61 protein-coding genes (2 of these 61 only partly in view) are annotated in these 57,671 nt (G+C 38.6%); 27 read left to right on the forward strand and 34 right to left on the reverse strand.

Annotation, left to right across the window (positions count from 1 at the left end):
• Both thiD and R3D71_06285 read left to right on the forward strand, forming a co-directional pair.
• Positions 1-53 carry the final stretch of a bifunctional hydroxymethylpyrimidine kinase/phosphomethylpyrimidine kinase gene (thiD, locus tag R3D71_06280; GenBank protein MEZ5691252.1) on the forward strand. It extends 751 nt beyond the left edge of the window, so the window shows 53 of its 804 coding nt (coding positions 752-804); its start codon lies off the left edge, out of view; it ends in the stop codon at positions 51-53.
• Positions 54-166: 113 nt separating this feature from the next.
• Entirely contained in the window at positions 167-595 is a 429-nt protein-coding gene (locus tag R3D71_06285) for a phasin family protein (GenBank protein ID MEZ5691253.1), read from the forward strand.
• Between the two features lie 110 nt (positions 596-705).
• Here the strand turns inward: R3D71_06285 and R3D71_06290 are convergent, their stop codons facing one another.
• Positions 706-1,626 carry a hypothetical protein gene (locus R3D71_06290; GenBank protein MEZ5691254.1) on the reverse strand — a complete coding sequence of 307 codons (921 nt, stop codon included), beginning with the start codon at positions 1,624-1,626 and terminating at the stop codon, positions 706-708.
• Between the two features lie 138 nt (positions 1,627-1,764).
• The gene (mutM, locus tag R3D71_06295) at positions 1,765-2,607 is read right to left on the reverse strand and encodes a bifunctional DNA-formamidopyrimidine glycosylase/DNA-(apurinic or apyrimidinic site) lyase (GenBank protein ID MEZ5691255.1); all 843 of its coding nucleotides are present in this window, start codon (positions 2,605-2,607) and stop codon (positions 1,765-1,767) included.
• A 204-nt stretch (positions 2,608-2,811) separates the two neighbouring features.
• Here mutM and groES point away from each other — a divergent pair, with 204 nt between their 5' ends.
• The 5 genes from groES to R3D71_06320 all read left to right on the forward strand — a co-directional run bounded on the left by groES (position 2,812) and on the right by R3D71_06320 (position 7,236).
• Positions 2,812-3,126, forward strand: a complete 315-nt coding sequence (gene groES / locus R3D71_06300; GenBank protein MEZ5691256.1) for a co-chaperone GroES — start codon at positions 2,812-2,814, stop codon at positions 3,124-3,126.
• 61 nt (positions 3,127-3,187) lie between these two features.
• On the forward strand, positions 3,188-4,852 hold the full coding sequence (gene groL / locus R3D71_06305; GenBank protein ID MEZ5691257.1) for a chaperonin GroEL: 1,665 nt from the start codon (positions 3,188-3,190) through the stop codon (positions 4,850-4,852).
• Positions 4,853-5,010: 158 nt separating this feature from the next.
• Complete coding sequence (locus tag R3D71_06310) at positions 5,011-5,793, forward strand: tetratricopeptide repeat protein (protein MEZ5691258.1); 783 nt, start codon at positions 5,011-5,013, stop codon at positions 5,791-5,793.
• Positions 5,794-5,914: 121 nt separating this feature from the next.
• Positions 5,915-7,051 (forward strand): transglycosylase SLT domain-containing protein, encoded by a 1,137-nt coding sequence (locus R3D71_06315; protein MEZ5691259.1) that lies wholly within the window; start codon positions 5,915-5,917, stop codon positions 7,049-7,051.
• A gap of 8 nt (positions 7,052-7,059) precedes the next feature.
• Positions 7,060-7,236, forward strand: a complete 177-nt coding sequence (locus R3D71_06320; GenBank protein ID MEZ5691260.1) for a zinc-finger domain-containing protein — start codon at positions 7,060-7,062, stop codon at positions 7,234-7,236.
• 4 nt (positions 7,237-7,240) lie between these two features.
• Here the strand turns inward: R3D71_06320 and R3D71_06325 are convergent, their stop codons facing one another.
• The 3 genes from R3D71_06325 to R3D71_06335 are packed head-to-tail and all read right to left on the reverse strand — an operon-like array spanning position 7,241 to position 8,903.
• A complete protein-coding gene (locus tag R3D71_06325) occupies positions 7,241-7,594 on the reverse strand; it encodes a type II toxin-antitoxin system PemK/MazF family toxin (protein MEZ5691261.1) in 354 nt (117 codons plus the stop codon).
• Complete coding sequence (locus R3D71_06330) at positions 7,594-7,815, reverse strand: hypothetical protein (GenBank protein ID MEZ5691262.1); 222 nt, start codon at positions 7,813-7,815, stop codon at positions 7,594-7,596. Before R3D71_06330 ends, R3D71_06325 begins: the two co-directional genes overlap by 1 nt.
• A gap of 26 nt (positions 7,816-7,841) precedes the next feature.
• Entirely contained in the window at positions 7,842-8,903 is a 1,062-nt protein-coding gene (locus R3D71_06335; GenBank protein MEZ5691263.1) for an Mrp/NBP35 family ATP-binding protein, read from the reverse strand.
• Between the two features lie 264 nt (positions 8,904-9,167).
• Here R3D71_06335 and R3D71_06340 point away from each other — a divergent pair, with 264 nt between their 5' ends.
• From R3D71_06340 to hflC, 3 genes are read left to right on the forward strand one after another with little or no spacing between them, the layout of a single operon-like run.
• The gene (locus R3D71_06340; protein ID MEZ5691264.1) at positions 9,168-9,917 is read left to right on the forward strand and encodes a slipin family protein; all 750 of its coding nucleotides are present in this window, start codon (positions 9,168-9,170) and stop codon (positions 9,915-9,917) included.
• A gap of 55 nt (positions 9,918-9,972) precedes the next feature.
• Positions 9,973-11,088 carry an FtsH protease activity modulator HflK gene (hflK, locus tag R3D71_06345; protein ID MEZ5691265.1) on the forward strand — a complete coding sequence of 372 codons (1,116 nt, stop codon included), beginning with the start codon at positions 9,973-9,975 and terminating at the stop codon, positions 11,086-11,088.
• 24 nt (positions 11,089-11,112) lie between these two features.
• Positions 11,113-12,015: a protease modulator HflC gene (gene hflC, locus R3D71_06350; GenBank protein ID MEZ5691266.1), complete on the forward strand. Its 903-nt coding sequence runs from the start codon at positions 11,113-11,115 to the stop codon at positions 12,013-12,015.
• Between the two features lie 315 nt (positions 12,016-12,330).
• On the opposite strand, the gene R3D71_06355 is transcribed toward hflC, so the two are convergent.
• Both R3D71_06355 and R3D71_06360 read right to left on the reverse strand, forming a co-directional pair.
• Positions 12,331-12,858: an acyloxyacyl hydrolase gene (locus R3D71_06355; GenBank protein ID MEZ5691267.1), complete on the reverse strand. Its 528-nt coding sequence runs from the start codon at positions 12,856-12,858 to the stop codon at positions 12,331-12,333.
• 146 nt (positions 12,859-13,004) lie between these two features.
• On the reverse strand, positions 13,005-13,976 hold the full coding sequence (locus R3D71_06360; GenBank protein MEZ5691268.1) for a M23 family metallopeptidase: 972 nt from the start codon (positions 13,974-13,976) through the stop codon (positions 13,005-13,007).
• Positions 13,977-14,094: 118 nt separating this feature from the next.
• Here R3D71_06360 and R3D71_06365 point away from each other — a divergent pair, with 118 nt between their 5' ends.
• Positions 14,095-15,018 carry a hypothetical protein gene (locus R3D71_06365; GenBank protein ID MEZ5691269.1) on the forward strand — a complete coding sequence of 308 codons (924 nt, stop codon included), beginning with the start codon at positions 14,095-14,097 and terminating at the stop codon, positions 15,016-15,018.
• A 16-nt stretch (positions 15,019-15,034) separates the two neighbouring features.
• Here the strand turns inward: R3D71_06365 and R3D71_06370 are convergent, their stop codons facing one another.
• The 3 genes from R3D71_06370 to serB all read right to left on the reverse strand — a co-directional run bounded on the left by R3D71_06370 (position 15,035) and on the right by serB (position 19,043).
• Positions 15,035-15,730 carry a protein-L-isoaspartate(D-aspartate) O-methyltransferase gene (locus R3D71_06370; GenBank protein MEZ5691270.1) on the reverse strand — a complete coding sequence of 232 codons (696 nt, stop codon included), beginning with the start codon at positions 15,728-15,730 and terminating at the stop codon, positions 15,035-15,037.
• A gap of 46 nt (positions 15,731-15,776) precedes the next feature.
• A complete protein-coding gene (locus tag R3D71_06375; GenBank protein ID MEZ5691271.1) occupies positions 15,777-17,912 on the reverse strand; it encodes a methyl-accepting chemotaxis protein in 2,136 nt (711 codons plus the stop codon).
• Positions 17,913-18,164: 252 nt separating this feature from the next.
• Positions 18,165-19,043 (reverse strand): phosphoserine phosphatase SerB, encoded by an 879-nt coding sequence (gene serB, locus R3D71_06380; GenBank protein ID MEZ5691272.1) that lies wholly within the window; start codon positions 19,041-19,043, stop codon positions 18,165-18,167.
• Between serB and miaA the strand changes: the two genes are divergently transcribed.
• Positions 19,042-19,899, forward strand: a complete 858-nt coding sequence (miaA, locus tag R3D71_06385) for a tRNA (adenosine(37)-N6)-dimethylallyltransferase MiaA (GenBank protein ID MEZ5691273.1) — start codon at positions 19,042-19,044, stop codon at positions 19,897-19,899. The genes serB and miaA overlap by 2 nt on opposite strands.
• A 5-nt stretch (positions 19,900-19,904) precedes the next feature.
• Here the strand turns inward: miaA and R3D71_06390 are convergent, their stop codons facing one another.
• The 5 genes from R3D71_06390 to R3D71_06410 all read right to left on the reverse strand — a co-directional run bounded on the left by R3D71_06390 (position 19,905) and on the right by R3D71_06410 (position 23,052).
• Positions 19,905-20,708 carry a hypothetical protein gene (locus tag R3D71_06390; protein MEZ5691274.1) on the reverse strand — a complete coding sequence of 268 codons (804 nt, stop codon included), beginning with the start codon at positions 20,706-20,708 and terminating at the stop codon, positions 19,905-19,907.
• Between the two features lie 124 nt (positions 20,709-20,832).
• Complete coding sequence (locus tag R3D71_06395; GenBank protein MEZ5691275.1) at positions 20,833-21,528, reverse strand: hypothetical protein; 696 nt, start codon at positions 21,526-21,528, stop codon at positions 20,833-20,835.
• 6 nt (positions 21,529-21,534) lie between these two features.
• The gene (locus R3D71_06400) at positions 21,535-22,125 is read right to left on the reverse strand and encodes a hypothetical protein (GenBank protein MEZ5691276.1); all 591 of its coding nucleotides are present in this window, start codon (positions 22,123-22,125) and stop codon (positions 21,535-21,537) included.
• Between the two features lie 25 nt (positions 22,126-22,150).
• On the reverse strand, positions 22,151-22,729 hold the full coding sequence (locus R3D71_06405) for a hypothetical protein (GenBank protein MEZ5691277.1): 579 nt from the start codon (positions 22,727-22,729) through the stop codon (positions 22,151-22,153).
• A gap of 137 nt (positions 22,730-22,866) precedes the next feature.
• A complete protein-coding gene (locus R3D71_06410) occupies positions 22,867-23,052 on the reverse strand; it encodes a DUF1674 domain-containing protein (GenBank protein MEZ5691278.1) in 186 nt (61 codons plus the stop codon).
• A gap of 60 nt (positions 23,053-23,112) precedes the next feature.
• Here R3D71_06410 and rsmB point away from each other — a divergent pair, with 60 nt between their 5' ends.
• Complete coding sequence (gene rsmB / locus R3D71_06415) at positions 23,113-24,444, forward strand: 16S rRNA (cytosine(967)-C(5))-methyltransferase RsmB (GenBank protein ID MEZ5691279.1); 1,332 nt, start codon at positions 23,113-23,115, stop codon at positions 24,442-24,444.
• A 55-nt stretch (positions 24,445-24,499) separates the two neighbouring features.
• Here the strand turns inward: rsmB and pstB are convergent, their stop codons facing one another.
• The gene (gene pstB / locus R3D71_06420) at positions 24,500-25,252 is read right to left on the reverse strand and encodes a phosphate ABC transporter ATP-binding protein PstB (protein ID MEZ5691280.1); all 753 of its coding nucleotides are present in this window, start codon (positions 25,250-25,252) and stop codon (positions 24,500-24,502) included.
• A 163-nt stretch (positions 25,253-25,415) separates the two neighbouring features.
• Between pstB and R3D71_06425 the strand changes: the two genes are divergently transcribed.
• Positions 25,416-25,757 (forward strand): hypothetical protein, encoded by a 342-nt coding sequence (locus R3D71_06425; GenBank protein ID MEZ5691281.1) that lies wholly within the window; start codon positions 25,416-25,418, stop codon positions 25,755-25,757.
• Between the two features lie 31 nt (positions 25,758-25,788).
• Here R3D71_06425 and R3D71_06430 read toward each other — a convergent pair whose 3' ends face one another.
• Positions 25,789-27,852 (reverse strand): ComEC/Rec2 family competence protein, encoded by a 2,064-nt coding sequence (locus tag R3D71_06430; protein ID MEZ5691282.1) that lies wholly within the window; start codon positions 27,850-27,852, stop codon positions 25,789-25,791.
• Between the two features lie 16 nt (positions 27,853-27,868).
• On the opposite strand from R3D71_06430, the gene gltX reads away from it, so the two are divergent.
• A complete protein-coding gene (gene gltX, locus R3D71_06435; GenBank protein ID MEZ5691283.1) occupies positions 27,869-29,248 on the forward strand; it encodes a glutamate--tRNA ligase in 1,380 nt (459 codons plus the stop codon).
• 123 nt (positions 29,249-29,371) lie between these two features.
• On the opposite strand, the gene truA is transcribed toward gltX, so the two are convergent.
• Complete coding sequence (gene truA / locus R3D71_06440; protein ID MEZ5691284.1) at positions 29,372-30,175, reverse strand: tRNA pseudouridine(38-40) synthase TruA; 804 nt, start codon at positions 30,173-30,175, stop codon at positions 29,372-29,374.
• A gap of 76 nt (positions 30,176-30,251) precedes the next feature.
• Here truA and R3D71_06445 point away from each other — a divergent pair, with 76 nt between their 5' ends.
• Positions 30,252-30,674, forward strand: coding sequence for a hypothetical protein (locus R3D71_06445; GenBank protein MEZ5691285.1), 423 nt, complete (start codon positions 30,252-30,254; stop codon positions 30,672-30,674).
• A gap of 3 nt (positions 30,675-30,677) precedes the next feature.
• On the opposite strand, the gene fmt is transcribed toward R3D71_06445, so the two are convergent.
• The 3 genes from fmt to R3D71_06460 form a co-directional block, all read right to left on the reverse strand.
• Positions 30,678-31,598 (reverse strand): methionyl-tRNA formyltransferase, encoded by a 921-nt coding sequence (gene fmt, locus R3D71_06450; GenBank protein ID MEZ5691286.1) that lies wholly within the window; start codon positions 31,596-31,598, stop codon positions 30,678-30,680.
• 22 nt (positions 31,599-31,620) lie between these two features.
• Complete coding sequence (def, locus tag R3D71_06455) at positions 31,621-32,193, reverse strand: peptide deformylase (protein ID MEZ5691287.1); 573 nt, start codon at positions 32,191-32,193, stop codon at positions 31,621-31,623.
• A gap of 132 nt (positions 32,194-32,325) precedes the next feature.
• The gene (locus tag R3D71_06460) at positions 32,326-32,946 is read right to left on the reverse strand and encodes a hypothetical protein (protein MEZ5691288.1); all 621 of its coding nucleotides are present in this window, start codon (positions 32,944-32,946) and stop codon (positions 32,326-32,328) included.
• Between the two features lie 80 nt (positions 32,947-33,026).
• Between R3D71_06460 and R3D71_06465 the strand changes: the two genes are divergently transcribed.
• Together R3D71_06465 and R3D71_06470 are read left to right on the forward strand one after the other, a co-directional pair.
• On the forward strand, positions 33,027-34,274 hold the full coding sequence (locus R3D71_06465) for an iron-containing alcohol dehydrogenase (protein ID MEZ5691289.1): 1,248 nt from the start codon (positions 33,027-33,029) through the stop codon (positions 34,272-34,274).
• Positions 34,275-34,399: 125 nt separating this feature from the next.
• Positions 34,400-34,747, forward strand: a complete 348-nt coding sequence (locus R3D71_06470; protein ID MEZ5691290.1) for a hypothetical protein — start codon at positions 34,400-34,402, stop codon at positions 34,745-34,747.
• A gap of 102 nt (positions 34,748-34,849) precedes the next feature.
• Here R3D71_06470 and R3D71_06475 read toward each other — a convergent pair whose 3' ends face one another.
• Both R3D71_06475 and ccmA read right to left on the reverse strand, forming a co-directional pair.
• Positions 34,850-35,485 (reverse strand): heme exporter protein CcmB, encoded by a 636-nt coding sequence (locus R3D71_06475; protein MEZ5691291.1) that lies wholly within the window; start codon positions 35,483-35,485, stop codon positions 34,850-34,852.
• Positions 35,482-36,129, reverse strand: coding sequence for a cytochrome c biogenesis heme-transporting ATPase CcmA (gene ccmA, locus R3D71_06480; GenBank protein ID MEZ5691292.1), 648 nt, complete (start codon positions 36,127-36,129; stop codon positions 35,482-35,484). Before ccmA ends, R3D71_06475 begins: the two co-directional genes overlap by 4 nt.
• A 167-nt stretch (positions 36,130-36,296) precedes the next feature.
• Here ccmA and acnA point away from each other — a divergent pair, with 167 nt between their 5' ends.
• The 3 genes from acnA to meaB are packed head-to-tail and all read left to right on the forward strand — an operon-like array spanning position 36,297 to position 40,233.
• The gene (gene acnA, locus R3D71_06485; protein MEZ5691293.1) at positions 36,297-38,963 is read left to right on the forward strand and encodes an aconitate hydratase AcnA; all 2,667 of its coding nucleotides are present in this window, start codon (positions 36,297-36,299) and stop codon (positions 38,961-38,963) included.
• Between the two features lie 17 nt (positions 38,964-38,980).
• On the forward strand, positions 38,981-39,277 hold the full coding sequence (locus R3D71_06490; GenBank protein ID MEZ5691294.1) for a hypothetical protein: 297 nt from the start codon (positions 38,981-38,983) through the stop codon (positions 39,275-39,277).
• Complete coding sequence (gene meaB, locus R3D71_06495) at positions 39,277-40,233, forward strand: methylmalonyl Co-A mutase-associated GTPase MeaB (GenBank protein ID MEZ5691295.1); 957 nt, start codon at positions 39,277-39,279, stop codon at positions 40,231-40,233. Before R3D71_06490 ends, meaB begins: the two co-directional genes overlap by 1 nt.
• Positions 40,234-40,266: 33 nt before the next feature.
• On the opposite strand, the gene R3D71_06500 is transcribed toward meaB, so the two are convergent.
• The 10 genes from R3D71_06500 to rpsT form a co-directional block, all read right to left on the reverse strand.
• Positions 40,267-40,824 carry a hypothetical protein gene (locus R3D71_06500; protein ID MEZ5691296.1) on the reverse strand — a complete coding sequence of 186 codons (558 nt, stop codon included), beginning with the start codon at positions 40,822-40,824 and terminating at the stop codon, positions 40,267-40,269.
• Between the two features lie 68 nt (positions 40,825-40,892).
• Positions 40,893-41,708 (reverse strand): 2,3-diphosphoglycerate-dependent phosphoglycerate mutase, encoded by an 816-nt coding sequence (locus R3D71_06505; protein ID MEZ5691297.1) that lies wholly within the window; start codon positions 41,706-41,708, stop codon positions 40,893-40,895.
• Between the two features lie 124 nt (positions 41,709-41,832).
• On the reverse strand, positions 41,833-44,217 hold the full coding sequence (gene gyrB, locus R3D71_06510; protein ID MEZ5691298.1) for a DNA topoisomerase (ATP-hydrolyzing) subunit B: 2,385 nt from the start codon (positions 44,215-44,217) through the stop codon (positions 41,833-41,835).
• Positions 44,218-44,586: 369 nt separating this feature from the next.
• Positions 44,587-45,018: a hypothetical protein gene (locus R3D71_06515; GenBank protein ID MEZ5691299.1), complete on the reverse strand. Its 432-nt coding sequence runs from the start codon at positions 45,016-45,018 to the stop codon at positions 44,587-44,589.
• Between the two features lie 147 nt (positions 45,019-45,165).
• Complete coding sequence (gene recF, locus R3D71_06520; GenBank protein ID MEZ5691300.1) at positions 45,166-46,428, reverse strand: DNA replication/repair protein RecF; 1,263 nt, start codon at positions 46,426-46,428, stop codon at positions 45,166-45,168.
• Positions 46,425-47,543: a DNA polymerase III subunit beta gene (gene dnaN / locus R3D71_06525; GenBank protein ID MEZ5691301.1), complete on the reverse strand. Its 1,119-nt coding sequence runs from the start codon at positions 47,541-47,543 to the stop codon at positions 46,425-46,427. Before dnaN ends, recF begins: the two co-directional genes overlap by 4 nt.
• Positions 47,544-47,708: 165 nt before the next feature.
• Positions 47,709-48,902: a hypothetical protein gene (locus R3D71_06530; protein MEZ5691302.1), complete on the reverse strand. Its 1,194-nt coding sequence runs from the start codon at positions 48,900-48,902 to the stop codon at positions 47,709-47,711.
• A gap of 184 nt (positions 48,903-49,086) precedes the next feature.
• On the reverse strand, positions 49,087-50,532 hold the full coding sequence (gene dnaA, locus R3D71_06535) for a chromosomal replication initiator protein DnaA (protein ID MEZ5691303.1): 1,446 nt from the start codon (positions 50,530-50,532) through the stop codon (positions 49,087-49,089).
• A gap of 28 nt (positions 50,533-50,560) precedes the next feature.
• A complete protein-coding gene (locus R3D71_06540) occupies positions 50,561-51,055 on the reverse strand; it encodes a rhodanese-like domain-containing protein (protein ID MEZ5691304.1) in 495 nt (164 codons plus the stop codon).
• Between the two features lie 96 nt (positions 51,056-51,151).
• Positions 51,152-51,418, reverse strand: a complete 267-nt coding sequence (gene rpsT, locus R3D71_06545) for a 30S ribosomal protein S20 (GenBank protein MEZ5691305.1) — start codon at positions 51,416-51,418, stop codon at positions 51,152-51,154.
• 433 nt (positions 51,419-51,851) lie between these two features.
• Between rpsT and R3D71_06550 the strand changes: the two genes are divergently transcribed.
• Both R3D71_06550 and R3D71_06555 read left to right on the forward strand, forming a co-directional pair.
• Positions 51,852-52,520, forward strand: coding sequence for a glutathione S-transferase family protein (locus R3D71_06550; protein MEZ5691306.1), 669 nt, complete (start codon positions 51,852-51,854; stop codon positions 52,518-52,520).
• A gap of 115 nt (positions 52,521-52,635) precedes the next feature.
• A complete protein-coding gene (locus R3D71_06555) occupies positions 52,636-53,070 on the forward strand; it encodes a hypothetical protein (protein ID MEZ5691307.1) in 435 nt (144 codons plus the stop codon).
• Here R3D71_06555 and R3D71_06560 read toward each other — a convergent pair.
• On the reverse strand, positions 53,067-54,869 hold the full coding sequence (locus R3D71_06560; protein MEZ5691308.1) for a hypothetical protein: 1,803 nt from the start codon (positions 54,867-54,869) through the stop codon (positions 53,067-53,069). The two genes, R3D71_06555 and R3D71_06560, sit on opposite strands and share 4 nt — an antisense overlap.
• A gap of 175 nt (positions 54,870-55,044) precedes the next feature.
• On the opposite strand from R3D71_06560, the gene R3D71_06565 reads away from it, so the two are divergent.
• The 4 genes in view from R3D71_06565 to lptC are tightly spaced (at most 43 nt apart) and all read left to right on the forward strand, a layout consistent with a single transcriptional unit that may run on beyond the window.
• Complete coding sequence (locus R3D71_06565) at positions 55,045-55,659, forward strand: ribonuclease D (GenBank protein MEZ5691309.1); 615 nt, start codon at positions 55,045-55,047, stop codon at positions 55,657-55,659.
• Positions 55,660-55,688: 29 nt separating this feature from the next.
• Positions 55,689-56,507, forward strand: a complete 819-nt coding sequence (locus R3D71_06570) for a 3'(2'),5'-bisphosphate nucleotidase CysQ (protein ID MEZ5691310.1) — start codon at positions 55,689-55,691, stop codon at positions 56,505-56,507.
• A gap of 25 nt (positions 56,508-56,532) precedes the next feature.
• Complete coding sequence (locus R3D71_06575; GenBank protein MEZ5691311.1) at positions 56,533-57,492, forward strand: KpsF/GutQ family sugar-phosphate isomerase; 960 nt, start codon at positions 56,533-56,535, stop codon at positions 57,490-57,492.
• Between the two features lie 43 nt (positions 57,493-57,535).
• Positions 57,536-57,671, forward strand: the 5' end (the start) of a protein-coding gene (gene lptC, locus R3D71_06580; GenBank protein MEZ5691312.1) for an LPS export ABC transporter periplasmic protein LptC. 449 nt of this gene lie beyond the right edge of the window; the window shows 136 of its 585 coding nt (coding positions 1-136); the start codon lies at positions 57,536-57,538; its stop codon lies off the right edge, out of view.

A 57,671-nucleotide genomic window follows, 5' to 3' on the forward strand; every position in this document is an offset into this window, starting at 1 on the left:
GTCATGGACACGGACCACTTAATCATAACTACATGATTAATCATATATTATAGAGCTTTTACAAGACATTTTGTGCATCGCAACATTTTACTTGACTGGCATATAAGATACATATATTATCCAAATCGCCTTTTAGGTATTAACTATCAAAATTTAGGAGAATATTATGTCATATAACCAACAAGCATTCGCTGATTTATTCAAAAATAATATTGATTTCGGTCAACTTTTATCAACCGGTCGTCGCAATATAGAAGCCATTTCCGCCGCTAATCAAGTAGTGGTTGAAAGCGCGCAAACAATTGGTCGCCGTCAAGCGGAAGTCGCTCGCGCTAACATTGATAACACCATAAAAGTATCAAAAGATCTTATGACTTCTGGTACTCCTGAAACCAGCATAAGCAAACATTCTGACTTGATGAAAGCTTTCTTTGAAAACAGCCTTAGCAATCTTCGTGAGGTAAGCGAGCTAGTTACAAAGTCTGGCTTTGAGGTATTTGACGTACTTAACCGCCGCGCGGCTGAAAGCATGGAAGAAGTAAGTGCTTCATGCGCTGGCTCATGCTCTTCTTCAACTAAGAAAAAAGCTGCTTAATATTTCTCTATTATAGAGCAAACTTAAGTAAAAAGCCCTGACTATCATAATCATAGTCAGGGCTTTTTTATGGAGAATAATTAAGTCAATTAATATGGTTTACTAAATTTCTATGCTACATTTACAGAAGATTGCTTACCACCAGCGACCTTAGTCTTTTCTGGTAAATTTTGTTTACCATCCGCTACCTTAGCGGCATCACTTGATTCTAGTCTTACAACATTTTTTGGAAGCTCTATTTCAGCTAAGTCCCTAGTTGGCACTTCCAGAGAGCTACGCTCTCTCCGCTGCATCTTTCTTTCATGAAATTCTATAAAACCTTTGAATTCACCACTCCCCCCTCTTATTCGCCGTGCTCTTTGCTCATTAAACCATTTATTATAGTTAGCATGATTAGGATCGTAGGCATTGACTAGTTCTTGAGCTAATTGCGCGGCTCTATTCTGTTTATCATAATCTCCATACCTATACTCACTAAAAAGGCGCCTCTTACCAGCCTCTCTATTAAAGGCATCTCTTGGTATATTATGCGCGTCCAAGAATATGTCATAACGCCAACTCGTACCTCTTTCTCCAAGCGGCGGCACTCTACTTGGATCGTAAAGCTCGGTTTTAATCCAATCATCAAGAACAACTTGGCTTCTAGGAGTCAAACCAGCATACCCTAAATGAGGTTGATCCACACGCTGCTTATCTATCCTCTGCTTCATCCTTTCATGAGGATTTACCGTTTTTTCTTTAGGCACTGGTGAATACCTTCTACCAGCTCCCATAAAATCTTTCTGCATTTTCTCAAATGCCCTTATTTCTTCTGGGGAAATAGTTTTACTACTAGGGGTAGCTCCTTGCAGTTCCCCTCTCTGATATGACTCCACCATCTGTCGTTCAATCGCCTTAGTATCAATTCCACCACCACCAGTAGCTCGTTTCATGATACGCATTAAATCTTGCTGTGTTCTCGGATCAAGACCAGATTCCCCGATAGCTTCTTGCATCTGACGCATCATATCCGCTTGTGTATGATCTGACATAAAAATTCCTTACCTATTTGCTTTATTTTTATTTATTAAATTTTAGTTAATACTCTATGCTAGAGAAACATATAAACAGTCATATGTCAAGAACTCTAATATACTGATAAATAAAAATTTATATCCAGTATCCTACATCTATTTCTGGCAATTAGCGCAATAATAAGTAGCTCTCCCCGCTTGTTTGATGGATATGATAGCCGCGCCACACTCCCCACAATTTTTACCATCCTTACCATAAACATGGAATTTATGTTGAAAATACCCCTCCTCACCAGAGACATGAGCAAAATCCTTAAGTGTTGAGCCACCAGCCTCTATCGCCGCCGTAAGCACCTGTTTTATCGCCTGAACAAGCCGTGATATTTCATCATTTGTTATCGTATTTGCCTTCCTAAGCGGTGATATCCCCGAGATAAACAGTGACTCACTAGCGTATATATTGCCAACTCCCACCACGACTTTTTGATCCATGATCACTGGCTTGATCGCCGCCGAATGTCTTTTGAGTTGTTCTTTAAGATATTCCTCATTAAATCCATTGCCAAGCGGCTCTGGAGCGAGGTGAGAAAGCAGCTTATGCCTGTCAATACTTCCCGTATCACATATAGTCATCAGCCCAAACCGTCTTGGATCATTATATACAAGCGAATATCCATTATCTAAGAGAAAAATTACATGGTCATGTTTCTGAAATTCCACACTTTCATTAGTCTTTATAATAGAAAATCTTCCACTCATACCCAGATGAGCTATAAGATTTATATCCACTAGCAACTCTGATTTTTCAAAAGAAAACAGCAAATATTTAGCACGCCTAGAAATAGATTTAATCTTTTGTCCTTTAAGGGATAAAGCGAAATCACCAGGAAACTCGCTTCTCAAATTATTACGGCGAAGAATCACCTCCTCTATCTTACTTCCGATTAGAGATTTCTCTAACCCACGTCGTACTGTCTCTACTTCTGGCAACTCAGGCATCTTACTGTTTTTCTTATAGTTTTATACCAATCAAATTTGTACTATAACCAATATATAAGAAATATTGTAAAAAAATACCATAATTTATATTTTCCCTCTTGAAACAAACTAACATTTACTTATATCACATGCACAACAGTCGGTGAGCGTCGCTTGCCTTATGTTCAAATTATTTTTTTAACTATATAAATTAGGAGTAATCTTATGAAGATTAAACCGTTAGCTGATCGCATCGTTGTTGAGCGCATTGAGCAGGAATCAAAAACCGCTGGGGGCATCATCATCCCTGATACCGCTAAGGAAAAACCAAAGAAAGGTCGTGTTCTAGCCATTGGTGAGGGCGCTAAGGATGAAAATGGAAAACGTATACCGATTGATATATCTATCGGTGATATTATTCTATTCACCCAATGGGCTGGCAGTGAGATTAAATTAGACGGCAAAGATTATCTGGTTATGAAAGAATCAGACGTTATCGGGATCATAGAAGAAGAAAAGTCTGGTAAAAAAGCCGCTTAGTTAAAAACTAACCACTAAATAACTAAAAATTGAATTTAACAAAAATAATGGAGAACAAAAAATGTCCGCAAAAGAACTAAAATATGGTTCAGAAGCACGTGAGCAAATATTGCTCGGTGCTGGAAAACTGGCTAACGCCGTAAAAGTAACACTCGGACCTCGTGGTCGTAACGTAGTTATAGATAAAGCATATGGTGCTCCTCGTGTTACTAAAGATGGTGTGAGCGTTGCTAAAGAAGTTACACTTTCTAACAAATTCCAAAATATGGGTGCGCAAATGTTGCGTGAGGTGGCTAGCAAATCAGCTGATCTCGCTGGTGACGGAACCACTACCGCTACCGTTCTAGCGCAGGCTATTTTCACTGAGGGTAGCAAAGCGGTTGCCGCTGGCCTTAATCCTATGGATCTAAAGCGTGGTATTGATAAAGCGGTTGAGGCGGTAGTTGACGCTATCAAATCTAATAGCAAAAAAGTAAACTCAAAAGATGAGTGGGCGCAGGTCGCTACTATTTCCGCCAATGGTGACAAAGAAGTTGGTGAAAAAATCGCTGAGGCTATGGATAAAGTTGGTCGTGAAGGCGTTATCACCGTTGAGGAAGCTAAAGGTCTTGAGTTTGAGCTAGATATTGTTGAGGGTATGCAGTTTGATCGTGGCTACCTATCTCCTTATTTCGTTACTAATCCTGAAAAAATGGTGGTAGAGCTAGATAATCCGTACATTCTTATATTTGAGAAAAAACTTTCTGGATTACAGCCAATGTTGCCACTTCTTGAGTCAGTAGTACAACATCAACGCCCTCTTCTGATAATCGCTGAAGACGTGGAAGGTGAAGCTCTTGCCACTTTAGTTGTCAATAAACTACGTGGTGGTCTAAAAGTCGCCGCTGTTAAGGCTCCTGGTTTTGGTGATCGCCGTAAAGCTATGCTGGATGATATAGCGACCCTTACCTCTGGTGAGGTGATCAGCGAAGATCTTGGCACAAAACTTGAAACCGTTACTATAGAAAGTCTTGGTACCGCGAAAAAAGTCGTTATCACAAAAGATGATACCACTGTTGTTGACGGAACTGGTGATAAAAAGGCTATTGAAGCTCGTTGCAACCAAATCCGCACGCAAATTGAGGAAACAACCTCTGACTATGACCGTGAAAAACTTCAAGAACGTCTAGCTAAACTTTCTGGTGGTGTCGCTATTCTTAAAGTTGGCGGCGGCAGTGAAGTTGAAGTTAAAGAACGTAAAGACCGTGTTGATGACGCTCTACACGCTACTCGCGCGGCTGTTGAGGAAGGTATTGTACCAGGTGGTGGTTCTACCTTACTTTACGCTTCACGCGCTCTTGACAAGCTGAAAGTAGAAAATGATGACCAAAAAGCTGGTGTTAACATAGTGCGCCGCGCTCTTCAGGCTCCTCTACGTCAGATTGTTGAGAACGCTGGTCTTGATGGCGCTGTCGTCGCTGGAAAACTACTTGAGAGCACTGAGAACAACTTTGGTTTTGACGCTCAAAAACTTGAGTATGTTGACCTAATTAAAGCCGGTATAATTGACCCAGCTAAAGTTGTACGTGCCGCTATACAAGGCGCCGCTTCCGTAGCTGGTCTGCTTATTACCACTGAGGCTGTTATAGCCGACCTTCCAGATGATAAAAAATCTGATGGTGCTGCAGCTATGGGCGGTATGGGTGGAATGGGCGGTATGGGAGGCATGGGCGGAATGGATTTCTAAATCTAATTCAATCCTAGCTTTTCTAAAGCTTATCATAAAAGGGGCGGTTCTTATGACCGCCCTTTTTAATTGCTTATTAACCAATACATGCCATATATACAATAGTCTGCTAGTCCGTATTTTCTAAGCTTATACAATGAATCACATAGACTACTAATATGCTATACAGAAAAAATATCCTCTTAATATTATCATCCCTATTTGTTTTCTCATGCTCTGGAAGTGCTGATGATAATGGAAGAAAAAAGGATACTAAACTCACTATAGAATATGAAATCATGAAAAAAAATGGCAATAGACTTATAAAGGAAGAGAAATTCAAAGATGCCATAATCGTATTTGACAAAATGATAGAAATGGATCCTTACAACTCTCCTGCTTACAATGGAAAAGCGATAGCTTTTGATCATGCTGGCAACCATCTCGCCGCTCAAGATCTCTACAAAATGGCATTGTCATTAGACCCTCAATCATTATCTATTAAAAATAATCTCGCTATGTCACTTATTCTGGATAATCGCCCTTCTCAAGCTATAGAGTTACTAGAGCCAATTATACAACAGCATCAAACTGATGGTTTAATAAATAATAAAGACCTAAAAATAGCCCGCCATAATCTCGCTTTAGCATATGGAATTTCTGGAAGTTATGATAAAGCGGCGAACATTAACAAGCTAGATATGAGCGCGGAAAAAGTAGAAGAAAACACCAAATTTTATAAGAAATATCATAAAAATCTAAAAAATAATAAAACAAAGAATAATAACATTGGCTTTACCATAGCTGAGGATACTAAGTCACCAGAGCCTAAAGCGGCAAATATAAAAACTCCAAAAAAGGAAAAAATTAGCGAGGAAGTTAGCAAAGTAATAGATAAAGAACTTAAGGAATCAGAAGATACTTTTCTTGGAAAACCAGCAGTTTATGAATATCCCAACTAAGCTATATAAATAGCCACGATATTTAATATCAGACCATAACTTGCTTTTATACCCATAAAATATTACAATGAATTTGGGTATCACCTAATAAATACCTTAGTTTTTCAATAAAAAATGATGTATGAAGATAAAAATAAATAGATATTACCATTTACTTACAATCATCATATTGTGTGGTTCATTCAACCATAATGCTTTCGCCGCGTCAGACCAAAGAATAAGTGGTGCTAAATTATGTACAAAATATCTACAGCGTTATGAAAGGAAATATGGAATACCAGCTCATCTACTTTCCGCTATATCATCAACCGAATCAGGTCGCTATCATAAAGGACTGAAAATAAAACTGCCATGGCCGTGGACTATAAATGTTGAGGGAAAAGGCTATTTCTTTAACAGCAAGGAAGAAGCTATACAAAAAGTCAGAGCTTTAAGACAAAGAGGAATAAAAAGTATAGATGTCGGCTGTATGCAGGTGAATCTTTTACACCATCCAAATGCTTTTCCCAGCTTAGAACATGCTTTTGAACCCAAATATAATATAGAATACGCCGCTAAATTCCTCCGAGAATTGTATAATGAGGAAAAATCATGGAAAAAGGCCGCCACCTATTACCATTCAAAAACTCCCAAATTTGGTAATAAATATATAGGTATTGTCTATAATAGCTGGATAAATATTATAAACAAATTACGTGAGGCAAGACTAGCGATACCCAAAAGCTCCACAGATGGAATCAGAAGAATGTCCAGCGATAACTCAGCGAAAATAATAAAAGTGACAAGCGTAACTTCCGAACCCCAGATAAATGACAGTATAGAGTCTGAAAATATGATGGTAGTACAGCCAATAGAAAATGTAGATAACAAAATAAGTAATACTAATGTAATTACGGTAACAAATAGGCAAAAAGCCACTCCGCAGAAAAACAATATAATAGTAATGCAGGGAAATAACGCTAACAACGCGAGCAGTGACGAATATATCCGAGTTTCTAGCAATTATCAGAACGAGAATAATCAACCACAACCTATGGTAATATCAAGCCCAACATCAATCAATAAAAGTAACGATAAAAATAATAAAACAGCTATTGACGACAACCAATCTGGTAGTAATATTACCGTAAGCTCTTCCGCCCAGACTGCTGACGCGAAAATCATAAGATTAAATAATAACCTGACTGACAGAAGAGTAGTGAACAAAAGAACGGTAAATGATAAACGAAACAAGCCAAATTTCATTTTTGATAATTGAGAAATTATATGAGTAAAATTGAAGAATTTTCTGTAACATCCCTTGAAATAGTGTGTAGCGGTGGCGAAGGCGCTCTTGGTCACCCTAAAGTATACTTGCATATAGAACGTGAGAAAGGTGATGTCACTTGCCCATATTGTAGCCGGACATATGTGTATAAGCCAATAAGCGCTAGTTATGCCTAAACCATCAATGCTTTAGAATATTGATTCCAAAAATAATCTTTAGTGATTCATATATCTGATTAACATATTTTTTCTCAATTATCCCCTGCCTCTTACCTATATGCGAAACATCTACAGCCCGTAATTGTTTAAGATTTATATGCCTGTCTCTATCCAGATTGTTTATTTTATTGGCAGTAATATTTACTACAAACGGCCATTCTTTATGATTAGGAAGAATAGGAGCTACAATTATCGTATGGCTAGATTTATTAACCAAGTCTGATTGAATATCTACAAAAGGACGCTTTTTTCTAGTTTCACTTCCTCTCATCGGATTCAAGTCAACCCATAATATATCTAGCTGTTTGTATAGCATCACAGCCCATCAGATATAGTCTCATCCCACACGGATAATTCTTTTTTATATTCCGCGTCTTCAGCTTCTTGCTTATTGGCTTTCAACAGCATATTTTCTAGGTATATCTGTTTTTCTCTCTCCAATAATTCATTAATATACGCACTTCTATTGTTCCCACCAACAATATTCAGGAAGGTCAAATTATCCGCGTCTAGTGAAAATGTCGCTCTTTCTGTCATAAGTAATACCTTATTTTCATATCATACTATATAGTATTAATTAACAAATCAGCTATTTTGTCATAATTTTCTTTACATACGCCACCATACTCATCTCCATTGTCACTAGCAACTCGCAAATCAGTATCAAGCGGTACACTGCCAAGCAAAGTAGCAGAAAACTTTTCAGCGAGTTTTTGTCCTCCTCCCTCACCGAAAATATTTACCTTACTTCCATTACTATCAAGGAAATAACTCATATTCTCCACCACACCAAGCAGCTTTATACCTGTCTTTACGAACATCTGAGCGCATTTGTCAGCGTCAATCACCGCCACGTCTTGCGGAGTGGTTACGATAATAGCTCCATCAACCGGCACTTGCTGCGCCATACTCAAATGAATATCCCCTGTACCCGGTGGCATATCAACAAGAAGAATATCTAGCGGATCATTTTTTGTTCCCCAGCGTGTAAGCCTAAGCAACTGATAAAGAGTTTTATTTATCATTGGAGCCCTTAAAATAGCTGCCTGAGAACCTGATATATAGCCCATTGAGTTAGTTTTTATTCCGTAACGCTCAAGAGGCACCATCATGTTATCAACAACATCCGGCTGACCTGATAAAGCAAGCATTTGCGGTATTGAAGCGCCATAAATATCAGCGTCAAGCAACCCGACATTCTTTCCTTTACGACGCAAGGCTAGTGCCAAATTAACTGCTGTTGTTGACTTACCTACCCCACCCTTACCAGAAGCTATTACTATAACTTTTTTTACATTATCAAGTGGTGTTAAATTCCACTGTGCCCGTACTCTTGGCTCAGAATATCCCGATTTTGGCGCTGGCGCTATAGGCTCCATATTTTGCGCGGTAAGAACCGCTGTTACCGAGCTTATCCCATCTAGCGATAAAACCGCTTCCTCACACCGCGTTCTAAGGATTGCTTTTTTATCTTTATCCTTCGGGTCTATTGTAATAAGAAAACCAGCCTTTCCATCCTTTACAGTAACCCCTGAGATCATATCCAACGAAACAACATCTTTTCCCGTTTCACTATCCATTACTTGAGAAAGCCTATCTAAAACCACTTGCTTATTAACTGACATAATAAATTATCTACTCATAAATTGTTATCTACACTTGAAATTACCACAAATATCACTAAAACATATCATGGTACACGTAAAATATTAAAGAAGCACAGATCTTGTTTTTATTTAATGTAAAGGTGCACCTCACATTATTTGGTGTTTGCCGGATATACTAGCGTAAAGCAAACATAGAGATAGGTTTGCAAGTTAAGACTTCCCCTAACTTTATGTAGTGTTTTCAGCAAACACCTATTACCTACCGAAAGACGATAATTTACCATGATGCAGATTACAATAATATTACTAACGATAACACTATTTACAACGATAGTTTACTCATATCTACGACTCTTTAAGAAAGTCACGATTTTTGATTATGAGAATGGTCTATTTTATAAAAATGGTGTGTTTGTAAAGTTACTAACTGCTGGAAAATATAAATATCTTCCCTCTAACAGCACTATAAAAACTATAGATATGAGAAGAAAACATTTGGTATTATCCGGACAGGAGATTTTAACCAAAGACAATATCAACTTAAAAATAAGTGTAGTAGGTTTTTATGAGATTTCTGATCCAATAAAAGCTGTAATGGCATCAGAGAACTACATTTATGAAATATATACGATAGGGCAAATAGCTGTCCGCGACATTATAGGTGGAGCGACAATTGACGAATTGCTAGAAAACAAAGACGAGATAAATGATAAGCTGCTATCAAGGGTAAAGTCCGATTATGAAAATATTGGGGTTAAAACGACTTTATTCTCAATAAGAGATATAATGTTACCTCAAAATCTAAAAAAAGCATTTTCTAGTATTTTAGAAACTAAAAAAGAATCACAAAAACAACTAGAGAAAGCAAGAGGTGAACAAGCGTTGCTAAGAAATCTAGCCAATTCTTCCGAACTTTATAAAAACAACCAATCTCTCTTGCAGGCGAGAATAATACAAATTTTATCCGATGGGGGTAACAGTATAGTTTTCAATTCAGATAATAATATACTAAACAGTACACTGAAAGAATAACTATAAAATTATAGCAATTTGAACTGTAAATTCACTAGAGCGTAAGGAAAATAATATGGCATGGGGTGATAAAGACAATAACAACGGTCCTTGGGGAAAACCAACCATAGTTGGCGGAAATGGTGGTGGAAAAGGCTCCGGTGGAGGTGGTCCCAAAGAGCCAGATTTTGAGGAAATCTTAAAAAAACTACGTAATAAATGGAAAAGCCTATTTCCTGACGATGGTAGCAACAATAAAAAAGGCTTCTCACTTATATTTGTAATATTTTTATTACTTTGGTTATCTTCCGGTATTTATTTTGTAAAAACTGATGAGCAAGGTGTGGTGCTACGTTTTGGTGAATACAACCGAACAACTGGCGCTGGACTTAACTATCATATGCCATATCCAATAGAAACCGCCCTTACTCCAAGAGTTACTACCATTAACCGAGTAGGAGTAGGGTTTCACTCTGGTAATAATTATTGGAACGGTAAAATGGATACCAGCAAACCATCTATACCCGAAGAGAGCCTAATGCTTACTGGTGACGAGAATATAGTTGATATTAATTTTGAGGTACAATGGAAGATAGATAAAGCACCAGACTTTCTCTTTAATGTTCGTAACCCTGAAGAAACTGTAAAAGCGGTGTCAGAAAGTGCCATGAGAGAAGTTATAGGTAAAATAAAAATAGCTACTGTGCTTGCTGAAGGTAAGTCAGAAGTTGAGCTTGATACCAAAAAACTTATACAGGAAATGCTTGATTCATATAATGCTGGTATAAACATAGTAAAAGTAAACTTACTAAAAGCCGACCCTCCGGCGCAAGTAATTGACGCTTTTCGTGATGTACAAACCGCGCGCGCTGACCTTGAGACATCAAGAAACCAAGCGCAGGCCTATCGTAATGACATTCTACCAAAAGCTAGAGGTGAAGCCCAAAGAATGATTCTTGAGGCGGAGGGGTATAAACAAGAAGTAATAGCAAAAGCCGAAGGTGAGGCTTCTCGTTTTCTTGCTGTATATAATGAGTTCCGGCAAGCGCGTGATGTTACGAAAAAACGTATCTATCTCGAGACAATGGAAGAAATATTGGATGGCATGAACAAGATCGTTATGGAAAGCAAAAGCTCAAACGGAGTTTTACCATACTTACCACTTTCACAATTAGATCCAGCAAAAAAATAATGATAAATCCACAGGAGTAAACTAATGAAATTTTTAACTTTTGGTTCTGTATTCATCCTACTTGCTGCGTTTCTTGTATTTAATTCAGCTTTCGTAGTCAGCCAAATTAATCAGGCTCTAGTTCTACAGTTCGGCAAACCAATAAGAGTAGTAAAAGATCCAGGTCTTGCCTTCAAAATACCATTTATCCAAAATGTTGAGTATTTTGATAAACGCTTGCTTGATTTTGACGCTGATTCAAATGAGGTAATCGCCGCTGATCAAAAAAGGCTTATTGTGGACGCTTTTGTTCGTTATCGTATTACCGATCCTCTTCGCTTCAAACAAACGGTAGGCAATGAAGCAACAATGCGTAGCCGCCTTGATTCCATCTTAGAATCAAGCTTACGCCAAGTTCTTGGTAGTGTCCCTCTTTCCGATGTATTATCAGAAAAAAGGGCTGAGATAATGTCAGATATAAAAGACCTAGTTAATTTGCAAGCAACCGGAGAAAAAGTAGCTGGAGGAGTAGATAATATAAACGAAGGAGGATTCGGCATAGAGATAGTGGATGTGCGGATAAAACGATCTGACCTGCCGCCAGCGAATAGTAACGGTATATATAAAAGGATGCAAACTGAACGTGAGCGTGAGGCTAAGGAGTTTCGGGCTAAAGGCGCTGAGGACGCGCAAAAAATACGCTCACAAGCGGATAAAGAAAGAACTATTATACTAGCTGAGGCAAAGAAAAAATCCGAGATAGTACGAGGCGAAGGCGATGGAAAAGCGACTAAAATATTCGCTGACTCATTTGGTCGTGATAAGGATTTCTTCCAATTCTACCGCTCTATGCAGGCCTACAAAAAGACATTAAACAGAGACAATACAACTATGATAATGTCACCAGAAAGTGAATTCCTTAGATTCATGGAAAAGGACAGTAATTAATTATCCATAAAATCGGTCATAAACCACCACTTTTAAGTGGTAAACAAGTAATAGTTTACATGCGTAGCATGTACGCTTATTGCTCCAACCACTTTAGTGGTAATCCAACCTACCGACTTCAGTCGGTAGTGGTTGAGTTGTAAAAATTTTTTACCTCCATAGTAACTTGTGGTAATAATTACCCAAGTTCCTATGGGAACTGACTCTTTCGGATTCGGTTTTGTGCCATCTCATAGAATCTTAGAGTTGTGTGGTAATATCCTGTTCTACGTTCTACTCACCACAGTATGACAAATGTTTATGCCCTATATAGCCCTAATATCTTATAATCTGATCCATAGGTACGGAGTAAGTAAGCAGAGCCGCCTCCGACCCAGGATTATGCTTATATATACTAGCGTTAGATATATGATTAAAAGCAAGTCCTAAACGATGTTCATTTGGAAACTTATAGGCAAGCTCTATACCAGAACGAAACTCTATAGCACCACCAAGCTCTTTACCATCACCTTTTGTATAAAGACCAGCGGCAAAATTTGGAATTAGATATAGCTGGTTATCTATCAACTCAACATCCCAACTAAGACCAGCATAACCGTAAACTGATTTATCAGTGGTTACATTAATCCCAACCATAGGGCGAACATTATATTTTATAGGACGAGCGCGATACTCAATACCAAACTGGGTAGAAGTATAATCATTCCTGATAACATCAAAATAACCAATATAACCAGTAATATAATCTTTGTTATTTTCCTCTGCTAAACTTATAGAAGAATTAAATGCCAACACCGATGAAATAACACTGGTTAAGAAGACTACCTTATTTACTGATTTCATGAATAACAGCTCCGTATCTGAAATTTTTACGACTAAGAAAACTTCTTATAGCTTCCTACATATAGTCAGCTTTTGTATATTATTTACAATTTATAGTAAACATAAAACGAATATATTACGATATTTTTTGAGACTAATGTATATAGCTATAATCCAGCCATATCATGGCTTAGATATTTTTTTGGATTAACTGGGTTCTTTCCCTCATAAAGCGAAAAGAATAGCTGCGGAGTATTAACGTCACCGCTATTACCAGCATATCCAATAATATCACCCTGCGCTACCCGCTCATATTTATCAACTATTATATGGCTAAGATGCGCGTAACCAGTGGTCTTATTACCGGAGTGTTTTATAAACACCATTTTCCCATAACCTTTTAGCTTATCACCAACATATACCACCTCACCATCAGCCGCCGCCCACACCGGATCGCCACGCTCAGTCATTATATTAATGCCCTCACTTGCTTTTCCACGACCTTTCGCACCAAATTCTGAAATAACCTTTCCACCAGCTAGCGGCCACCTAAAATCAGAGGTTTTACTAGAACTGCTACTACCATTAGAGGCAAAAACACTATTATCTGGCTTATAAGACGCTTTTGAGTTTTCCGTGCTCCACCCTCTAATCAACTTTTCCGTCTCAGCATAAACTTCTTTTTTTGATGACTCTTTATCAACCATAGGCTTCAACACAACTTCTTTGCCTTTTTGCTCACTTGATAGCAGAGATAGGTTTTGTTCTGGTCTCTCTACGATCTTACTATTATTGCTAACAGTTACCGGTGATGCGAGATCAGAAACGCCAACCGATCCAACAAAAGCGTGATGCCCTGTATTTTCCGCTACTGTAGTCACATATGAATTACTATAGTTACTCTTAAAATTATCAATATTATAACTAGAATCATAACTAGATAGATAGTCGACCCCACCGCCAGATGTTGCCATTGAGCTATAATTACTAGCCGTAATTTGTGATTGCTTTATATGACTGTCATTATTGCCTAAAGCATAATTATTTTGCCCTTTAAGCACTATCTGCGCTGGCTTTGATTGTGTGCAACCGGCAACAAAAGCCAGACATGTGACTAATATAATAATTTTCCTTGACATAAGAACCTCTAACGCCCTGTATACAACAAATACCGCTATTTGTCATTATTAAAGAGAAAATTATTGCGCGCACGAAATAGTTAAGTATATTTAATATAAACAACTTAAAGGTTTAGCTATGGATATCTCAAATAAAACAATGTTAGAGCAGGCACAAATGCTCACTGATTATATACGCTCACAAGCCACCGATAAACCGCAGAATGATGAGGTTGTAAAAATCGTTCTAAAAGAGCAACAAGATAGACTTGAGAACACTGCTCGTTATATTCAACGGAACTTAATGAAGCGACTTCTTAACTTAGTATATAGTGACAATGCCTTAGAAAGAAAAACTAATGAATACATACATGCCAATACCATATCTCCATTAAAAGACCATATAAACGGAGACGATTTTATAAGAATCAAAGAAGACTTTGATAAAAATGTTAGTTCAAACTCAAACCAACAAGGTGTGGCGTTAGAATTACTTGAAGTTATCTTAAAAAGAAGCAGAAAAAAATTATCAGATATTGATAGCGGAAAACCTCATGAAGAAATGCGTGCCAAACTAGAACAGTTTATTGATAAAGAAATACTAGATAAAATCTCTGATCAGCTAAAAGAAAAAAAGCTAGATTTGTCTGATATTGATATTAACAAGAAAACTCCTGACGAGGTATACAAGGAATTATCCAAAATTGTAGACCATAATTTTGTAAAAGAATTTTCCAATAAGGCGATGGCTAGAGTAGATAAACTCGCTGATAATATCAAAGTTCAGTTGAACAATGAACATATAAAAACAATGGAAGATCTTGAAAAATTTGCAGAACAAACAAGAGCTATTTCTCCTAAAGCACGTAGACTAATTCCAATTGATATTCCCAACGTATCTCCACCTAGAACATTTGTTGAATTAGCTGAAAGAGGGAAAAATATTAAAACCTCTCTAGGAAAAGCTATAAACGGCAAAACAGGATTAGAAAAAGAAACTCTTAATCAAGCCGCTTGGACAGAAAAGACCGAAGATAAACCAGTTACTTATAAAACTAGATAATAAAGATATAAGACCTCTACCTATCCTCAACCAACGGCACGAAGCGAACATCCATAAGGTCTTCGGTAATAATGCTGCCGTCTTCTTTCTTAGTGATGCGCAACAATTTTTGAACACCTGCCTCATAACCAACCGGAATTATCATTATCCCTCCTGCGGATAGCTGCTCTATTAAGGATTCAGGCACTTCTTTAGCCGCCGCCGTTACCATTATTCTTTCAAAAGGAGCAGCCTCCTTCCAGCCTTTAGAACCATTAGCGCATCTTAGAGCGATATTATTTATATTAAGCTCCGCGAATCTTTTTTCCGCTACTTCCATTAAATCCCTATGCCGCTCAACAGTATAGATCATCCTCGCCATTTTAGACAAAATCGCTGCTTGATAACCAGAACCAGTTCCTATCTCAAGCACCCTCATTCTTGGTTTTACGGAAAGAGCTATGGTCATTTTAGCCACGACCATCGGTTGACTGATCGTCTGCCCACAAGCTATCGGAAGAGCGGTATCATCATAAGCATGCTCTATAAAAGGATCTTCAACGAACAACTCGCGTGGAATAGTTTCCATAACTCCAAGTACGGAATTATCATAAACCCCACCATTGCGTAAATTCATCAATAAACGTATTTTATTGGAGGACGACTGAAAACTCGCCGGACACACACTTGGCGATTTCTGAAAAAACTCATGAGATTCTTCTATAATATCCACAATATTATTGTGTAACGGGATAAGATTAATTTTTAATTAATTTTGTCTATCCAGCTCTTACATTATCAAGGAATTTATTTACTTCACCACGCAATATCTCAGCCTGTTTAGACAATTCACTTGAAGCTGCTGTCATCTGTACAGCGGCAACCCCAGTTTCATTAGATGACTGCGACACTAATTCAGAGTTTTTATGAACGTCATCACTATTATCAGCTGCCTGCTGTAGATTACGGGTTATTTCTTTAGTAGCTACTCCTTGCTCTTCAACAGCCGCAGCAACCGCACTTGCTATAGTGTTAATATCATATATTTTCTCACCTATATTTTTAATAGCATTTACGGTTTGGCTAGCGGAATCTTGAATCGCTGATATATATTCAGATATCTCTTCTGTTGCCTTTGTAGTTTGTCCCGCTAGGCTTTTAACCTCACTTGCAACAACCGCGAATCCCTTCCCAGCATCTCCAGCTCTTGCCGCTTCAATAGTAGCGTTTAGGGCGAGCAAGTTTATTTGTGAGGCTATAGAATTAATTATAGCAACAACATCCCCTATTTTTATAGATGCCTCACTTAATCCCTGCGCTGTACTATCGGCTTTTTTAGCGTCATCTACGGTATTAGTGGTAACGCTAGTAGCTTTAGCTATTTGGCTGCTTATTTCGTTAATAGCAGATGATAATTCGGAGGTGGCACTGGATACAGTCTGTATATTACTACTAGTACCTTCAATTTTGCTAGATAGAGTTTGCAGCTTTGATTTATTGCTTTCAACGATTCCAGAAACTGATTTTGATGTAGCCTCCATCTCAGTAGCAGCGGATGCCACCATATCAACAACATTTTTAACACTGGATTCAAAATTATCAGCAAGCTCTAATCTTGTTCTCTTTCTATCTTCTGCTGCTTCTAGTTCTACGTTTTTCTGTTCTTCTACCAATTTTATATTTTGTTTATAATTCTCTCTGAACATTTCTAGCGCTCGCGCCAAATCTCCAAGTTCATCGGAACGTTCTTTATACTCTACATCAAAATCAGCATTACCATTCTGTAATAAATCTATTTTTTTAAGCAGCAAGTTAAATGGCACAGTAATGCCACGTGCGACAAATATAGCAGCGGCAATAATTAATATCAAAACTATTGCGCTTAGTAGAATCTGTGTTTTTATAAGAGAATATAAAGGCGACATAACCTCCGCTTCATCCATCTCACCTATAATCGCTAATTTTGTTCCAAGATATTCCATAGGCAAATACGCTGAAAAGACAGGAACTCCTCTATAATCTTTAATATGAGATACTCCATCACCTCCTGCTAGAGCGGCTTTTACAGTCTCTGTTTCTACCTTAGTCTTAAGCATAGTAGATTCTTGTGAAAATCTAGAGTCACTACGCATATAAAAATCAGAGCCAATTATATATGTCTCACCACTTTCCCCCATACCAACAGAATTTTTCATTATAGAATTGATACGTTCAATAGGCATTTGGAAAACAAGACTGCCTAAAAATTTGCCATTCATATCCGTTATTGCCTTACCAATAAAGGCGGCAGGAGCTCCAGCACTCGGAGAATATGGTCTAAAATCTACAAAGCTAACCTTATTAGGATTGTTAAGAGTTTTTTGATAAATGACAAATAAATCCGTATCTCTAAGTTCTTTGCTTTTAACGTTAGCCGCAAAATCACTTTCCTTAAACACGCTGTAAACAACGTTACCTTTATCATCTATCAAAAATATATCGTAATAACCTCGTCTTTGCAAAAATGAACGTAGCCATGGATGATATTTGGAGTGAGTATAAGAATAACTAGAACCATCTTTTGCAAAGTCTAGCTTATCTTTTTGTCCTAATTCATTTGGATTTTCTGCAATATAAAGTCTTTTTAGAGTTTTCTCTTGATCAAAAAACAAGTCATCCCATGCTGACTTAAAATCAGCAAGTGAACTTATTACAGTTGAGTTTGAACTAAGTATGTTAATATCTTCTTCTATCGAGGATAAATATCCAGCAAGTGCTTCTTTGCGAGCCGCTGTAACAGCTTCCAATTTTTTTTCCGATTGTTTAAGCATAGCCTCACTTGTTTCATAAGTAGACATACCAATAATCAAAACCCCAGTTAAAAATGCTGCGCTTACCGCTAACCCTATTATCTTATGTGATATTTTTAAATTCATACTAACGCCCTGTATTTTCTAAAAATGGTTAATTTTGGAACAAGTATCTCAAAATAAAACAATATTTATATGGCAATAGTTAAATAAACATTAACAAAATGATCTGATTTAATCATTATTTTTTAGCAAAAATAGTAATCCTCATCAGTCTACGCAGGATATTTCAGGGCGTGGATAAATTTTTATACCTTCAATTATTGAATACTGTATAGATATTATGCAAAAGGATAATTTCGCAATGTCTATTATCCTTTACCTTTTAATAACAAATCTTAAAACGGATAAATCACAATGATTTAGCTGTGCGTTAGCTTGCGCTCTCACTACCGGTTTCGCATGATAGGCAACGCCAAGCCCAGCGGCAAGCAACATCGGCAAGTCATTCGCGCCATCACCTATCGCTATAACCTCATCAGCGGAAATATTAAGTTTTATACAATATTCCTGTAACTTCGCTAATTTCGCCTCTTTGCCTAAAATTGGTAAAATAACCTTACCAGTAAGCCGTCCATCCTTAATTTCCAGCTTATTAGCAAAATCAGCGTCAAAGCCAAGCTCTTTACGCACCCTGCTAGTAAAAAAAGTAAAGCCACCAGAAACCAACACGCTATAACCACCATTTTCCTTAAAATCAGCGAGCAATTCCTTTGCTCCCGCCATCATTTTCACCCGTTCATTGTAACATTCCTGCAAAATTTCTTCTGGCATTCCGGCAAGCAGAGCTACCCGCTCACTAAGAGCTTCCTCAAAATTAAGCTCTCCATTCATCGCCCGCTCGGTAATGGCGGAAACTTCCGCTTTTTTACCAACAAAATCCGCTAACTCATCAATACATTCCACTGTTATCATGGTGGAATCCATGTCGCTGATGAGTAGTTTTTTCTGACGCTTAGAAACTTCTTGCGCGATAGCGTCATATGGTTGATCAGCGAGTATTGCCTGAATAGTAGAGTTTAGAGCGCCAAGCGCTGAGTACTGAGTAAATAATTCACACGCTTCACCATCCGCTATCCATCCAATTTTTTGTACGGCAACCTCTTGTGAGGCTAACGACAGCACCATAGACTGTACAAAAGCCTCAGATAAGGCTATTTTCTTTTTATCAGCAAGTAATGTAATAACAAAATCCATGAGTAAACTTCCAAATATCAAAATTATAGTCGGGGCGACCGCTAGCGGCAAATCAGCCACCGCCCTTTCCTTAGCGCAAAAAACCGCCAGCGTCATCATAAATGCGGATAGCCAACAGGTCTATAGTGACTTGCGTATCCTCACCGCTCGCCCCACACCAGAGGAAGAGGCTATCATCACCCACAAATTATATGGTATAATGGCAGCGCATGAATCCTGCTCAGCGGGAATCTGGCTACGCTACGCTAAAATGGAAATTGACTGGGCAAGAACACAAGGCATCACCCCCATAATCGTTGGCGGCACCGGACTATATATTAAGGCACTCACCCAAGGCATCGCCGAAATTCCTGATATTGATGAAACCGTAAGAGCACAAGCTATAAATGATTATGAAGAGATGGGTAAAGAAGCGTTTAGCGAAAGACTAAAAGCTGTTGATCCCGAGTTTTTCACCCGCCTAAAAGTCTATGACAAACAAAGATTGATACGAGCGTATGAGGTTTGGCTAGGCAGTGGCAAAAGCCTTTCTTGGTGGCAAAGTCGTGAGGTTGTCGCGCCATATTCCACAGATGAGCTTGAAATTACTAAAATAGAATTACCTCGCGAAGAGCTTTATAAACGCTGCGACTCTCGCTTTGATAAAATGATTGAACAAGGCGCGCTAGAAGAGGTAAAAAACATTAAGCTCCTAAAGCTTCCCGATAATCTGCCGATTATGAAAACCATTGGGGTACGTGAATTATCCAGCCACTTACAAGGTGAATGCGCATTGGAACAAGCGATAGAAAAATGCAAAACCCTCACCCGCAACTACGCCAAACGCCAGATGACTTGGTTTAGACATCAGCTATAACGCAATTAGACGCTTCTTCCTTTCGGGTTTCCTTCTCCTTTTATCGTCGTTTGCCAGTTTTTATTTTCGTATGGTTTCTTGTCAATTTCTAACAAATCAGCAAGAAAGTTTATGGTAATTTTACGCTCTATCTCCGGCGACATTTCAGCAGAATTTATATAGTCTTCGTTCCTTATCCCAGATTTTTGTCTGGAAGAAATTAGCCTTTCAACATGCATGGCAGGTATTTCAAATTCATTTACATATGATTTATATTTCTTATCTTTGCTCAGTGCTTCTTTAACCGCATTATTTTTGGGTATTACCAATTCATCAACATAAGCCTCAAGTTTTCTCATGGCAGATTGATAGGTGGGAGCAGAGGTGATATCATTTATGGCTTGAGTCTGTTGTAACATTTCCTTATCACCAAAAACCTTACTCTGTATGGATGACTGCACTTGAAGATTTTCTATGGCTCCTTCCTGCATTCTTGTCTGACCGGCATGGGTAAGTTCATGAGCGATAATACCTTCCAAAGTGGGCTTATAGTCTTTGTTTTGATAATTCTTACCTTTTGTGTGTTCCAACTGTTCAAAATTAACGATTATCTTGTTTTCATCGTTAAGATCAAGATAACCTACCGGCATTTTATCTGAAATTTCAATCGTCACCGGTTTTTTATGGAGTTTGTATGCATTATTAAGTAAGTTCTTACCAATTCCCCAAGCATCCGGTGAAACAAGCCAGTCCATTGCCTGCTGAACGCGTCGCTGTTCCTGCGGTGTGCCACCTTCTATCGTATATAATATCTTTTCTTTCTTAGACATAACACTCAACGACATAATCAAAATTAATTAATGTAAATATATTAACAGAGCGTTCCTGACACACAAATTACATTTGTATGACAATGAATACTACACAAACAAACCATTAATCACTTGATTTACATTAATAAAGTCCTATCGGCGGCTTGTTTTTATTAGCCCTTACCATATTCGCGTAGCCAATGCTTTGCTCGACTCGGCTTTGTATCGTTTTTTCTCCTACGGAAATTCCGGTATTATCCGCTCTCTTTTTTATCTTTCCAAGAATAGCGCTTACCACTTTTTCCACCAGAATGGCTGGTTTTTCTATGGTGTTTACATAATCAATATAGACTGGGTTTCTGTTCAACCTATATTTTATATGACATGCCTCAGGTTGCAGAAAATTCCTTACATATTCACCGATATTATTACTATCCGTACCTTGTCTTTTATCAGAATGTTTTTTGCTATAACTATCGTGATATTGTTCTATTAACGCTGCGATATTCCAGCTCTTTTCCTTAAAATCAGCCTGTCCAGCATGTTTTAGCTCGCGTGCCAGCCGAATGGTCAGATTATTTCCCTTCAATGATTCAGGAGTGACACTTACAGTATGCTCACCCATAAGATTATTATAAACATTATCTTTGTAATTATTAATCTCTATGGAAACCGGCTTTTTATGAACCCTGTAAGCGTCCCTAAGCAAATTCTTTCCAATGCCCTTAGCAGCCGGTGATAACAGAAATTCCATAGACTCACGCACCCGAGCGCATTCCTGTTCACTTCCACCTTTTATTTTATATAATTCACTATCTTTCAGTGATTGTTTTACCATAATAATTTACTTACCAAGCTCATTAGGTGTTTTTCTTAATGGAACCATACCAACAGAATTAAGCTTACTATTATCTCTTAAGTTCTCCACATTATTACCGGCAAGAGACTTTCCATAAGCCGATGCCATTTTTATATCATCTTCCGCTACCATAAACCCTCCAGAAATCAACATCTTCTTAATATCCTCAAAAGATGGGTGCACCCCCTGTTTATGCATTCTTTCCATAGCGTTTTTAAGCATAGAGTTATCAATTTCACCAATCCTATCTGGATCTAAAAAACGCCTATTTACATACCTCACTATCCCTTTCGCTGAATCACTTATAATTTTCTTAGCTTCATGAGACACGGTAATATTATCTGCAGATAAGCTATTTTTCTTTACATAATCTATTGGTCTCTCAAAAGCCTCTTCAGAAATCGGTAACTGTGGAATATCGTCATAAATCTTCCCTTTTGATTGGTATGATGAAAGATGCGCCAATATCCTCCTCTTATACAACTGCGCCTCAGCGACCCCAACCACACCATCACCATTAACATCAAGAATCTTCTTGAATATCAACTCTGGATTATAGGTCACGTCCGACACCATCCACACCTAAAGCAATGAAAAGAAATTACCTTGCCGTCCCAGTTATCTCTCTAGTAATAGCTGGAGTCATAGGAATAACCGGACGTTCGCTCACACCATCTCTACCAGCCACTGCCGTATTTTTATCCGTAGCCAAGTGTTGAGCATAAGCGGCACCAGCTCTTACAACCCCATCATCAACCTCTATGCCAGTTGACGCTATGGTTTTCTTCAATTGTTCAAATGAAAGAGTCACCCCATTTTTGTGCATTCTTCTAATAGCATCTGCCATCTCATCCGCGCCAATAGTTTCTCTTCCATTTGGATTAAAGAAATTTTGATTAGTAATCCTTATTTCATTACCTATAGAACCGACAAAAATTGATAAGGCATCTGATGAACCGAGTTTTAGACCAGACTTAACAAACGTAGCACTTGCTAATTTATACGGATCAAGTCCATGCTCTGTTGTCGGGTATATAGGAAGCAGTGGATCTTCATTCCTCGCCAGAGAACTAGCCGAAGCGGCAGCTATCTCTCTTGCCCTTTGCTCACTAAAAACACCTGTACCACTTGGATCAAGATGCTGTCTTAATTTTTGTACTTCATCTTCTCTATTTTCCATTTTATCCATCCAAAAATTCAATATTAGCCATATATAACAGGCATAACACATGAAAAATGGTTAATAAACAATAATTATATTACATTTGGGTTACATTAACTTTACTAGCGCTAGAGCTGAAGAAAAATATAAACAACTTAAAAATCAACACATTTCCCAGCTATTTCCCAATCTCCAAATCTAGTAGGGTCAGCTCCCCCTCTACCACCTATCTCCACAGATGGCTTGTTACCTTCCTTATTTACGCCAACTTTTTTCTCATCTTTATGATTATCATCTTTTACTTCTACAGTTTCTTCTGGTACTTTTTCTTTATTTTCCATAAGCAAGTCACTTCGTTATCTATTGCAACACTCCGATAAACTACCTGATTATACAGTAAAATGCCCGCGCAAAAAACAAAAACCTTACAAAATAAACAGCCACATGACGCCCGTCTCAGTGCGCTGATGGCACTTGTCCACACCCTTGATAAAGGAAAGTCACTAGATAGTGCTTGGGAAAGTGACCGTCATTTTTCCTTTATGAATCCACCAGATAGAGCCTTTACCCAGCTACTCGTAAAAACCACGATCCGTCATCTCGGTCAAATTGATGAGATGATAGACAAATTCATAGAGCAGCCTATAAATAAAAAAATTATAAAAATTAAACATATAATACGTCTTGGCATCGCCCAACTAATCTGGCTTGAAACCCCACCTCACGCCGCCGTCCATTCTACAGTTGAACTTACTAAGAAAATAAAAATGGCGGGTCTTAGTGGTTTGGTAAACGCGGTCTTAAAACGTATGGTAAAAGATGGAAAGGAAGTAATTGATAGTCAGGACGCAGAAAAAATCAATACCCCGAAATGGCTCTGGGAAAGTTGGGAAAAATTCTATGGAACTGATAAAACACGCAAAATAGTACAAATGCACACAGCAGAACCACCGCTTGATATAACCGTAAAGAATGATCCTAATTTTTGGGCAGAGCGCCTTGATGGCAAAGTAGTATCCGAAAACTCCGTACGCTTATCATCTTCAAAAAACATCACAAACCTTCAGGGGTTTAGCGAAGGAAAATGGTGGGTTCAAGACATTGCCGCCTCAATACCAGCCAAGCTACTTATTAAAAACATCAAAAACTTAAATCAAATGAATATTATTGATATGTGCGCCGCGCCTGGTGGCAAGACAGCTCAATTAATAAACGCTGGAGCTAAGGTGACAGCCATTGATAAATCAAAAGAACGAGTAAACACCCTTAAAATAAATCTCCGCCGCTTAAAACTCAAAGCAAACTGTATAAACGCTGATGCGCTTAAGTGGCAGCCAGATTTTACTCCTGACGCTATTCTGCTTGACGCTCCGTGCTCATCAACCGGAACTATTCGCCGCCATCCCGACGTAGCGTGGCACAAAAAGCCGGAAGACATCACAAAAATGACTATTATCCAATACAGTCTTATAAACCACGCTCTTAATATGCTAAAAACTGGTGGTTTACTGGTATATTCTGTATGCTCGCTACAAAAAGAGGAAGGAGAGGAACAAATAGAGCAAATATTGAACAAGCGTGATGATATTGAGTTAATTAAGATAAAAGCCGATATGGTAGATGGCAAAAAAGATTGGATTAATGAGATTGGGCAAATACGAACACTACCATGTTATTTACAAGAAGAAGGTGGCATGGACGGATTTTTTATCTCTATTCTAGTTAAAAAATAATATGTTAGATCGAATTCTAACTAGCTTACACATATGCTCTTAGAACATGTATAAGTCACCCATAGCGACCGGTTATATAGTCCTGAGTTTGCTGGTTTTTTGGCGAGGTAAATATCTGGCTGGTATCACCTGATTCTATAACCTTCCCCATGTGGAAAAAGCTGGTTTTTTGTGAAACACGCGCTGCCTGCTGCATAGAATGGGTGACTATCACTATAGTAAAATTATCTTTAAGCTCGTCTATAAGCTCTTCTATTTTGGCGGTGGCTATGGGATCAAGCGCTGAGCATGGCTCGTCCATAAGGATTATCTCAGGATTTACCGCTATGGTACGGGCGATACAAAGACGCTGTTGCTGACCGCCGGAAAGCCCTGTTCCTGAATCATGCAAGCGGTCTTTTACCTCATCAAAAAGACCAGCTTTACGCAAAGAACTTTCTACCAATTCATCAAGCTCAGCCTTGTTTTTAGTTATATTGTGGATACGAGGTCCATAAGCGACATTATCATATATAGATTTTGGAAACGGGTTAGGCTTTTGAAATACCATACCAATCCAAGAGCGAAGCTGTACTACATCCTGTTGTTTTGAGTTTATATCGCAGTCATCAATTATTATCTCACCTTCCACCCGACATATATCAATCGTGTCGTTCATCCGGTTGATACAACGCAAAAAAGTTGATTTCCCACAGCCACTTGGACCTATTAACGCTGTTACCGAGTTAGTTGGAATGGATATATTAATATCAAAAAGAGCCTGTTTCGCTCCATAAAAAACATTTAGGTCTTTGGATATTATCTTCATACCATAATTATAAGTAGGTTGGATTGCAGGGGTTATCTATCATTATTTTTTAGCGCTTGCAACAATTCAGTGGAATCATGGGTAATTAAAGATTTGACTTATTAATATTTATTAAATACTGTAACCGGCGGTTGTCGTAGTAAAAAAATAGGGAGAAATTATCATGGACGGGACAGGAAGATTTGATGAAGTGAATGTAGTAGTCTCTGGAGAAGATAAAGATAAATTTATTAATCATGTTCAAGCACTAACAGCAGCTATTGAGGCTACATCTAAAGAGATCGCCACCAACAAGTCAATAAGTATTAAAACTATAGATCAAGCTATAGATAATGTCGCTCAAAGATTAAAAGGATATGATTTAAAAAAACATAAACAAGAAATAAAAGCTATTTTAGCAAACGCTCTTAAAGCGACAGCAACACAGGAAATACCTAGCGCTAACGCTCAAGGCGCTTCTGGAAGGAACAATACACTTTATGAAGCGATAAAGCGCGGTGTATAGCATCTGTTTATTTAACTTATTAAGATATAGCTCATTCCACCCATATACGTTTTCCGCGTAGGGTAGAGCTGTTTTTTACCTCTACATTATCTTGTATAAAGCGTAGTCCGGTCGCGCCATTTTTGCGCAGGTAGGCTTTGTCTATGAGTAATGGCACATTTTTACAGCCCTCTCTTCTATCCAGATAGTTAGGTGAGATTACTATATCAGGGTCATCGTCACAGCTTTCCTCTATATTTTTACGGCTACGCATTATGGTGATTTTTTTACCATCTATGGTCAGACGGCATTTATACCTGTTACACTCACCCACATCTTTACTCAATTCCTTAACGGATATAACATCCTTACTACCGTGTTTTTTCATCCATAACTCTGCCTCAAAGCTGTTTTTCCTACCACGTAGGAATATAAATTCTCCGGTTTTAAGACGCAGGGCTATTTTTTTACCCTCATCATTTATCAGCATGTCATATGGCTTATATAAAAAAACGGTCATCATACCGGCGACAATAAAGGGTATGCCGAGTAATCGCCATTTTTGCTGCCACAGGCATAACCATAATCCAGCGAATATAATGGTTACTAGTCCATAAAATGTTGGAGAGGCGACATTTATCGCTGAATACGGCAATGAGGAAAAGAACGCCGCGCCACGAATCATTAATGAAATACCCCAATCAAGTACCATTAGCGGATAATACTCTCCGCTAAACGGCATAAATAGAAAGGCGAGAACCGCCGCAGGCATTATCACGAATGAAACTAGCGGCATAAGCAGCATATTGGCGGCAACTGACCAAATGGTAAAACGATTGAAGTTATAAATCACAAATGGCATGGTAGCTAGCGTGGCGACCAATGAGGTAAACATCGCCGCCAAAAAATAGGTTTTTATCCGCTGTGAAAAACTCATCTCAGAGCGATAAAGCAGATAGGAGAATCTTTCATAGAAAGCTAGTATGGCAAGAGTAGCGGCAAAAGAAAGCTGGAAACTAGCGCTAAGTAATGATTCTGGCTGAAGAATGAGAATAATAAGAGCCGCCCACGCTAGAGAGAACAGGCTAATCCCGCTCCTATCACATAAAATAGCTAGCATCACGCTTGCTACCATAATGAAAGAGCGAACAGCCGAAGTTGGATAGCCAGCGAGTGTAAGATAGGCAAACGAACTGATAAGGGCGACGACCGCTGATATTTTTTTGATATTAAAGCGCAGAGCAAACGGCATATACAAACTTAACAAAAACCTAACGGTTACAAAAACTAGCATTGCCGCTAGCGACATATGCAGACCAGAAATTGAAAGCACGTGATATATACCGGAACTACGCATTATTTCTTTTATATTATCCGAAATTCCAGATTGCTCACCAACCATAAGGGCTGCCGCTACATTACCGCTGTCGCTACCCATCTGCCTTATTATATTTTCCGTAATAGATAATCGCAGGGCATTAAGTGATTGCCTAAAATCACTAGAAGCGGATTTTTGTATAATAACCGGCTCTTCTACCGAGTAGCCGACAGCGCCGAGTTGCTTGTAAAAGAACATACGGGCGAAATCATACGAGTCGGGCATAGAAGGAGTTGGCGGTGGGAAGAGTGTCCCCCGCAATGATACAATATCGGATATATCAATATTATCGCTATATTTTCTTAGAGTAACACTTATATATTTTGGAGTATTTTCTAAGCTGACTCCCGCTATTTTTAATTCAGAAAGGATAATTTTTTTACCCTTACGGTGATTTATAATATCAGTAATCTTACCTTCAATTTTACGGAAAAATATTTCTTTACGCAAAACTGGGGCGGCAACCTCATAAGTTCTTATCTCAGCACGCAATATGCCTAGCGATATTATGAACAAAGAAATAGCGAGAAGCTTAAGACTTGGATTGCGACGAAATAGTAAAATTGTCACGATCAGCACAGCGCACCCGTAAAATGTCCGGTAAATGTCAGGCTCACTGTTCAAAGAAAAATAAATGCCAATACCAACAGCGAATAACACGGGAATCCACAATACAAAACGCTGTTTTTCGTTGTAAAGTAAATGTTTAAGCTTTATAAGCTGGTTCTTTATTAACATTAAAAATCACTTATTTATTATGACCGTTATAACCCGTTTCGCTCCCTCTCCTACCGGATTTTTACATATTGGTGGCGCGCGCACCGCTTTGTTTAACTGGTTATACGCCAGACATCATAATGGAAAATTTCTACTACGGATAGAAGATACTGATCGCAGCCGTTCAACAACTCAGGCGACAGAAGCTATTATAGACGGAATGCGTTGGTTGGGTCTTGATTGGGATGGTGATATAGTTCATCAATTCTCCCTTGCCGCCCGTCACAAAGAAGTGGCGGATGAGTTACTAAAAAAAGGCAAAGCTTTTTATTGCTACACCACACAGGAAGAGTTGCTGGAATTCAGGGAAAAACACCCTAATGAGAAATTCCGCAGTCCTTACCGGTCTGGAAATAAAACACCACCAAATGGAGTTCAGCCAACAATCCGCCTTAAAGCACCAGACACGGGAGAAACCATAGTTGAGGATAATGTACAAGGGGTAGTAAAAATCTCTAACTCTGAGCTTGACGATATGATATTACTACGATCGGATGGCACTCCCACCTATATGCTAGCGGTAGTGGTTGATGATAATGATATGGGGATAACCGATATTATTAGAGGTGATGACCACTTCACCAATAGCTTCCGTCAAGCGCAGATTTATAACGCTATGGGTTGGAGCGTGCCATGTTTTTCACATATTCCGCTAATACATGGCGCGGATGGCGCGAAACTTTCTAAACGTCATGGCGCGCTTGGAGTTGGTGAATATAAAAATATGGGATACTTACCAGAGGCGTTACGCAATTATCTGTTGCGTCTTGGTTGGTCACATGGTGATGATGAGATAATATCCACCGCTCAGGCTATAGAATGGTTCAATCTTGAGGCTATCGGCAAGTCGCCATCACGCTTTGACTTCGCTAAACTTGATAATCTAAATGGTCATTATATCAGAAATGAAGATGATAAAAAATTAGTGGAACAAATAATCCCGCTAATAGAAAAATCAAGTAAGAGCGTAGAAGAAAAAAATAATATCTTAATTCCGGCGATGGCTGGGCTTAAGCAGCGGGCAAAGACATTGGTGGAACTAGCGAAAGCGGCGGAATTTTATGTGGTGGATACTCCAGTTGCTCTTGATGAAAAATCTATAGAAATATTGAGTAATGGTGGCAGAGAAATAATAAAATCATTACTCAATGAGCTAGAGGTGGTTAGTAGTTGGAACAGTGAGGAAATAAAAAATATCTGCAAAAATTACGCTGAGAAAACCTCTAATAAACTTGGTAATATTATGTCGCCAATACGTGCCGCTATCGTTGGTAAAACTACTTCTCCGAGTATGTTTGAGGCAATGGCAATACTTGGTAAGGAAGAAAGCATAAAAAGACTAAGGGAGGTATTATAGGATATTTTTATATTTCGTCTCCGGTATTTCCTACTGGAATCCCATAAAGCATTGCTGAAGGCTAACTCGGTCTGGCTTACCGAGTTTCTTGTCCTCTATTGCCTGATGCCTAGTGTCTAGCCCTTAGTAATCAACACCGATAAAATACAGCCCTGAGGCTGGGCAGGTTGGTCCTCCGGCTTTTCGGTCTTTTGCCTCAAGCGCTGTTCTTACATCCTCCACCTGCCATTTACCTTTACCAACCAGACTTAAAGTTCCTACCATATTTCGTACCTGATGGTGTAGGAACGAGCGAGCGGAAGCGGTAATATGTATTTCGTTGCCACGACGTATTATGTCCAGTTTTTCTAATGTTTTTTCTGGGGATTTTGACTGGCACATTGTATCACGAAAACTGGTAAAATCATGATGACCAACTAATATATTCGCGGCTTCTTGCATTTTCTTATCATCTAGTTCCTCAATCACGTGCCAAGCTCTGCCCTCTTCTAAGGCAAGCCTTTGCCTGCGATTGATTATACGATACATATAATGTCGTCTAATCGCGGAAAATCTAGCGTCAAAATCATCACCGACCGCTTTCGCGTCAAGCACCGCTATACGATTTTCTGGCCATAGCTTGTTAAAGTCTGCAGCCATATTTTCTTGGGAAATTGGCGGGTTGAACAAATAATAATTTATTCCCTGCATCACCTTAAAACCATCCATTTTCCTGTCTATATCAATATGAGCGACCTGTGCGGTGGCGTGAACACCAGAGTCTGTTCGTCCTGCTCCGACTACATTTACCCTTTGTCTACAAAAATGATATATGGCGTTCATTAAAGCTTCTTGGACTGTTGGCTGATCATTCTGTCTTTGCCATCCGGCGTAGTTTGTGCCATCATATTCTATTGTTAGTCGGTAGCGTTGTGTTTTTTTGGTCATTTTGTTTGATTCTAGGATTAATTAATGTATAGTAACCTTTATTATCATATTACTTAAATATCTATTATAAAATATTATGCCAGACCATACATATGATAAAATAACAAGTCAGGTTAAATCTGAGTTAAATAGAAAAAATAAGCAATTCTCACAAGTTACTGATGATATAGAAAATAATATAAAAGCCGCTGTTGCCGCTATATGGCATATGGATATAGACAAAAATCACAACTACACAGGGGTTGTAAATACTTATTCTATTGATTGTCCGCCAGAAATGCTAAAGCATGACCGAAATAAGGCAGAAAGTCTTACGTCATCTCTGACCGCTTTAATAGGTAAAGAAATAATAGAACAAAAAGTAATAGACGATATTAGCGATTTTAATACACAATATATAAAACTCGCCTCAGCAGGCAGTATAGAACATCAATGTATCACTAACTATAGCAGAGCGGTAGATAATAAAAAAATCGCTGACTCAAAAAAAGGTAGATAAACATTATAGTAGTCTTACTCCTTTATTAATAGGAAAAGATTTAAGCATTTCGCTTGCGTGCATCCGCTTTTTGTTTGGTCTTTGTACTTCCTCTATTTTTAATAAACCGTCTTCACAAGCTATTGTAAGCTCATCATCAACGGTACTACCAACTGGAAATTGGTTATTATCAGATGTTTCTACTAGATTAGCTGAAAAGATTTTTATATTCTCACCGTTATAAGTAAAATAAGCCGCTGGTTGTGGGCTAAGTCCGCGTATCTGATTATATATTTCCTGAGCTTTGCTAGCCCAATTTATAGCTCGTTCTTCCTTAGTTATTTTCTTGGCATAAATCACACCCTCCTCTGCCTGTTTCATAGGCTTTAGAGTATCTAACTGTCGCAAGGCATTTAATAACAATGCCGCTGATTTTTCCGCTAGTAAATCGTGCAATTCGCCAGCATTGTGGTTTGAAATTTTTATATTATCCTCTTTAAGCAATATATCTCCTGTATCAAGACCAACATCCATTTGCATTATACAAATTCCGGTTATTATATCACCAGCCATAATTGTACGCTGAATCGGAGCCGCTCCTCGCCAACGCGGCAGTAATGATGGGTGAATATTAATACAACCAGATGGGCAGGCTTGTAAAATCTCTTCTGGCAGTAGCAAACCATAAGCGGCGACAACCGCTACGTCAGCTTTATGAGAAGCAAACTCTTTCTGAGCTTCTTCTGTTTTAAGGCTTACTGGAGTATATACAGCTATATTATTGTCATCAGCGAATTGATGAACAGGTGACTTTTGTTCCTTCTGTCCTCTTCCAGCAGGGCGTGGTGGTTGGGTGTAAACAGCGACAACTTCATGCTCACTCTCATACAACGCACGGAGCGCTGGAAGCGCGAACAAAGGTGTCCCCATAAATATTATTTTCATCTAAGAACTACCTACACCTAAACTATCCATGATTACAATGTTCATCGTGGACATGGTCTGGATCAAAAGCGCCGGCTTTTTTAAGCTTTACAAGCCTACGATTTATTATATCACGCTTTAATTTTGATATGTGATCCACAAAGGTTATGCCATTCAAATGATCAATCTCATGCTGAATACAGGTGGCGAGTAGACCAGCAAACTCTTTTTCCTGACTGTTACCATCTAAATCAAGATATTTCACCTTAACGGATGATGGTCGCACGACATCAGCGAACTGTTCAGGAAAAGATAGGCATCCTTCCTTAAAATTATGCTCATCTCCTGAATCAGAAATTATTTCAGGGTTTATTAACACGTGCTGTTCGCCTATATCAGCTTTGTGGTTATTATCCTCTTTCCATTCAACATCAGCGACCAATATACGTTTTAGAACACCAATCTGAACAGCGGCAAGACCAATCCCTCTCTCATAATACATTGTATCAAACATATCACTTACTAAAGCACGAATTTCATCATCTACTTTCTTAACCGGTGATGATTTGGTTTTAAGCACCGGATCTGGTGCTATTATAACTTGGCGTATGGTCATTTCTTATAAATACCTCTATAATATTATATATAATTTATGCTCGGTGGATTATAACACATCATTTCGGATAATTTCTATTATTTTTTAGAAAGATAACTTAGTTTTCCTCATTATTTTTGAGGCTAACTCTCCCTAGTCACCACCCTTATCAATAAGGTCATATTTTGATATCCCCTGATTATAACGGCTTTTACGGTTAACCAGATTACCTTCTTTGTCATTATAAAATTCATCATCATATAGATTAATACGAGATTTTACCTCTGTATCAGAATCATCAAAAATATCATATTCTCCACTAAGCATTTTATCTCTGGATTTATAATATACATCAAAGAAACCACCAGATTTACTATCTTTCTCTAATTTTTGTTCTTTTTCATAAATAACCCGATCTATGGAGTAGTTAGCAAGTGTTTTTCTCTTATGTTTTTCCTGTTCTAAATCTATAGTAATAGCTGGTCTTGTCCTATCTGTTAATGTTGTCGCGCTATTAACTATAGAAACCCTACCAGCTTGTGATACCGCTCTCCTACCATCATCCGCTATATCATCAGAAGCGTAAACTGAAGATGGAATGGCTAAAAAAATAACAATTTTATAGTTAACCAACCTTATTTTTCTCCAGAAAAACAAAGTTGTCTCGCTCGCTACGCGGCGCAAAACCGACTCTCTCGGAGTTGGTTTTGATAGTAACTTATGGTAATTCTTACCACAAATTACTATAAGAAATAATCTAATTATCTTATTCATTATGTTATGCTTATATAAAATTGTTATATATAGCGGGAAAGTATAATAAAATAAGACGAATATCACAATAAATAATATACATGCTTAGCAACGAAACAAAAGATAGAATATCGCCCTTAATCAAGGAAATACCGCTTATTATTAGCGAATCATCGCTGCGTAATGATATTGATGATTTGCTCGCCATGACTCCTTACCTAAGCAATGGCTGTAGCTTCGCGGTAGTGGATGATATAAATACCACTGATATATTTGGAAATAGGGTATTTTCCGCTTTAAGAAAACACTCAAAAAATCGTCATATAAGCTTTGAGGCAAGCCCTACTGCCAGCATGGATAATGTAAATTATATAAGACAAAAAAGCATGTATTGTGACGCTATTATCGCTGTTGGTAGTGGTACAATAAATGATTTATGTAAATACGCCGCCTATCTTGATAAAAAACCATATGTTGTTTTCCCAACCGCCGCTAGCATGAATGGCTATTTATCGGCAAGTGCCTCTATTGAAGTTGATGGACATAAAAGCAGCCAGCAAGCGAACCTACCAAAAGCAGTATTTTGTGACTTGCAAATAATAGCGCAAGCGCCCGTAAGGCTAACGAGAAGTGGGCTTGGTGACTGTTTAGCGCGCCCTACGGCTCAATGTGACTGGTTACTTTCGCGTTTATTGCTCGCGACTAACTATATAGAAGATGTTTTTTTGATACAGCACGATATTGAGGAGGAAGTCTTTGAGAACGCTTCTGCTATAGCGAAAACTGATTTTGACATAACAAAAAAGCTGCTTGAACTGTTGCTAATATCAGGACTCGGTATGACAGCGGCAAAAGGCAGTTATCCGGCTAGTCAGGGCGAGCATATGATAGCACATTGTTATAATATGCTACAAAATAATCGTAATGAACATAACAGAAATGTGATTCCCCTGCATGGAGAGGAAATTGGAATAACCAGCCTGTATATGGCGGAATTGCAAGAAAACCTGCTAAAGAAAGAGCTTAAACTCAAAGATACTATCTTTAATATTGATGAGATTAAGAATTTTTACGGATCTGAGCTAACAATTGAGTTTTCGCTACTGTTTGAGAAAAAACAGAAATTATTGATGGAAAAACGAGAAAAAATTAAAGAAGCAAACTGGGATGATGTAAAAAGTGAAATAGAGAAGATAATGATGGGCGCACCACAAATAGAAAGCATATTAAAAAAAGCTGGATGCCACACTAAGCTAGAAAATATAGGCTGGAATAGAGAAGATTTTAACAAAGCTTTATCTACCGCTCGCTTTAGCCGTGACAGATTTACTTTTCTTGATTTGGAGTAAGAAATTTAGAAATTTGAGATAAAAATAACCTTTCGTAGAGCTTTCTATAGTAATCTCAGTTGACTTTTCTTTAATAAAACTTTACTATTGCTGTAATTTTACTAAATTTAGCTTCGGAGGAAAAAATGGCTAAAACGTTGGAGAGTGAAACACCACTTTATGATGCACTTACTGATAAGGAACGACGTGCGATAGATCATCATATTAAGGAAGATCATCGTATTAGGGAAGGTTATAATGGTATGAATTCAATAAGACCTGCTGACATCACAAGACCAGAAATCTTGAATAGCGCCAGGCAAAGTATTGCGCGCGAATTCAATAATCCCGATAGTAATAGCAGAGAAAATATCATGGGTAGATACGAACGTTATATCCAGGAATTATCCAGAAAAGATGGTCCATCTGGGTCTGTTGGAACAAGTATACCACAGACAGGGCTACGGCATAATGACGGTGGTAAACAACGCTAAAACCATTCAACATCATGTATTATGTAGGTTATGGGCGTTATATTGGCATAATTAAAGAAATTAGTGGCTGATTTTTTTGTATTTTTGTATATAGACACAATTTCAATCACTGCTTATTCTGATAAGGGCGGCGCAAACATAGCAAGAAAGTGGCAATAAAAATAATAATATACCAGATAGGAATAACAGACCGTGCTCTCCACTATTTGTTGAGGAGAAAATAAGTATTGGAATATAAAGCGGCATTATTACAAGCGCCTGAAGCAGCCCTCCTCTTTTACTACCAATAGTAAGAGCCGCGCCAATCGCGCCAAGAGCCACCATAACAAAAGAAGCGACCGTAAGCACCGATAATGACACTAAAATTTGCTGAACAGAAAGACTAGCTGATATAGCTATAAGTGGCGAGACAATTAATATAGGCAGTATATTTGAACACCAACTCCCACATATTTTCGCGAGTACCATTATTTCTAGTAATACAGGCTGTAATATTATTTGTTCAAGACTACCATCCTCATAATCTCGTTCAAACATCAGTGGTAGTGTGGTTATTATGGCAAGAAGCATACTTATAGACATTACTGAAGTGGTATAGGATGAAACCATCTGTGGCCCCATAGCGAAGATGAATAAGGCTATGGTTATTATATAAAAAGCACATGCTCCCATCGCTCCGCCACCTTTGCGGAATGACAACATGACTGACTGGCGAAATATTGAGAGGAAATATCTCATGTGAATTTACTTTCCGTCTCTATTTCTCTAAATTCGTAGTGCCTGAAATCATCTAACCATAAAGTATGGGCTGCTATTGATGAATTCATTATATGAGAAGCGACAACCACTATACCGCCCTGTTTTACCCGTGACTCAATAAGACTAGCGGTGAGTATTACCGCCTCCTCATCAAGAAAATTTGTCGGTTCATCAAGCAACCATAATTTACATGGTGATATAATCAGGCGAGCAAGGGCAATCCTACGTTGCCAACCGGCGGAAAGTTGAGATGCTGGAACATCAGAAAAACGCTCAAGACCATAGAATGCCATAGCGGCTGGAATCAATAATTCCGTATCATATAATTTTGCCCAAAATAGTAAATTCTCATAGACGGTAGCATCCGCCTTCACACCACTTTTATGACCTATAAAAAGCAATTCTCTTCTAAAATCATAATTATCTTTTATTGATACATCATCCCATAATATATCACCACTATCAGCCTCAAGAAGACCTGATAATATTTTAAGTAGGCTAGTCTTGCCAGCGCCATTAGCTCCTTTCAGCAGCAGCAAAGCACCTTCTTGCAACGAAAATCCAAGATGGCTAAAAATTATATTTTCTCCACGAACGCAGCTAATATCCCTACATGATAACATAATATTACATATATACTTATTTCATTATCCTATAATCGTATAAGTTAATAGTTACACGACCTAAATTAATACTTTATTATTTCTAACAAATTGTTTAATCATACGTTACAAAAATATAAAATAGTTTATAAATCTGTCTCTAAGAATTATACATTAAGGAGAATATTGTGAAAAACAAGAGCAAGAACTCATTTAATACCAAATCCACTATAGATGCCGGTGGTAATGAATATGAATATTACAGCCTGCCGAAGTCTTATGAGTCTCTTGGTAGTGATCTTAAGCGTCTACCATATAGTCTTAAAGTTTTGCTTGAAAATTTGCTCCGCCATGAGGATGACATAAGTGTTAGCGCTGATGATATACGCTCATTTGCTGACTGGATTAAAAATAAAAGCTCAGATCGTGAGATAGCTTATCGTCCGGCGCGAGTTTTGATGCAAGATTTCACCGGTGTTCCAGCGGTTGTTGACTTAGCGGCGATGCGTGACGCTATGAAAAAGCTTGGTGGCGATCCTGAGAAAATCAACCCCTTATCGCCGGTTGATCTAGTTATAGATCACTCAGTTATGGTTGATAAGTACGGTACAGCAGCAGCCTTTGCCGATAATGTATCTTTAGAGATGGAGCGCAACCGTGAGCGCTATGAGTTTCTACGCTGGGGACAAAGTGCGTTTAATAATTTCCGTGTGGTTCCTCCCGGAACTGGTATCTGCCATCAAGTTAACCTTGAGTATTTAGCACAGACTGTATGGACACAAGATGGCGTCGCTTATCCCGACACACTTGTAGGAACCGATAGCCACACCACGATGATAAATGGTCTTGGTGTTCTTGGTTGGGGTGTTGGTGGTATTGAAGCGGAAGCGGCAATGCTTGGTCAACCCGTTTCTATGCTTATACCTGAGGTTATCGGATTTAAGCTTACCGGAAAAGCCAAAGAAGGAGTGACCGCTACTGACATCGTTCTTACCATAACCCAAATGTTGCGCAAAAAAGGCGTGGTTGGCAAATTTGTAGAGTTTTTTGGTGAGGGGCTTAATCATATGCCGCTTGCTGATCGGGCGACCATCGCTAATATGGCTCCAGAATATGGCGCTACTTGTGGAATATTCCCGATTGACGCTGAGACTATAAATTATCTTAAGCTTACTAGCAGAGATAGTGGTAGAGTCGAGTTGGTTGAAGCATACGCTAAGGCGCAAGGAATGTGGCGTGATAAGGATTACGTGGATCCTATATTTACTGATACTCTTGAACTTGATATGGGAACTGTTGAGCCATCACTTGCTGGTCCTAAACGACCACAAGATAAAGTTCTTCTATCTAAAGCGAAAGAATCTTTTGAATCTTCTCTTCCTGAGCTTAATAAGGAAAATAAAACAGCCAACTCCGAGCGCGGCACGGATAATCTGTCGCATGGTAGCGTGGTAATAGCGGCCATTACGAGTTGTACTAATACCTCCAACCCTTACGTGATGCTGGCGGCTGGTTTGGTGGCAAGAAATGCCGCCGCTAAAGGGCTTAGACCAAAATCATGGGTAAAAACCTCTTTGGCACCTGGTTCAAAAGTTGTTACTGAATATCTGGCACGGTCGGGTCTTGATAAATCACTTAATGAAATTGGCTTTAACCTTGTTGGTTATGGCTGCACCACTTGTATCGGAAACTCTGGTCCACTTAACGAGGAAATAGAGACAGCGATAAAAGATAAAGGCTTAGTGGTAGCTTCAGTACTTTCTGGAAACCGTAACTTTGAGGGACGAGTTCATCAATTGGTGAAAGCTAATTATCTGGCATCACCTCCATTAGTGGTAGCTTACGCTCTTGCTGGTAGTATGAATATTGATATAGCCAAAGATCCGATTGGTAATGATAGTGACGGTAACCCAGTTTATCTAAAAGACATATGGCCAAGCAATAAAGAAGTAGCCGATGTGGTTATGGGCTGCGTTACTTCTGAAATGTTCGCGAAAAAATACGCTGACGTATTTAGTGGTGAAAAGGAATGGCAAGACATTCCTGTCGGGAAAGGCAAGACCTATAGCTGGGATAATAAAAGCACCTATATACAAAACCCTCCCTACTTCACCTCATTTAACACTGGTGATGGAGTGGCGCTAAAGGATATAGAAAACGCGAAGATACTAGCTTTATTCGGTGACTCAATAACTACTGACCATATATCACCCGCCGGTAACATAGCCAAAAACTCCCCAGCGGCTTCTTACCTAGCGGCAAACGGTGTTCAACCTGCTGATTATAATTCTTATGGGGCAAGGCGTGGTAACCATGAGGTGATGATGCGTGGTACTTTCGCTAATATCCGTATTAAAAACGAGATGATGGATGGTGAGGAAGGTGGATATACCTTATATAATAATGAAAAAGTCAGTATTTACGATGCGGCGATGAAATATCAACAAGATGGCTCTGAGCTGGTTGTTATAGCTGGTAAGGAATACGGAACTGGCTCCTCACGTGATTGGGCGGCAAAAGGCACCAAATTACTAGGAGTTAAGGCGGTTATAGCCGAAAGTTTTGAGCGTATTCATCGTAGTAATCTAGTAGGAATGGGCGTACTTCCCCTTGTTTTTCAAGGAGATAGTAATAGAAACAACCTAAAACTTACTGGTGATGAGACTATCAGCATTAACGGTATAGAAAATGGTCTGAAGCCACGCATGCAACTGGATATGTTAATAGAATATAAAGATAAATCCAGTATAGTGGTTCCATTGCTATGTCGGATTGACACATTGGATGAGCTGGAATATTATAAAAACGGTGGTATCTTACAATATGTTATGAAGAATCTGCTAAATACGGGATAATAACTAATAAAATATACATGACTGATACAGATGATAAAAAACCTGATCCAACTAGAACGATAGTTTTGGTTTACGGTATGCTGGAAAATGGGCATCCATTTTGGGTGTATGTCGCTGTGAAGTCAAAGCTTTACCCAGCTTTTCTTAAGGCACAGCGAGATGGTACGCTAAACTTATATAGGTTTGAGGATTACGGCGAGATTATTGTCTCTGGTGCAGGAAACTCACCACCTGATGAGGTGACTATAAAAGTAGCTGAAATGTATCAGACGGACGCTAATAAATTAAAAGAGCGTATTGAAAGTGATGATTGATGGTTAAAGTGATGGAATTTAACCGTGCTAGTCTTGCTAAATCTATAACACTTATAGAATCCACTAAAAAAGAACATCAGGAACAAGCACAAGGCTTGCTCAGTGAAATACTACCAAAAACTGGAAACTCCCTACGGATAGGAATAACAGGTGTTCCCGGTGTTGGTAAATCGACCTTTATAGAAACTTTCGGTCTACATATTATTGAGCAAGGTCATAAAGTAGCGGTACTTGCTATTGACCCTTCCAGTATCAAGACTGGTGGTTCCATACTTGGCGATAAAACCCGTATGGCGAAACTAGCCCAACATGAATCTGCCTTTATCCGCCCATCGCCAACCTCTGGTTCTCTGGGAGGAGTCGCAAGGCGTACTCGTGAGGCAATGCTGCTTTGTGAGGCGGCTGGTTATGATGTTATTATTATTGAGACTGTTGGTGTTGGACAATCAGAGACTGAAGTAGCCGATATGGTAGATATGTTTATGTTACTACTTCTACCAGGTAGTGGTGATGAATTACAAGGCATCAAAAAAGGCATAGTGGAGCTTGCTGACTTGATAGTTGTAAATAAGGCCGATGGAGACCTGCAAGGACAAGCAAAAAGAGTGCGTGCGGACTATTCAGCGGCTCTTAAAATGTTACATCCAGCAAATAATAGCTGGCAACCGAAAGCTGTTACCTGCTCCGCTCTTGAAAATAAGAATATCAGTGATATATGGCAAACCGCTTGTGATTTCAGAAAAATAATGACTGATTCAAAGGAACTAGCAAACCGACGTTCTGGGCAAGCGGTATCATGGATGTGGAAAGAAATAAAAGAAAATCTAGTTAGTGGCTTTATAAATAATACAACAGTAAAGAATAGCATTAAATCTACTGAGAATGAAGTATCAGATGGCAACAAACCAGCTACTCAAGCCGCTATGGAATTACTTAAGTTATACAAAAACAGTTAGAAATAACGTGGTAGCGTTTATAGTATAGTCGAGTTAGAAATTTATCGCTTTTCCTCTGGAGGACTCTAAATTATTAATAGCTGCTATATTAGCGGAAACTTTTGTATATTTCTTAAGTACACTGTCCAGCGATTTATCTAAGTCTTTATCTTTACTACCAGCCGGCTGACTATGTTTAATAGAAAGAACTACATTTCCCCTTTCATTAATTTTCATACGAACATTATCAGCAACATTTATTGAGTTATCAGGATAGTGTCCCTTCTCATCAAGATCTGGTTGCCTTATCTCTCGCAAGCTATTCCCAACCTCACCTGAGTTTTTTATAACCTCAGCTTTCCGCAACTCATCTAGCAAGATATGAGACTCTATAATGGATTTTTTCTGATGATCCTGTAAATCCATACCTTTATTAATATGTGAATCAAGAGGTCTATTATAAGTAATGGTAATATTAGTGGTTTTATTATTATCATCCACTTGTTGACGAACCACCACATGACCGCCGACCTTGCCACCTTCCTTACTAGAAGCAACAGAAGAGATTATACTTTCCAATTTCTCTTTTATATCTTGTTCTGTTTTTTTCATAAATCACTCCCTAGTAAAATATATTACCAATAGCAATTCACAACGTAAAAACCTATAAATAAATATTACTACCTTGCCTTAGCTGCCGCCGCGAGGTCAACCTCTTTATATTCCCAATCTTTCGCGCCTTTTTTAGAGGATATATCATATATATATGGTTTAGCGTTATCCATGTTGTACTCTATTATCTGATCTTTACTCATATTTTTTATTATCATGGTGAGCGCGCGTAGGCTGTTACCGTGCGCTGAGATCATTATATTCTCGCCATTTTGTAATCTAGGTAATATTTCCTCCTCCCAGAATGGTTTTACCCGCTTTACAACATCTGACAGTGACTCTGTTTTAGCGTCATTATCTGGTACAATAATAAATTTAGGTTCGCCTTCACCTTTTTGAGAATTTTTATTTGGATGATATGGATTTGAGTCCTGCATAGCTGGCGGCGGATTATCGTATGAACGACGTAATGTTTTAATTTTTCCAGCGGCTATTTCCTTAGCTTCTTCCTCAGACTTACCATCTTTTATGGCTTGCTGTACATAATCACTCTCTAATTGTTTTTTATTATATCCGGTAACATCGCCATAGTGACGCTCAATCATCCTATCATCTATCTTAATTTCTTTACTAGGCGTTCCCATAGCATTAAGCATTTCTCTTGCGGTACTACTCGCGCGAGAGAGATTGGTAGAATATACCACATCAGGTTGGAATCCAGAATCTCTTAGCTGCTTACCAGCTTCCTTAGCTTGTTCAATTCCTTTTTCAGTAAGAGAAACATCTACCCAGCCGGTAAATTGGTTTTTTTGATTCCACTCACTTTCTCCATGTCTTACTAAAACTAGGCGACCGGTCTTTGCGGTACTATCAGCATGTCCCATTTTATTTCCTTTTTTTCTGTTTGTAATTTTTATAGAGATTAATTTAGCTTAACTAAAAAAGCAATAGTTAACTAAAGTCATTTAGGTAATTATTACCGTTGGTAGCTATATATCTACTAAATAACTAAATATCCAGATTTTCAACACTTAGGGCATTGGTGATAATAAAATCACGGCGTGGCTCCACCACATCACCCATTAATGTGGAGAATAGAGCTTCCGTCTCAGCGTCATCCTCAATTTTCACCTGTAACAAGCGACGGGTTTCTGGGTTTAATGTAGTCTCCCATAGCTGATCCGGATTCATCTCACCAAGACCTTTGAAACGCTGGATGGTAGAGCCCTTACGTGCCCAATCCATCAATGTGTTATATAGTTCTGACGGAGTGTTAATCTCCGCGCTACTTTGCTTACGGGTGATGGTTAACGAGCTCATAAAATACTCCGCGAAATATCCGGAATGGCTCGCTATTTCGTTAGCGTCTTTACTACGCAGATTTTTATCCTCAAATAGATAAATTTCTTCTACCGCTCTTACCATACGCCGGATTTTGAACACATCATTTTCAAATGAGCATTCCCAGCCAGCCTGCTCGCCTTCCAGCCTTGCCAGCGACTCTGCCCATGCTTTTGCTTTTTCCACACTTCCCGCATTACCGTCAAATATACCGGCTAGCGCCGCGGCTTCCAGCAGATTAATCGGGATACGTTTCGCTAGTGAGCTAAGAGCGCTATTTACTTTATATGCTTTAGTAAGAATATCCGCAAGCTCGTCACCATCAATAATTCTGCCACTGCTTAATACGATAGAAGATCCATCAAGAGCGGAAGTTTGTAAATGCTGTTCCAAAGCCTTATCATCCTTTAAGTAAACATCGCTATTGCCTCTACGCATTTTATAAAGCGGCGGCTGCGCTATGTACAAATAGCCTTTTTCAATAAGCTCGCGCATCTGCCGGAAAAAGAAAGTAAGCAGCAGAGTGCGGATATGAGAACCGTCAACGTCCGCGTCAGTCATAATAATTATCTTATGATAACGAGCTTTTTCTATATTGAATTCCTCACGTCCGATGCTTGTACCAATAGCGGTAATCAGCGTTCCGACTTCCTGACTAGATAACATCCGGTCAAAACGCGCGCGCTCTACATTTAGTATCTTACCTTTAAGCGGCAATATCGCCTGATAATTACGGCTGCGTCCCTGCTTAGCTGAACCACCCGCCGAGTCACCCTCTACTATGAATAATTCTGATTTCGCTGGGTCTCGCTCTTGACAATCCGCTAGTTTTCCTGGAAGCGAGGAAATATCTAGCGCACCCTTACGACGAGTAAGCTCACGAGCTTTACGGGCCGCCTCACGGGCGGATGCCGCTTCTATAATTTTCCCAACTAATGTTTTAGCGTCTTGCGGATGCTCTTCCATCCACTGCGAAAGTTTATCGTACACATAGCTCTCAACCACCGGACGTACTTCTGAGCTAACCAGCTTATCCTTAGTTTGCGAGGAGAATTTAGGGTCAGGAACCTTAACCGAGACAATAGCGGTAAGCCCTTCTCTCGCGTCATCACCGGTTATACCGACCTTAGCTTTTTTAGACATACCGCTTTCATCAAAATATTTATTGATTGAGCGAGTAAGAGCGGCGCGGAATCCGATGATATGAGTTCCACCATCACGCTGACGGATATTATTGGTGAAAGCTAGGACATTTTCATGGTAGCTGTCATTCCACTGCATGGCGACCTCAACCCCCATGCCATCACGCTCACCTTTTATGACGATAGTATCATGCAGAGCGTGTTTGCTTTTATCCAGATATTTAGCGTAGGCTTCTGTTCCACCTTCATAATAAAACTCTATCTCTGTTGCTGGATCTGTACGCTCATCCTTAAGCAAAATACGCACACCTGAATTAAGGAAAGCCAGCTCACGCAGACGATGCTCAACAGTAGCGAAGTTAAAATCTATCATAGAAAAAGTTTCTTTAGATGGCAGAAAGGTAACGCTTGTACCTTTTTTGCCCTCAGTGTCACCAACTATTTTAAGATGTTGCGTGGTTTCACCGTGCGAGAATTTTGCTTCATACTGCTTGTTATTGCGCCATATTGTTAAATTTAGATATACTGAAAGAGCATTTACCACCGACACACCAACACCATGCAAACCACCAGATACCTTATATGAATTCTGGTCAAACTTACCACCGGCGTGGAGTTGGGTCATAATAACCTCAGCGGCTGATACTCCTTCTCCCTCATGTATATCAACTGGAATACCACGTCCGTTGTCAGACACCGTGCATGAACCATCGTTATTAAGGCTTACCGTAACTAAATCACAATGTCCGGCGAGCGCTTCGTCAATAGCGTTATCCACCACCTCATAGATCATGTGGTGCAAGCCGGAACCGTCATCAGTATCCCCGATATACATACCCGGACGCTTGCGAACCGCCTCCAGCCCCTTTAATACCTTAATTGAATCCGCACCGTAATTATTTTGCTGCATGTCATGCTCTACTTCTTCTATTTTTAACGCTTCAGCCATTTTTTATTCTCTGAAAATTATAATATTTTTTATTTTTAATAATTATATTGAAAATAATTTTAACACTCGCTACATAGTGCAAAACCACCACTTTCGGCGATAGTTTTGATAGTAGTTTCTAACCACATAATTATAAACTACTATAATTGTATAATTCACAGCAAGAAGTTGTAGCATAACCCTACAATATTGGAACTGTTTTTTTGCGTATTTTCGCATGTTAAGACAAATAATTTACTGAATAATTGGCTTTAACATTAAGATTTTTGCACTAATTGTCTGTCTGGCAATAAACACCTAACTATATCTATTATTATCTACAGTTATAATTCATTGATTCTGCAATTTTTGTTGGATTTCTAAGCTTTTTTGTCTCATTTCTAACATCTTTTGCTTCATAAACTCTTGTGGAGTGATTTTACCATTCATTCTATAATCTTCTATTGAGTCAAGATACTTATCTTGAATAAGATTATATGGATTATCCATATCGCAAGCAAAAGAATCCTCTACAAATCTGATAGCTATAGCGAAAGCTTCATTCATCCCAACAAGTTTTTCTTTATATTCCAGACTATTATTTTCAGACCATCTTACAAAAGCATCAGGAAATTTTTCCTTATCCACCATATTCATGCCACAAACAATTTCTCTGTTACAGGTGCATAAATTTTTGTTTTTTGATGGACTATGCACTTCTATCATATACGCGACAAAAATTTTGCTTTTACAGCTTTTAATGTTTCTTTGGTCAGTGCTCATACAAGCTTTTTTTTAGATCCTCACCAGTTTTAATAGATATGGCTCTTTCTCTAGCGATCGCTAAATTAACCGAAAATATTATTAGAAATAAAAAAACAAGCGATATTCTTACTATGGACATATTCACACCTTTCAAGAACAGTAATATTATATAATAACACTACCGTTATCCACCTTAAAAAACTGGGCTTTTCCATGTAAACTCATAAATAATGACTGATCAGTCCCTGTCATCCATGTTTGCGCGCCAATATCATATATTTCCTCAAATAATTCCTGTCTTTTCGCCGAGTCTAAATGACTTGCTATCTCATCAAGAAGTATTATTGGAACAACCCTATGCCATATCGCTCCCGAGCGGGCTTGCGCTAGTATTATGGAAAGCATCATCGCTTTTTGCTCACCAGTTGAGCAAGCGGAAGCTGGCATATTCTTCTTAACATGAGTTACCAAAAGCTCGCTGCGGTGTGTACCAACATTAGTCCTACCTGATTCACCATCTTTTCTTCTGCTAATGGCTAAAGTCTCAGCAAACATATTTTCCGCTTCCAGAGCTGTTTTACCATCTTTTAACAACTCCTCAACATATCCGATTATATCTATATAGGCTTTAGGAAAACTAAGGGTAGATGAACCTATGGCGTAATTTATATGCTCACATGTAGAGATTCTAGCTTGCGCTATGGCCACCCCGCTTGCCGCCATTTTTTTCTCCAGAGATGAAAGCCAATTATTATCAGCACCGGAAAATTGTAATAGTTTATTACGCTCACGCATGGCGTACTCATATTCATTTACACAAGTGGCATGCGCTGGATCAAAATTAAATACTAGACGGTCAAGAAATTTACGCCCCGATGACGCGCCTTCCAGAAAAAGCTGTTCCATTTGTGGAGTAAGCCAGATTATAGAAATATGCGATAAAAGTTCGCTATGCTTGCTGGTAAGCTGTCCATCAATCTTTACTATGCGTTTATCAGCATTTTCAGAATTATCAAAAGACCTACCAGTTCCTATCTTTACCTCACCTTGTTTACCATAAATATTCGCGGAAACTGTCCAACCAGTATTATAATCTCTTCCAACAACAGGAAGTATTGCTTCTTCTGGAAGAGTTATATTCAAGCTATCAATATCAGATAATTTCGCTTTTCTTAGTCCCCGACCGGCGATAAGTAAAGATATAGCTTCCAGTATATTGGTTTTTCCGGCTCCGTTCACACCAGTTAAAACTACTGGTTCTTCTGAAACCTCTATACGAGTGTTACGATAATTGCGAAAATTAGAAAGTGACAGAGAGGAAAGCGATATTTTTTTAGGGTTACAAGTTGACTTTGCAGTGTAAAAAACAACTTCACTACTATCATCTCTATTAACAGCAAGAATAGAATTTTCTAGCGTAACACTCATACCCTCATCGGCATTATAACATATAGAGAAGTTACATCCGCTGTATCGCGCACTAATGCCGGAGAGCCACTGTCATTTAATAGGAACTGTACGGTATCACCTTCTATTTCGCCCATCATTTCCAGCATATAACGAGAATTAAAACCTATCTCTAGCGGACCCGATGAGTAAGTTACCTCTATTTCCTCTGAGGCCTCACATTGATCACCACCACCGGCCGATAAAGTCAAATTACCATTTTCCAATTTTAATTTAATCGCCCGTGATTTTTCCGATGATATAACCGAAACCCTGTCTACCGCCTCTCTAAAAATTTTACAATTAACTTCCATAAGCTTATCATTGGCTGATGGAATTACTCTTTCATAGTCAGGGAAATTACCATCAATTAATTTGGATACTAAAACAGCGTCTCCATAAACAAAACGGATTTTTGACTCAGATAATGAAATAGCTACATCACCCTCACCGGTCTCTAGTATTTTCTTAAGTTCATATATAGCTTTTCTTGGCACAATAATACTAGGTATGCCGTCAGCTCCAGCGGGAAGAGCTATCTCAACTCTTGCTAAACGGTGACCATCGGTCGCTACCGAACGTAGAGTTTTATCATCACCATCACCCGCCACATGGAAATATATACCATTTAGATAATAACGAGTTTCTTCTGTAGATATGGCAAAGCTAGGTTTTTCAATAAGCGCGAGACACTCTGTTGATTTAAGGGTGAAATTATGCTTGAGATCACCTTCAGCCATAACCGGAAAATCATCAACAGGAAGGCAAGCAAGAGAAAAACGTGACTGCCCAGCATTAATAGAAATCTTTCCACCATCAGCACTGCTACTCATTTCTATCTGGGTACCTTCAGGAAGTTTGCGGACTATGTCATATAAAGTATGCGCCGGCACGGTAGTAGAGCCTTCCGCGTTAATTTGAGCCGCCACTTTCTCTACAACGGCTATATCCATATCGGTCGCCGTAAGCGAAATATCACTACCTTTAGCGTCAATCTTCACGTTAGACAATACAGCTATAGTTCCACGCTTTTCAACAACTGACTGAACGTGGCTTAGGCTTTTCAACAAATCAGCTCTTTCAATTACAAATTTCATAAATCCTGTGTCGTTCTTTTATATTATTTTTTACTTATTATCGTATTATACGTTCGGTAATATAGCAGCGAAAAAGCATGTGGCAAATGTTTTCTAAAACCACACTATATTCTTTTTTGGGTATATTTAGATATAAAAAATTCTTGGTGTCAGCTCAATCTATTATTAACGCGCGCCTCTTTCTTCTGCCTTTTTCTGTAATATTGTGACCGCATTAGGAGTAAGACGGAACAAATCACTATCATCCATTCTACTGTTACCATTAAGATCAGCAACACTCATACCATCAGCTAATATTTTTTTAGCGTCAGCAAAATTTCCTAACCCTGCTCTTTCCAGTAATTCCTTAAATTCTGTACCACTATAAATTTTATCTTCTGATTGTTTTAACGCCGATTGAGAATTTATTACTGCATATTCTTCCTTAGATAAAGTGGCTTTACCTGCAAAAAGCTGATCAAAGCGCTCTTTATTTCCCCATTTTTTATCTACCCAATCGGTAAATGCTATTGAAGCATTCTCTGGATTTTGAGCCACATCATAAGTCCACGCTTGATACTGAGCATAGGACATAGCAGTGTACTTGCCTTCGGATCCATTATGGAAATATTCTTTATCAGTAAATGAACTAGCTTGCGTCCTTGAAAAATTAGCAATTAATTGTTCGTCCGTTTTTGGGTTGTTTTTATCTGCACCGAAATAAAACTTCACCTCATCAAATTGCCCTCCATCATGTACCTGATCCATGACAATCACACGATCTTGATAAGGAATACCGGATTTTATTTGTGTTAATACCTTTTCTGTAACATATATATCTGGCAATCCGTCGCCATTATTAACCGGTTTTCCATTTGTACCATCAATGACTATCTCACCATAGTTAGCTTCACGTGGCTCTGAAATTATTCCCCTAAAAGTAACTGCGCGGCGCGCGCCTTCTGGGGTTTCAATATTTATCTTTTGATCACCAGCCGCATAAGTTTCTTTCTGAGAAATAATAGATACCCCTCTATCCTCTGCCCATTTATCAACACTTTTATCAGGAGCCTCACGCTGCCAAGCCATAAACTCCGTAGAGTCAAGCTTAATAGGATCACCTCTACTGTCTGCCACTGTAATTTCCAACCAAAGGTTATATGCGCCAGAGCCTAATTCTTTTATTTTATATAGAGGTATATGCTGCGGCTCTCCAGAATCAAGCTTTTCTAAAATTTCTACAGCATTTGGATTTTTCTTTATAAAATCTTCGTTGTATTTTTGGAAGTCACCATTTGGATCATTGATAAGTTTGTTATACTCATCATCTGTTTTCATAGAGTTTATCTGTATTAAAGGATATTTCTGTTCTGCAGCCATTTTTATCATTCCTATTTATCACCAATTAATGAATTGGCTTACGACATTAATATAATACAATTTTCTGAGAAATAATTATTACAATATCATGAAATATTAATAAATGAGACTATAAAAAGCTGGCTATCCATCTAACCTATTGTTTTACAATATATTATATACAAAAAAAGACCAATACAGCTAACTAACTTTGCAACAAGCGGCTTAGCATTTCAATATCTTGTGAGAACTCGTGGTCAGAGGAGATAAGCTCTTCTACTTTCTTCACGGCGTGCATAACGGTAGTATGATCTTTTCCACCAAAGCGCCTGCCAATCTCCGGCAAACTTTTACTAGTAAGCTTCTTGGAAAGATACATAGCTATTTGTCTAGGTCTTGCTACTTGTCTTGCTCTTCTCGCTGAGTGCATGTCAGAAACTTTTATATTATAATGACCGGCTACTTGTTTTTGTATATCCTCAACAGAGATGCGACGATCGTTAGCTCTTAGAAGATCATGCAATACTTCCTGCGTTGTCTCTAAAGTTACCGGACGACCAACCAAAGTAGCGTGCGCCACCACCCGATTGAGTGACCCTTCAAGCTCACGGATATTTGAGGTTATTTTATGCGCGAGAAATTCCATTACTTTCTGTGGTATAACCACATCTTTCATTTGCTCTACTTTTGACTGCAAAATACCAAGACGCAATTCATAACTAGTAGTATGTATATCAGCAACCAGCCCCCAGCCAAGACGTGAACGCACCCTCTCCTCTATTCCTTCTAAATCAGAAGGTGAACGATCTCCAGAAATCACCAATTGTTTATTCTGATCAACAAGGGCGTTAAAAGTATGGAAAAACTCTTCCTGCGTAGAGTCCTTACCGCTGATGAACTGCACATCATCAATCATAAGCACATCAACTGAGCGGAAATGCTCCTTAAACGCCAGAGCTTCCTTAAAACGTAGAGCTTTAATGAACTGATACATAAATTTCTCAGCCGATAGATATAAAACTCTCCTTTCAGGAGTGTTATTACGAATATGCCAAGCTATCGCGTGCATAAGGTGAGTTTTACCAAGCCCTACTCCTCCGTAAAGAAATAGCGGATTACAACCCTGCACCACATTTCCAGATTCCGCCACCCTTCTAGCGGCAGCATGCGCTAATTCATTTGGCTTTCCAACCACAAAATTCTCAAAAGTATAGCGTGGATCAAGTGGAGCCCCCATCTGCGCGTCAATCTCTGACGCATTACTACCCATAGTTTGCGCGTCTTCCGACTGCCAACTTTGCGGAGTAAGGACATTAAAAGTTTGTGGAGCTGTAGATTTTTCAGCGGAAGCTGGTGATTTTGTGGAATCATCAACAAATATCTCTATTTCATAACCTTCTGATATTTCTTCTTCATGCCAAAGACTATTAATATTATCTATATAATTTCTGTTAATCCATTCACGCATAAAACGTGTAGGAACGGATATTCTTATGGTATTATCCGATATACCACTAAAGGATAATGGCTTAAGCCAACTTCTAAATATAGCGTCACTATAGTTAGTAGCTAATTTAGCTACCACACGCTGCCACGCCATAGACAGCAAATCCTCCATAGTTTGATTTTCAGAATATTGTAGAGATGCCATACAAACTAAACCTATGTTATACTTAAAATTAACCCTGTATCCAAGGCAGAGAATAATATTTCCACCCATCTTTAGTAGAACGATGACGGTTCTCATCCGGATCGCCCTCAAATCCACCATCTATATTAAAACAATAATTAAAACCTTCTTTGCTCAGGGCAATCGCCGCGTCCATAGAGCGTCCGCCTGAACGACATATGAAAAATAAAGCCATGTCTTTCGCAATATCATCGCTAGACAACAACTCTTCCACAAAATTTGTGTTAAGGGAAAAGTCAGGATAATTTTTCCAAGAAACTGTTAGAAGCCTACTTTTGGTGCCAGATAAATCTGGTATCCCCACAAACTGCCATTCCGGTTTAGTACGAACATCTATGATTATTGATTTATGATGTTTCGCGTAATTATAAACATCAAGAGGAGATATATCACCAGCATACTCACAGGAAGCGCTAATAACCGCTTTCTGTAGAATATCTGATAATGGACTATCAAATCTATTGGTAATACAACTAGATCCCATACACTATCAACCAATCAAACCCGTTGAAAAAAAGACAATATTATAGTGTCCACCTGTTAATCGGTGGTTAGAATCAAAATTACAAATTTTAATAGGCTATGCCGCTAGCTTCTTGATACGATTAGAAAGACGACTGATTTTACGAGAAGCTGTTCCTTTGTTAAGAACACCTTTAGTTACCCCACGCATAATCTCCGGTTGAGCATTCTTTAACGCCTCCCGAGCCGCTGGTTTATCTCCCGAATCAACAGCCAGTTCAACTTTCTTAATAAAGGTACGAATACGGCTTATGCGAGCCTTATTAACCTCTGCACGTGACTGAGTCTGACGTATACGTTTCTTAGCTGACTTATGGTTTGCCATTATTTATGTCCGTTTATTTTACCAGTTAAATTAAATATCGCACCGAATATAATATCCCGATACATTCAGGTGCAATCTATATATTAGCCACTATACTGAATTATCAATAGTAAATATGCAGATACATGACCAAAAGTCGTCATAGGTTAGAGGTATTTTTTCTGTTCGTCAAGTTGATTAACAACAAAAAAATACAATATAAAATACAATATGAGAGAGGCACTATATTAGCGTGATATTTCAAAAATAAAGACTGTTTTTTTATCAATTTTAGGTTTATAACTTGGCGGATAAGTACGTTATCTAACTGATATAAATAAACTTACTGATATTTATTACTATAATCATCCGTTAACACCTTGATAAACTTTGTATTATTTAATATAGTCCAAAGTTACTAGCAAACAGTTATAACTACCAGAATTAATTTATAATGCGCCTTCTATATCACACGCCTTTATCACCATTTTGTAGAAAAATCAGAATGTTACTTGCTGAAAAAGGTATAGAGTTTGAGTTAATTCAGGAAAATCCTTGGGATAAGAATTTGGATTTTTTCGCGCTTAATCCCGCCGGAGAAGTTCCGGTGCTAATTGAGGATAATGGTAGTGTAATCTCAGGGGCTTACGCTATCAGCGAATATCTTGAGGAAGGATACCCTCAGATAACCCTTCTTGGAGAAACGCTCGCTCAGAGGGCGGAGGTAAGAAGATTGGTGGATTGGTTTGATCATAAATTTGATTATGAAGTCACCAAAAACATTCTTTTTGAGAAAACTTTTAAGAGATATTTTGGCTATGGCGAACCCGATTCCTCCGCGATCCGTATCGGCAAACAGAATATGGCTTATCATCTGGAATATATTGGTTATCTGGCAAATGAGCGTTATTTCCTCGCTGGAGAAAATCTAACACTCGCTGACCTTGCCGCCGCCGCCCACTTGTCTTCTCTTGATTATCTTGGTGATGTTGATTGGAAAAATAATAAAGCCGCTCATAGCTGGTACGCACTGATAAAATCCCGTCCTAGCATGCGCTGTATACTCGCCGAGAGAGTGCGTGGCGCGCGACCACCAGTCCATTACGAAAACCCTGATTTTTAATAAAAAATTGAAAAATACCTTTGTCATAATAAATTAACAAAATTGTAATGGATTATCAGCGTATAACCTAATATCATAGTAAGCGGGAGATTGTGCTAAAAAATCAAATATTAAAATGCGACCTGAAATTAACAACCAAAGTAAAAATATAGAAGATCCTTCAAATAAAGGAACTGATATTTCCTTCCAAAATACTGGCACAAAGAAACCTGAGCCCAGTATATTGCAGGACAAAAGACTCTATCCTTTCTTTGCCGCAACAGCCATAAGCATAGGTTCTGTATTGGTAAAAGATAAAAATGGGATAAGTTACGCGCAAAGAATAATTGATAAAATTACTGATAGTCCAATAAGTAAACAAACGATGGGTGAACCAACAAATAGTAATTTGGAGATCAAACTACCTCCTAGCAAAAACAATCCAATTCTTAATATTGGAGCAGTGTTTGTATTGTCATATTCTATAATATCTTTATTGGGTATGGCGGCAAACAAACTTTACAATTCTACCATATCAAAAAATAGCGATAAAAACATAAATAGAAACTAACGAGGAAAACCCATTTTTGTGTCTTCCCTAATAGCCTCTTTCACTTTATATGGGGTTTCCTGCAGGCCACTTTTATTTATTGCCGCTACTAAATCTTTTGCTGCGAAGTTTCTGTATTTTGAAATTACATCATATTTTCCATCATCAGGAAACCAATGATCAACTGAATTAGCAAATTGCGATATAACAACAAAGTCATTTAATTTATGCTTCCCTCTACCTTTTACCATTCTGGAAGCCGCCTTCTCAGCTAAAAACAAATGATGATTCTGCAAATTTTCTATCTTGAATTTATCCGGCCCAGCTTTTTCTATTTCCATAAACCTGCTGCCAACATCATAGAGAAAATCTTTTCTTCCTTCATCACTATGCATTTTTTTATTCCAGTCTTTAATATTTTCCTTAAGAGCGTTCATAGCTACATTACCACTAATCATTGCTGGTACTGTAAATAACAAGGATGGCGGCGCAATTAGAGCAAGTAGACCTGTATACGCTCCTCCAAGAGTATTGCCATTTTTCCACCCTTCCTCTAATTCTCTAATATCTGGTATCTTATCATCTTCCTCCATTATTTTCATAACGCCTAAAACAGATAGACCACCACCTGGTCCTCCAACGACCCCGCTTACGGTTCCGACATCACGAATAATTTTCTGGGTAAGCAGCCTAACTCCACCGTTTCTTTCCATCATCTCAACCAGATTTATCGCTGCCCATCTTTGCTTATCGGTTAAGTCAGACAAATTACGCCCATCATTTTCTTTAGCGTAATCTATGGCGGTTTTTATATCAAAACGAGAGTTCGTCTCTAAAACTCTATTTATGTTATCTTTATGTTTATTTAATATATTTTGGTCCAAAACCAATCCACCCAGAGTAGCCAAAGGACCTATAGACGCTAATACATAAGGGGAAATGGAATTAGACGCTACCTGAGCTGCGTCATCCGCTCCTGAGCTCGCGGCACCTCTTGCTACATCATCACTACTTGACGCGGCAACACCTCTTACTACATCATCCGCGCTTGCGGCTGCCACGCTTCCAGTTACATTACCGCTGGCACGCACCGTATCATTAATTTGATCAGTAACCCCGTCAGCCGCTGATTTAGCGTTATTAATACTATCCTTTTTAGCTATTATCCTGTTTGCTTTGGCATAATCATCAGAGTATTTTGCCATTGAAGTCAAAAGTTGGGTGATGATTTCTTTGCTCAAATAACCTTCAGCGACATGACTGGCCATTTCAGTTAATTTACTTTCGGACTTCATAAAATTATCAACTCCAACTCCCATATCAAGAGATTTAGAAATAGCTTTTAACTGCTCACGTAATCTGTTCCTATCAATCCATTCTTCTACTCGTTCTTTGTGCGAGTTTAACTCATCAGCAAAGTTTTTATATAACTTATTCGCTTCTTGATTGCTAAAACTGAGATAACGAGCCGCCTTGATATTGTCCTGTACTCGTGAACGCCAATTTATTCCAGAGAATCTATTAACAGATGCTATATTATTTCTGTTAATCCACTGTGTATTTTTTTGTAGTAAATTTTGCCTATAACTCTCCTCTGTCTTTGCTAAAGACATTACTTGTTGCATTTGTTTCTGTGGCAACTTAAGATCGTTATCCACAAGATATTTTAGATATTTGTCTAAAGTAAGAGAAGAGTCTGTCATCATCTCTGGAGTAAGGTGAAATAATTCCATCTGTTTTTTCATTTCCATAGGGAAATTACTCATAAGAAAAGAATATGTCTTTTTCAGTTTATTACTTTTATCTATCTGAGAATCCATAGCGTTAAAATAGCGTATATTTTGTCAACTAATACTTGTGATTATAGTTAAAATATTAAACAAAATAAGTAAATTAAAAAAACTTGTATAATGATAGATTTATTGACATAATCAGCTAGATTGAGTTTACCTGCAACTATCTGATATATAATAAACTCTCAAAGAGGAGGATGTTATTACAAATTTTTTACATATCGGTGACCTACCGGAGGATGTGGTATTAAATGGTGACATTGCTGTTGATACTGAGGCTATGGGACTTAACAACAAGCGTGACCGCCTCTGTTTAGTTCAGATTTCTGACAGTGGTGGTGACGCTCATCTGGTGCAGTTCAAGAGAGATGAGTATAACGCCCCTAACCTAATAAAGCTTCTTCGTGATATAACGAGAATTAAGATTTTTCATTTCGCTCGCTTCGATTTATCAATAATGCGTCATTATCTGGGTGTTAGGTTATCTAATATATATTGCACCCGTACCGCTTCCCGTCTCGCCCGCACCTATACCGACAAGCATGGATATAAAGATGTGTGTAAGGAGTTGCTAGGGGTTGATGTCTCTAAGCAACAGCAAAGCTCCTACTGGGGGACTGAGAATCTTTCCGCTGAACAGATAGGGTATGCGGCATCTGATGTGTTGCATCTGCATAACCTAAAAAAGAAACTTGATGAAATGCTTGAGCGTGAAGGAAGAGACGAACTAGCGAAAGCGGTATTTGATTTTCTCCCTTACCGCGCTGAGCTTGATCTTGCCGGTTGGGAAGATGAGGACATATTGGCTCATAGCTAACAAACAATAATATAAAAAAAGAAAATACTATGCCACAACTGACAAAACTCGCGAAAATAGCTAAAAAAGCTGGTGAAAAACTTTTAGAAATGCAGCCAGCAGTTGTTGAAAAAGAAAAAGCCCAATTAGGAAGTGACAAATATCCTCACAGTGAAGCTGACGACGCAGCAAACAAGATAGTTCTTGAAGAATTAAATAGATTCTATCCTAATATTCCGATCGTATCAGAGGAAAATTCTGTCAAGGATAATAATAAGGGCTTAAAAAGCAAGGAATATTTTGCTATTGATCCTTTGGACAATACACGTAGCTTTGTTGAGGGAAAAGGTGCTTATAGTATAAATATAGGTAAAATAGAAAATGGTCTACCGACTGAAGGAGCCATTTATTTCCCTAAAAAAAGGGAACTTTATTTCACAAAAAATGGGCGAGCTTTTTTGCAAAAAGATGAAAGCGAGCCAAAAGAGATAAGGGTGGCGAGATTATCACCACACGGTCCTATAAAAGTAGCAGTTGGCTTTGCTAACTCGGATGATAGTTTATTTGGAAATATTACACACGAGACAGGGAAATATCCAGGTCAATTAAGAACCTGCATGGTCGCCGCTGGAGAATGCCATGTTACTGGTAGGCAGAATGAAGGGTTTAATATATGGGATATAGCCGCTCCACATGCCGTTCTGCGAGCTGCGGGAGGCGAAATTGTTTTAGCGGAAGACAGAAAGCCATTTCGCTATAACGGTGAAATAAAAGTACCCGCCCATTTTTCTGGTGCGATTGAAACACTACTGATTATGGGGCATACGACCAAAGGGTTGTTACAACCAAAACATCAAAGACAATTATAATCTATAACCATTTGACAGTATTATAATGATAAATAAAAACCAAGATATAGCAAATGGTAAGTCTGTTTTAGAACAGGAGATAAAAGGGCTTAACGCTCTTATGGAAAATCTTGGCAAAGATTTTTCTGATAGTGTTGAGTTAATAGCTGGAATAAAAGGACGGGTTATCGTAACCGGCATGGGCAAAAGCGGGCATGTGGCGCGTAAGATAGCGGCTACTATGGCATCTACTGGCACACCAGCGCACTTTGTCCACCCTGCCGAAGCCAGCCACGGTGATATGGGGATGATAACCAAGAACGACGTGGTAATCGCTCTTTCCAACTCGGGAGAGACCGCTGAGCTTGCTGATCTTATAGCTTATTGTAAGCGTTTTTTTATACCACTTATTGGAATTGTAAGACGTAAAAAGTCTATGCTGGTTGACTCATCCGATATAGCTATGATCTTGCCTGAAATTCCTGAAGCTTGCGTGACCGGCGCGCCAACCACATCTACCACTATGATGATGGCTCTTGGTGACGCTATAAGCGTAGCACTGGTACGAAGACGTGGTTTCGGCAAAGAGGATTTTTCAGTATTTCATCCCGGCGGAAAGCTTGGTAAAGCATTCATCAGAGTAGGAGATCTGATGCACTCTGGCGAAGAGCTACCGATAGCGAAAGAAAATGATATAATGCGTGATGTACTTATTACCATGACCTCTAAACGTTTTGGCTGTGCTGGGATTATAGATGATAGTGGTTTTCTTTCTGGAATAATTACTGATGGTGATTTGCGTAGACACATGCAAAATGATTTACTGGAAAAAACCGCATCCGTGATAATGAAGGAATCACCACTTACGATCCGTCATCAGGCACTCGCGGCGGAAGCGCTTGCTATAATGAATGATAAATCAATTACTAGTTTGTTCGTAGTTGAGGATAAAAAACCAGTCGGGATAATTCATATTCATGATTGCTTAAGAGCGGGCATTAATTAGTTCACACCTATCTTTATTATAAAAATTTTGCTATAACTATCATATGAGTAATACAGGAAATAGCTATACCAAATTCGTTTTTCTTGGCAAAAGAACCCTGCCGATTTTAGCGGCTGGTATTATTTTAAGTGTTATATGGATAGCTTCTACCAACAACTCCACTAATGGTGGCAGGATGG

This window comes from Rickettsiales bacterium, assembly GCA_041396965.1.
Lineage (GTDB): Bacteria > Pseudomonadota > Alphaproteobacteria > Rickettsiales > SXRF01 > SXRF01.

What these genes read in the sequence shown, in the direction of transcription:
- R3D71_06515 (MEZ5691299.1), bottom strand. Translation starts at nt 45,018, where the DNA reads ATGAGCACTGACCAAAGAAACATTAAAAGCTGTAAAAGCAAAATTTTT.
- fmt (MEZ5691286.1), bottom strand. Translation starts at nt 31,598, where the DNA reads ATGAAAATAATATTTATGGGGACACCTTTGTTCGCGCTTCCAGCGCTC.
- R3D71_06410 (MEZ5691278.1), bottom strand. Translation starts at nt 23,052, where the DNA reads ATGGAAAATAAAGAAAAAGTACCAGAAGAAACTGTAGAAGTAAAAGAT.
- R3D71_06505 (MEZ5691297.1), bottom strand. Translation starts at nt 41,708, where the DNA reads ATGGGACATGCTGATAGTACCGCAAAGACCGGTCGCCTAGTTTTAGTA.
- R3D71_06355 (MEZ5691267.1), bottom strand. Translation starts at nt 12,858, where the DNA reads ATGAAATCAGTAAATAAGGTAGTCTTCTTAACCAGTGTTATTTCATCG.
- R3D71_06460 (MEZ5691288.1), bottom strand. Translation starts at nt 32,946, where the DNA reads ATGAATAAGATAATTAGATTATTTCTTATAGTAATTTGTGGTAAGAAT.
- serB (MEZ5691272.1), bottom strand. Translation starts at nt 19,043, where the DNA reads ATGGATTTTGTTATTACATTACTTGCTGATAAAAAGAAAATAGCCTTA.
- R3D71_06365 (MEZ5691269.1), top strand. Translation starts at nt 14,095, where the DNA reads ATGGATATCTCAAATAAAACAATGTTAGAGCAGGCACAAATGCTCACT.
- R3D71_06465 (MEZ5691289.1), top strand. Translation starts at nt 33,027, where the DNA reads ATGCTTAGCAACGAAACAAAAGATAGAATATCGCCCTTAATCAAGGAA.
- R3D71_06430 (MEZ5691282.1), bottom strand. Translation starts at nt 27,852, where the DNA reads ATGTTAATAAAGAACCAGCTTATAAAGCTTAAACATTTACTTTACAAC.
- R3D71_06560 (MEZ5691308.1), bottom strand. Translation starts at nt 54,869, where the DNA reads ATGGATTCTCAGATAGATAAAAGTAATAAACTGAAAAAGACATATTCT.
- gyrB (MEZ5691298.1), bottom strand. Translation starts at nt 44,217, where the DNA reads ATGCAGCAAAATAATTACGGTGCGGATTCAATTAAGGTATTAAAGGGG.
- R3D71_06290 (MEZ5691254.1), bottom strand. Translation starts at nt 1,626, where the DNA reads ATGTCAGATCATACACAAGCGGATATGATGCGTCAGATGCAAGAAGCT.
- dnaN (MEZ5691301.1), bottom strand. Translation starts at nt 47,543, where the DNA reads ATGAAATTTGTAATTGAAAGAGCTGATTTGTTGAAAAGCCTAAGCCAC.
- R3D71_06400 (MEZ5691276.1), bottom strand. Translation starts at nt 22,125, where the DNA reads ATGGTGTCGGACGTGACCTATAATCCAGAGTTGATATTCAAGAAGATT.
- mutM (MEZ5691255.1), bottom strand. Translation starts at nt 2,607, where the DNA reads ATGCCTGAGTTGCCAGAAGTAGAGACAGTACGACGTGGGTTAGAGAAA.
- R3D71_06550 (MEZ5691306.1), top strand. Translation starts at nt 51,852, where the DNA reads ATGCGCCTTCTATATCACACGCCTTTATCACCATTTTGTAGAAAAATC.
- R3D71_06340 (MEZ5691264.1), top strand. Translation starts at nt 9,168, where the DNA reads ATGATGCAGATTACAATAATATTACTAACGATAACACTATTTACAACG.
- R3D71_06570 (MEZ5691310.1), top strand. Translation starts at nt 55,689, where the DNA reads ATGCCACAACTGACAAAACTCGCGAAAATAGCTAAAAAAGCTGGTGAA.
- miaA (MEZ5691273.1), top strand. Translation starts at nt 19,042, where the DNA reads ATGAGTAAACTTCCAAATATCAAAATTATAGTCGGGGCGACCGCTAGC.
- R3D71_06335 (MEZ5691263.1), bottom strand. Translation starts at nt 8,903, where the DNA reads ATGTCAGTTAATAAGCAAGTGGTTTTAGATAGGCTTTCTCAAGTAATG.
- dnaA (MEZ5691303.1), bottom strand. Translation starts at nt 50,532, where the DNA reads ATGGCATCTCTACAATATTCTGAAAATCAAACTATGGAGGATTTGCTG.
- truA (MEZ5691284.1), bottom strand. Translation starts at nt 30,175, where the DNA reads ATGACCAAAAAAACACAACGCTACCGACTAACAATAGAATATGATGGC.
- R3D71_06285 (MEZ5691253.1), top strand. Translation starts at nt 167, where the DNA reads ATGTCATATAACCAACAAGCATTCGCTGATTTATTCAAAAATAATATT.
- R3D71_06575 (MEZ5691311.1), top strand. Translation starts at nt 56,533, where the DNA reads ATGATAAATAAAAACCAAGATATAGCAAATGGTAAGTCTGTTTTAGAA.
- pstB (MEZ5691280.1), bottom strand. Translation starts at nt 25,252, where the DNA reads ATGAAGATAATATCCAAAGACCTAAATGTTTTTTATGGAGCGAAACAG.
- R3D71_06500 (MEZ5691296.1), bottom strand. Translation starts at nt 40,824, where the DNA reads ATGAAAAAAACAGAACAAGATATAAAAGAGAAATTGGAAAGTATAATC.
- ccmA (MEZ5691292.1), bottom strand. Translation starts at nt 36,129, where the DNA reads ATGTTATCATGTAGGGATATTAGCTGCGTTCGTGGAGAAAATATAATT.
- R3D71_06395 (MEZ5691275.1), bottom strand. Translation starts at nt 21,528, where the DNA reads ATGGTAAAACAATCACTGAAAGATAGTGAATTATATAAAATAAAAGGT.
- R3D71_06445 (MEZ5691285.1), top strand. Translation starts at nt 30,252, where the DNA reads ATGCCAGACCATACATATGATAAAATAACAAGTCAGGTTAAATCTGAG.
- R3D71_06320 (MEZ5691260.1), top strand. Translation starts at nt 7,060, where the DNA reads ATGAGTAAAATTGAAGAATTTTCTGTAACATCCCTTGAAATAGTGTGT.
- R3D71_06375 (MEZ5691271.1), bottom strand. Translation starts at nt 17,912, where the DNA reads ATGAATTTAAAAATATCACATAAGATAATAGGGTTAGCGGTAAGCGCA.
- groL (MEZ5691257.1), top strand. Translation starts at nt 3,188, where the DNA reads ATGTCCGCAAAAGAACTAAAATATGGTTCAGAAGCACGTGAGCAAATA.
- R3D71_06540 (MEZ5691304.1), bottom strand. Translation starts at nt 51,055, where the DNA reads ATGGGATCTAGTTGTATTACCAATAGATTTGATAGTCCATTATCAGAT.
- rpsT (MEZ5691305.1), bottom strand. Translation starts at nt 51,418, where the DNA reads ATGGCAAACCATAAGTCAGCTAAGAAACGTATACGTCAGACTCAGTCA.
- R3D71_06390 (MEZ5691274.1), bottom strand. Translation starts at nt 20,708, where the DNA reads ATGTCTAAGAAAGAAAAGATATTATATACGATAGAAGGTGGCACACCG.
- R3D71_06530 (MEZ5691302.1), bottom strand. Translation starts at nt 48,902, where the DNA reads ATGGCTGCAGAACAGAAATATCCTTTAATACAGATAAACTCTATGAAA.
- R3D71_06360 (MEZ5691268.1), bottom strand. Translation starts at nt 13,976, where the DNA reads ATGTCAAGGAAAATTATTATATTAGTCACATGTCTGGCTTTTGTTGCC.
- R3D71_06475 (MEZ5691291.1), bottom strand. Translation starts at nt 35,485, where the DNA reads ATGAGATATTTCCTCTCAATATTTCGCCAGTCAGTCATGTTGTCATTC.
- R3D71_06555 (MEZ5691307.1), top strand. Translation starts at nt 52,636, where the DNA reads ATGCGACCTGAAATTAACAACCAAAGTAAAAATATAGAAGATCCTTCA.
- R3D71_06470 (MEZ5691290.1), top strand. Translation starts at nt 34,400, where the DNA reads ATGGCTAAAACGTTGGAGAGTGAAACACCACTTTATGATGCACTTACT.
- R3D71_06315 (MEZ5691259.1), top strand. Translation starts at nt 5,915, where the DNA reads ATGAAGATAAAAATAAATAGATATTACCATTTACTTACAATCATCATA.
- R3D71_06310 (MEZ5691258.1), top strand. Translation starts at nt 5,011, where the DNA reads ATGCTATACAGAAAAAATATCCTCTTAATATTATCATCCCTATTTGTT.
- R3D71_06330 (MEZ5691262.1), bottom strand. Translation starts at nt 7,815, where the DNA reads ATGACAGAAAGAGCGACATTTTCACTAGACGCGGATAATTTGACCTTC.
- R3D71_06405 (MEZ5691277.1), bottom strand. Translation starts at nt 22,729, where the DNA reads ATGGAAAATAGAGAAGATGAAGTACAAAAATTAAGACAGCATCTTGAT.
- R3D71_06490 (MEZ5691294.1), top strand. Translation starts at nt 38,981, where the DNA reads ATGACTGATACAGATGATAAAAAACCTGATCCAACTAGAACGATAGTT.
- def (MEZ5691287.1), bottom strand. Translation starts at nt 32,193, where the DNA reads ATGACCATACGCCAAGTTATAATAGCACCAGATCCGGTGCTTAAAACC.
- R3D71_06325 (MEZ5691261.1), bottom strand. Translation starts at nt 7,594, where the DNA reads ATGCTATACAAACAGCTAGATATATTATGGGTTGACTTGAATCCGATG.
- hflK (MEZ5691265.1), top strand. Translation starts at nt 9,973, where the DNA reads ATGGCATGGGGTGATAAAGACAATAACAACGGTCCTTGGGGAAAACCA.
- hflC (MEZ5691266.1), top strand. Translation starts at nt 11,113, where the DNA reads ATGAAATTTTTAACTTTTGGTTCTGTATTCATCCTACTTGCTGCGTTT.
- recF (MEZ5691300.1), bottom strand. Translation starts at nt 46,428, where the DNA reads ATGAGTGTTACGCTAGAAAATTCTATTCTTGCTGTTAATAGAGATGAT.
- meaB (MEZ5691295.1), top strand. Translation starts at nt 39,277, where the DNA reads ATGGTTAAAGTGATGGAATTTAACCGTGCTAGTCTTGCTAAATCTATA.
- rsmB (MEZ5691279.1), top strand. Translation starts at nt 23,113, where the DNA reads ATGCCCGCGCAAAAAACAAAAACCTTACAAAATAAACAGCCACATGAC.
- groES (MEZ5691256.1), top strand. Translation starts at nt 2,812, where the DNA reads ATGAAGATTAAACCGTTAGCTGATCGCATCGTTGTTGAGCGCATTGAG.
- R3D71_06425 (MEZ5691281.1), top strand. Translation starts at nt 25,416, where the DNA reads ATGGACGGGACAGGAAGATTTGATGAAGTGAATGTAGTAGTCTCTGGA.